The organism is Faecalibacterium sp. (genome assembly GCF_052358865.1).
GTDB lineage: Bacteria > Bacillota > Clostridia > Oscillospirales > Ruminococcaceae > Faecalibacterium > Faecalibacterium butyricigenerans.
In genome coordinates this window covers 57,672-113,860 of the sequence record NZ_DAWCVJ010000001.1, presented here as the reverse complement: position 1 = coordinate 113,860, position 56,189 = coordinate 57,672, and the positions used below count along the sequence as shown (strand labels likewise).

52 protein-coding genes (2 of these 52 cut by a window edge) are annotated in these 56,189 nt (G+C 60.8%); 26 read left to right on the top strand and 26 right to left on the bottom strand.

What is annotated here, in order from left to right; all coding sequences use genetic code 11:
• From ACT8X9_RS00490 to rsmD, 5 genes are all read right to left on the bottom strand, one after another.
• Positions 1-409, bottom strand: the start of a protein-coding gene (locus ACT8X9_RS00490) for a penicillin-binding transpeptidase domain-containing protein (protein ID WP_444267757.1). The gene continues 2,111 nt to the left of window position 1, outside the view; the window shows 409 of its 2,520 coding nt (coding positions 1-409); the start codon lies at positions 407-409; the stop codon falls past the left edge of the window.
• A 60-nt stretch (positions 410-469) separates the two neighbouring features.
• The gene (locus ACT8X9_RS00485; protein WP_227620603.1) at positions 470-961 is read right to left on the bottom strand and encodes a cell division protein FtsL; all 492 of its coding nucleotides are present in this window, start codon (positions 959-961) and stop codon (positions 470-472) included.
• Between the two features lie 41 nt (positions 962-1,002).
• Positions 1,003-1,971, bottom strand: coding sequence for a 16S rRNA (cytosine(1402)-N(4))-methyltransferase RsmH (gene rsmH, locus ACT8X9_RS00480; protein WP_412589146.1), 969 nt, complete (start codon positions 1,969-1,971; stop codon positions 1,003-1,005).
• Between the two features lie 226 nt (positions 1,972-2,197).
• The gene (locus ACT8X9_RS00475) at positions 2,198-2,659 is read right to left on the bottom strand and encodes an ATPase (protein ID WP_227620605.1); all 462 of its coding nucleotides are present in this window, start codon (positions 2,657-2,659) and stop codon (positions 2,198-2,200) included.
• Positions 2,659-3,231 carry a 16S rRNA (guanine(966)-N(2))-methyltransferase RsmD gene (rsmD, locus tag ACT8X9_RS00470; protein WP_444267756.1) on the bottom strand — a complete coding sequence of 191 codons (573 nt, stop codon included), beginning with the start codon at positions 3,229-3,231 and terminating at the stop codon, positions 2,659-2,661. Before rsmD ends, ACT8X9_RS00475 begins: the two co-directional genes overlap by 1 nt.
• Positions 3,232-3,395: 164 nt before the next feature.
• On the opposite strand from rsmD, the gene ACT8X9_RS00465 reads away from it, so the two are divergent.
• The 5 genes from ACT8X9_RS00465 (at position 3,396) to ACT8X9_RS00445 (ending at position 8,943) form a co-directional block, all read left to right on the top strand.
• Positions 3,396-4,016, top strand: coding sequence for a flavodoxin family protein (locus ACT8X9_RS00465; protein WP_412589143.1), 621 nt, complete (start codon positions 3,396-3,398; stop codon positions 4,014-4,016).
• A 292-nt stretch (positions 4,017-4,308) separates the two neighbouring features.
• Entirely contained in the window at positions 4,309-6,705 is a 2,397-nt protein-coding gene (locus ACT8X9_RS00460) for a glycoside hydrolase family 2 TIM barrel-domain containing protein (protein WP_444267755.1), read from the top strand.
• Positions 6,706-6,829: 124 nt separating this feature from the next.
• Positions 6,830-7,225 carry a hypothetical protein gene (locus ACT8X9_RS00455; protein WP_227620609.1) on the top strand — a complete coding sequence of 132 codons (396 nt, stop codon included), beginning with the start codon at positions 6,830-6,832 and terminating at the stop codon, positions 7,223-7,225.
• A 3-nt stretch (positions 7,226-7,228) separates the two neighbouring features.
• Positions 7,229-8,065: a DUF5685 family protein gene (locus ACT8X9_RS00450; RefSeq protein WP_444267754.1), complete on the top strand. Its 837-nt coding sequence runs from the start codon at positions 7,229-7,231 to the stop codon at positions 8,063-8,065.
• Positions 8,066-8,196: 131 nt separating this feature from the next.
• Complete coding sequence (locus ACT8X9_RS00445; protein WP_227620611.1) at positions 8,197-8,943, top strand: J domain-containing protein; 747 nt, start codon at positions 8,197-8,199, stop codon at positions 8,941-8,943.
• Positions 8,944-8,995: 52 nt separating this feature from the next.
• On the opposite strand, the gene ACT8X9_RS00440 is transcribed toward ACT8X9_RS00445, so the two are convergent.
• The 3 genes from ACT8X9_RS00440 to serC form a co-directional block, all read right to left on the bottom strand.
• Complete coding sequence (locus ACT8X9_RS00440) at positions 8,996-9,931, bottom strand: hypothetical protein (protein WP_444267753.1); 936 nt, start codon at positions 9,929-9,931, stop codon at positions 8,996-8,998.
• 154 nt (positions 9,932-10,085) lie between these two features.
• Complete coding sequence (locus tag ACT8X9_RS00435; protein ID WP_444267752.1) at positions 10,086-11,246, bottom strand: phosphoglycerate dehydrogenase; 1,161 nt, start codon at positions 11,244-11,246, stop codon at positions 10,086-10,088.
• 12 nt (positions 11,247-11,258) lie between these two features.
• Positions 11,259-12,341 (bottom strand): 3-phosphoserine/phosphohydroxythreonine transaminase, encoded by a 1,083-nt coding sequence (serC, locus tag ACT8X9_RS00430; RefSeq protein WP_249234177.1) that lies wholly within the window; start codon positions 12,339-12,341, stop codon positions 11,259-11,261.
• 324 nt (positions 12,342-12,665) lie between these two features.
• Between serC and ACT8X9_RS00425 the strand changes: the two genes are divergently transcribed.
• The 5 genes from ACT8X9_RS00425 to ACT8X9_RS00405 all read left to right on the top strand — a co-directional run bounded on the left by ACT8X9_RS00425 (position 12,666) and on the right by ACT8X9_RS00405 (position 18,185).
• Positions 12,666-13,088 carry a BlaI/MecI/CopY family transcriptional regulator gene (locus ACT8X9_RS00425; protein ID WP_227620615.1) on the top strand — a complete coding sequence of 141 codons (423 nt, stop codon included), beginning with the start codon at positions 12,666-12,668 and terminating at the stop codon, positions 13,086-13,088.
• 83 nt (positions 13,089-13,171) lie between these two features.
• A complete protein-coding gene (gene rlmD, locus ACT8X9_RS00420) occupies positions 13,172-14,353 on the top strand; it encodes a 23S rRNA (uracil(1939)-C(5))-methyltransferase RlmD (protein ID WP_444267751.1) in 1,182 nt (393 codons plus the stop codon).
• Between the two features lie 17 nt (positions 14,354-14,370).
• Positions 14,371-15,438, top strand: coding sequence for a helix-turn-helix domain-containing protein (locus ACT8X9_RS00415; RefSeq protein ID WP_444267750.1), 1,068 nt, complete (start codon positions 14,371-14,373; stop codon positions 15,436-15,438).
• Between the two features lie 307 nt (positions 15,439-15,745).
• Positions 15,746-17,032 (top strand): SLC13 family permease, encoded by a 1,287-nt coding sequence (locus ACT8X9_RS00410; protein WP_444267749.1) that lies wholly within the window; start codon positions 15,746-15,748, stop codon positions 17,030-17,032.
• A gap of 13 nt (positions 17,033-17,045) precedes the next feature.
• On the top strand, positions 17,046-18,185 hold the full coding sequence (locus ACT8X9_RS00405) for a mandelate racemase/muconate lactonizing enzyme family protein (RefSeq protein WP_444267748.1): 1,140 nt from the start codon (positions 17,046-17,048) through the stop codon (positions 18,183-18,185).
• 82 nt (positions 18,186-18,267) lie between these two features.
• Here ACT8X9_RS00405 and ACT8X9_RS00400 read toward each other — a convergent pair whose 3' ends face one another.
• Together ACT8X9_RS00400 and ACT8X9_RS00395 are read right to left on the bottom strand one after the other, a co-directional pair.
• Entirely contained in the window at positions 18,268-20,151 is a 1,884-nt protein-coding gene (locus tag ACT8X9_RS00400) for a hypothetical protein (protein WP_444267747.1), read from the bottom strand.
• A gap of 5 nt (positions 20,152-20,156) precedes the next feature.
• Positions 20,157-22,241, bottom strand: coding sequence for an efflux RND transporter permease subunit (locus ACT8X9_RS00395; RefSeq protein ID WP_444267746.1), 2,085 nt, complete (start codon positions 22,239-22,241; stop codon positions 20,157-20,159).
• A 764-nt stretch (positions 22,242-23,005) separates the two neighbouring features.
• On the opposite strand from ACT8X9_RS00395, the gene pflB reads away from it, so the two are divergent.
• Positions 23,006-25,258, top strand: a complete 2,253-nt coding sequence (gene pflB / locus ACT8X9_RS00390; protein WP_444267745.1) for a formate C-acetyltransferase — start codon at positions 23,006-23,008, stop codon at positions 25,256-25,258.
• Complete coding sequence (gene pflA, locus ACT8X9_RS00385; RefSeq protein WP_444267744.1) at positions 25,245-26,000, top strand: pyruvate formate-lyase-activating protein; 756 nt, start codon at positions 25,245-25,247, stop codon at positions 25,998-26,000. The genes pflB and pflA overlap by 14 nt, the downstream gene beginning before the upstream one ends.
• A gap of 155 nt (positions 26,001-26,155) precedes the next feature.
• Here pflA and ACT8X9_RS00380 read toward each other — a convergent pair whose 3' ends face one another.
• Entirely contained in the window at positions 26,156-26,509 is a 354-nt protein-coding gene (locus ACT8X9_RS00380; protein ID WP_444267743.1) for a cupin domain-containing protein, read from the bottom strand.
• A 143-nt stretch (positions 26,510-26,652) separates the two neighbouring features.
• On the opposite strand from ACT8X9_RS00380, the gene ACT8X9_RS00375 reads away from it, so the two are divergent.
• Positions 26,653-26,979: a winged helix-turn-helix transcriptional regulator gene (locus tag ACT8X9_RS00375; protein WP_249234165.1), complete on the top strand. Its 327-nt coding sequence runs from the start codon at positions 26,653-26,655 to the stop codon at positions 26,977-26,979.
• 61 nt (positions 26,980-27,040) lie between these two features.
• On the opposite strand, the gene ACT8X9_RS00370 is transcribed toward ACT8X9_RS00375, so the two are convergent.
• The 5 genes from ACT8X9_RS00370 to ACT8X9_RS00350 form a co-directional block, all read right to left on the bottom strand.
• Entirely contained in the window at positions 27,041-27,754 is a 714-nt protein-coding gene (locus ACT8X9_RS00370) for an ABC transporter ATP-binding protein (protein ID WP_227620627.1), read from the bottom strand.
• Between the two features lie 3 nt (positions 27,755-27,757).
• Entirely contained in the window at positions 27,758-28,597 is an 840-nt protein-coding gene (locus tag ACT8X9_RS00365) for an ABC transporter ATP-binding protein (protein ID WP_412589115.1), read from the bottom strand.
• Complete coding sequence (locus ACT8X9_RS00360; RefSeq protein ID WP_227620629.1) at positions 28,590-29,624, bottom strand: branched-chain amino acid ABC transporter permease; 1,035 nt, start codon at positions 29,622-29,624, stop codon at positions 28,590-28,592. Before ACT8X9_RS00360 ends, ACT8X9_RS00365 begins: the two co-directional genes overlap by 8 nt.
• A gap of 13 nt (positions 29,625-29,637) precedes the next feature.
• Positions 29,638-30,516, bottom strand: coding sequence for a branched-chain amino acid ABC transporter permease (locus ACT8X9_RS00355; protein ID WP_227620630.1), 879 nt, complete (start codon positions 30,514-30,516; stop codon positions 29,638-29,640).
• Between the two features lie 151 nt (positions 30,517-30,667).
• The gene (locus tag ACT8X9_RS00350) at positions 30,668-31,891 is read right to left on the bottom strand and encodes an ABC transporter substrate-binding protein (RefSeq protein ID WP_444267742.1); all 1,224 of its coding nucleotides are present in this window, start codon (positions 31,889-31,891) and stop codon (positions 30,668-30,670) included.
• A 467-nt stretch (positions 31,892-32,358) separates the two neighbouring features.
• Between ACT8X9_RS00350 and eno the strand changes: the two genes are divergently transcribed.
• The 3 genes from eno (at position 32,359) to ACT8X9_RS00335 (ending at position 36,569) form a co-directional block, all read left to right on the top strand.
• Entirely contained in the window at positions 32,359-33,657 is a 1,299-nt protein-coding gene (eno, locus tag ACT8X9_RS00345; protein ID WP_444267741.1) for a phosphopyruvate hydratase, read from the top strand.
• Between the two features lie 218 nt (positions 33,658-33,875).
• A complete protein-coding gene (gene uxuA, locus ACT8X9_RS00340; protein ID WP_227621591.1) occupies positions 33,876-34,976 on the top strand; it encodes a mannonate dehydratase in 1,101 nt (366 codons plus the stop codon).
• Between the two features lie 6 nt (positions 34,977-34,982).
• Positions 34,983-36,569 (top strand): mannitol dehydrogenase family protein, encoded by a 1,587-nt coding sequence (locus ACT8X9_RS00335; protein ID WP_444267740.1) that lies wholly within the window; start codon positions 34,983-34,985, stop codon positions 36,567-36,569.
• A gap of 168 nt (positions 36,570-36,737) precedes the next feature.
• On the opposite strand, the gene ACT8X9_RS00330 is transcribed toward ACT8X9_RS00335, so the two are convergent.
• Positions 36,738-37,853 (bottom strand): ABC transporter ATP-binding protein, encoded by a 1,116-nt coding sequence (locus tag ACT8X9_RS00330; RefSeq protein ID WP_249234158.1) that lies wholly within the window; start codon positions 37,851-37,853, stop codon positions 36,738-36,740.
• A gap of 131 nt (positions 37,854-37,984) precedes the next feature.
• Between ACT8X9_RS00330 and ACT8X9_RS00325 the strand changes: the two genes are divergently transcribed.
• Complete coding sequence (locus ACT8X9_RS00325) at positions 37,985-38,830, top strand: helix-turn-helix transcriptional regulator (RefSeq protein WP_444267739.1); 846 nt, start codon at positions 37,985-37,987, stop codon at positions 38,828-38,830.
• Here ACT8X9_RS00325 and ACT8X9_RS00320 read toward each other — a convergent pair.
• A complete protein-coding gene (locus tag ACT8X9_RS00320) occupies positions 38,823-40,118 on the bottom strand; it encodes an MATE family efflux transporter (protein WP_444267738.1) in 1,296 nt (431 codons plus the stop codon). The two genes, ACT8X9_RS00325 and ACT8X9_RS00320, sit on opposite strands and share 8 nt — an antisense overlap.
• A 171-nt stretch (positions 40,119-40,289) precedes the next feature.
• Between ACT8X9_RS00320 and ACT8X9_RS00315 the strand changes: the two genes are divergently transcribed.
• Positions 40,290-41,120, top strand: coding sequence for a PfkB family carbohydrate kinase (locus ACT8X9_RS00315; protein WP_444267737.1), 831 nt, complete (start codon positions 40,290-40,292; stop codon positions 41,118-41,120).
• 76 nt (positions 41,121-41,196) lie between these two features.
• Here the strand turns inward: ACT8X9_RS00315 and ACT8X9_RS00310 are convergent, their stop codons facing one another.
• The 6 genes from ACT8X9_RS00310 to ACT8X9_RS00285 all read right to left on the bottom strand — a co-directional run bounded on the left by ACT8X9_RS00310 (position 41,197) and on the right by ACT8X9_RS00285 (position 47,760).
• The gene (locus ACT8X9_RS00310) at positions 41,197-42,537 is read right to left on the bottom strand and encodes a TRAP transporter large permease (RefSeq protein WP_412589107.1); all 1,341 of its coding nucleotides are present in this window, start codon (positions 42,535-42,537) and stop codon (positions 41,197-41,199) included.
• A 1-nt stretch (position 42,538) separates the two neighbouring features.
• A complete protein-coding gene (locus ACT8X9_RS00305; RefSeq protein WP_412589106.1) occupies positions 42,539-43,060 on the bottom strand; it encodes a TRAP transporter small permease in 522 nt (173 codons plus the stop codon).
• Positions 43,061-43,161: 101 nt separating this feature from the next.
• The gene (locus ACT8X9_RS00300; protein ID WP_444267736.1) at positions 43,162-44,247 is read right to left on the bottom strand and encodes a TRAP transporter substrate-binding protein; all 1,086 of its coding nucleotides are present in this window, start codon (positions 44,245-44,247) and stop codon (positions 43,162-43,164) included.
• 246 nt (positions 44,248-44,493) lie between these two features.
• A complete protein-coding gene (locus ACT8X9_RS00295) occupies positions 44,494-45,504 on the bottom strand; it encodes a TRAP transporter substrate-binding protein (RefSeq protein WP_444267735.1) in 1,011 nt (336 codons plus the stop codon).
• Entirely contained in the window at positions 45,501-46,337 is an 837-nt protein-coding gene (locus tag ACT8X9_RS00290; RefSeq protein ID WP_249234152.1) for a response regulator transcription factor, read from the bottom strand. The genes ACT8X9_RS00295 and ACT8X9_RS00290 overlap by 4 nt, the downstream gene beginning before the upstream one ends.
• Positions 46,312-47,760, bottom strand: coding sequence for a histidine kinase (locus ACT8X9_RS00285; RefSeq protein ID WP_444267734.1), 1,449 nt, complete (start codon positions 47,758-47,760; stop codon positions 46,312-46,314). Before ACT8X9_RS00285 ends, ACT8X9_RS00290 begins: the two co-directional genes overlap by 26 nt.
• A gap of 258 nt (positions 47,761-48,018) precedes the next feature.
• Here ACT8X9_RS00285 and ACT8X9_RS00280 point away from each other — a divergent pair, with 258 nt between their 5' ends.
• From ACT8X9_RS00280 to ACT8X9_RS00265, 4 genes are all read left to right on the top strand, one after another.
• Positions 48,019-48,546 (top strand): YcxB family protein, encoded by a 528-nt coding sequence (locus ACT8X9_RS00280; RefSeq protein WP_444267733.1) that lies wholly within the window; start codon positions 48,019-48,021, stop codon positions 48,544-48,546.
• A 501-nt stretch (positions 48,547-49,047) separates the two neighbouring features.
• Positions 49,048-50,409, top strand: coding sequence for an MATE family efflux transporter (locus ACT8X9_RS00275; protein ID WP_444267732.1), 1,362 nt, complete (start codon positions 49,048-49,050; stop codon positions 50,407-50,409).
• 102 nt (positions 50,410-50,511) lie between these two features.
• A complete protein-coding gene (locus ACT8X9_RS00270; RefSeq protein WP_444267731.1) occupies positions 50,512-51,114 on the top strand; it encodes a chromate transporter in 603 nt (200 codons plus the stop codon).
• Positions 51,101-51,652: a chromate transporter gene (locus tag ACT8X9_RS00265; protein ID WP_444267730.1), complete on the top strand. Its 552-nt coding sequence runs from the start codon at positions 51,101-51,103 to the stop codon at positions 51,650-51,652. The genes ACT8X9_RS00270 and ACT8X9_RS00265 overlap by 14 nt, the downstream gene beginning before the upstream one ends.
• A gap of 80 nt (positions 51,653-51,732) precedes the next feature.
• On the opposite strand, the gene ACT8X9_RS00260 is transcribed toward ACT8X9_RS00265, so the two are convergent.
• Positions 51,733-52,704 (bottom strand): biotin--[acetyl-CoA-carboxylase] ligase, encoded by a 972-nt coding sequence (locus ACT8X9_RS00260; RefSeq protein WP_444267729.1) that lies wholly within the window; start codon positions 52,702-52,704, stop codon positions 51,733-51,735.
• Between the two features lie 148 nt (positions 52,705-52,852).
• Here ACT8X9_RS00260 and ACT8X9_RS00255 point away from each other — a divergent pair, with 148 nt between their 5' ends.
• Genes ACT8X9_RS00255 through ACT8X9_RS00240 form a run of 4 tightly spaced genes read left to right on the top strand, consistent with a single transcriptional unit; the run spans position 52,853 to position 54,837 of the window.
• Positions 52,853-53,371, top strand: a complete 519-nt coding sequence (locus ACT8X9_RS00255) for an RNA polymerase sigma factor (RefSeq protein WP_444267728.1) — start codon at positions 52,853-52,855, stop codon at positions 53,369-53,371.
• On the top strand, positions 53,372-53,869 hold the full coding sequence (locus ACT8X9_RS00250; RefSeq protein ID WP_227621572.1) for a hypothetical protein: 498 nt from the start codon (positions 53,372-53,374) through the stop codon (positions 53,867-53,869).
• A gap of 10 nt (positions 53,870-53,879) precedes the next feature.
• Positions 53,880-54,536 (top strand): hypothetical protein, encoded by a 657-nt coding sequence (locus ACT8X9_RS00245; protein WP_444267727.1) that lies wholly within the window; start codon positions 53,880-53,882, stop codon positions 54,534-54,536.
• Positions 54,511-54,837: a hypothetical protein gene (locus tag ACT8X9_RS00240; protein WP_227621570.1), complete on the top strand. Its 327-nt coding sequence runs from the start codon at positions 54,511-54,513 to the stop codon at positions 54,835-54,837. The genes ACT8X9_RS00245 and ACT8X9_RS00240 overlap by 26 nt, the downstream gene beginning before the upstream one ends.
• Before the next feature lie 73 nt (positions 54,838-54,910).
• On the opposite strand, the gene ACT8X9_RS00235 is transcribed toward ACT8X9_RS00240, so the two are convergent.
• A protein-coding gene (locus tag ACT8X9_RS00235) for an alkaline phosphatase (RefSeq protein WP_444267726.1) crosses the window boundary here: on the bottom strand, positions 54,911-56,189 show its 3' portion. The gene runs 272 nt beyond the window's last position; the window shows 1,279 of its 1,551 coding nt (coding positions 273-1,551); the start codon falls outside the window, past its right edge; it ends in the stop codon at positions 54,911-54,913.

Sequence of the window (56,189 nt, the reverse complement as noted above, 5' to 3'; positions counted from 1 at the left end):
TCACCTCAGCCAGCGTCGTCTCGTCCACCGTCTTGAGGACTTCGCCCGTCTCCTCGGCGGTCTGGCTGGTGAAGAGGGCCGTGGAATAGCTGGGGTCGGCCCAGATGGTCCATACTACGCTGGTAGAGGCCAGCGTAATGCCGGAGGCGTCGTAGATCTCGCCCCGCGTCGCCTGAATGGTGCTGTCCAGCAGCTGCTGCTCGGCCGCATACTGGCGAAAGGTCGCACCCTGTTCGATCTGGATCTTATACAGGCTGTAGGTCACGATGCCCGCAGCCGCCATGACAAAAAATACCGCCGCGCCGAAGCTGAAACGCCGCAGCCGTGCGCTGAGGCGCTCGTGCGGGTCGCTGCGGCGAAGGCGGTAGTAGACGTTCCTGTGCTGGTTTTTGGAGGGCTTGTTTTGCATGGTATTCTCCTGCAGAAACCAGAAAAGCGTGCGCTGCCGCACGCTTTTCTGTCTGTTTGCTTATTTTATGCTGCCGACGGAGGCCAGAACGGTCATTGCGCCGTCGTGCAGAAAATCCGTCCACTGGTGGACAGCCGACTCCCTGCGCACCAGCACGCTCTCGCTGTCGAGGCGGATGTAGGTGATCTGGCTCTGGTCCATCTTCATCAGGCCCAGACGACCGGCCACCTCTTCCACGCTGGTGATGTTGGTCTTGCTGTTGAGGACGCTGTTGTAATAGGTGTACTGGCTTTGCTCGCTCACCAGCTCTGCCTTGGCCTTCTGGATCTGGTCGTTGACCTCCACCAGCTGGGCCTCGCTCCAGAGCAGGCTGACCGCAAGGCCCGCCAGCAGTGCCATCGAGATCAGCTGAAGCAGATGCTGCATGGCCGCCTGGACTGGGTTGAGACGGCGCTTGCCGCCCTTTTCCACCCGCAGCGCGACCTTGCGCTGCGTCTGAGGTGCTTTTCTGCGGCGCACCTCAGACGACATATCATAGGCTGGCTGACCCATAGTGATCTCCTCCTCTCACCCTGAGCGGTGCCCTGTCCGGCTCAGAGCTTTTCCAAAACGCGCAGGTGGGCAGAACGGCTCCGCCGGTTCTCCTCCAGTTCCTGCTGGTCGGCCTCGATAGGCTTTCGGGTAATGAGCTTTGCTTTCGCCTTGCCGCCGCACACGCAGACCGGAAACTCCGGCGGGCAGGTGCAGGCCGTGGACCAGCGGCGGAATTTGTTTTTCACCAGCCGGTCTTCCAGCGAATGGAAAGTGATGACGCACAGCCTTCCGCCCGGGGCGAGGTGGTCGAAGATGGTGTCCAGCCCCTCCTCCAGAGCGTCCAGCTCATGGTTGACTGCGATGCGCAGCGCCTGAAAGGTGCGCCGCGACGGGTTCTTGTTCTTGCGCCGCTCTGCCGGCGGCATGGCGCTGGCCACGATGTCGGCCAGCTGTAAGGTCGTCTCGATGGGGGCCGTCTCCCGGGCCTCCACGATATGCCCGGCGATCTGCCATGCATAGGGTTCCTCGCCGTAGTCCCGCAGGATGCGGGCAAGCTCTTCCCGGCTGGCGGTGTTCACGAGGTCTGCCGCCGTCTCCCCCTGCTGGCTCATCCGCATATCCAGCGGAGCGTCCGCCCGGTAGGAAAAGCCCCGGGCCGCGTCATCCAGCTGATGGCTGGAAACGCCGAGATCCAGCAGCGCACCGTTGATCTTCTCGATGCCGAGGTCCTCGAGGGCTTGTCCGGCATAGCGGAAATTGATCTGCACCACGGTGGCCGGAAGCCCCGCCAGACGCGCCCGGGCGGTCTGCACCGCGTCGGGGTCCTGATCCAGCGAGACGAGCCGCCCGCCCTTTGTGCCGTCGAGGCGGAGGGCGATCTGGCGGGAGTGCCCCGCGCCGCCCGCCGTGCCGTCCAGATAAATGCCTGCCGGGTCGATGTTCAGTCCGTCGAGGCACTCGTTCAGAAGCACGGGGATATGCTCAAACGAGGCCGGGTCGAACTGCGCCATCTCTTCTTTCTGTGTCATCGTGCCCAGCCTCCCTTCGTTTCGTGTTCCGAGCCGTCCGATACGCCGGACATCTCTCCGGGAGTTTGTCCCGTTTAAGTGCTGTCAAGATACCCGACGACTCTGTTTTATTGTAGCAAATCACAGCGCTGAATGCAAGTTTTTTCCTTCGCTTTTTTCCTACAAAATCGCACAAAAAAAGCCCCTGCGAATCGTCACTTTGACTCGCAGGGACTTGGAAGCCCTCTTATGCGCCGCGGCGGGGCGTCTGGCGCAGGTTCGCACGGACATTTTTCACCTGTGCGGCGTTCTCGGCCATGGTCTCCTCGGTGGTTTTCAGCATATTGTCGCAGTAATCCGTCACGGTCTGGCGGACGGTGCGGGCCTCGGTCTGGGCGGCGGAGACGATCTCCGACGCACGCTGCTGGGCGGCGCGGACGATCTCGGCCTCGCTCACAAGGATGCGGGCACGCTCTTCGGCCTTCTTCACGATGGCCTGCGCCTGTGCGTTGGCCGACTCGATGAGCTGGGCACGGTCGCTGACGATGGACTGGGCCTGCCGCAGCTCCACCGGCAGGTTCGCGCGGATGTCGTCGAGATAATCCCGGATCTGCTCCACATCCACGATGCGCTTGCCGCCCGAGAGGGGCATCCCCGTGCTCTCTTCCAGCAGATCCTCAATGGTATCCAAAAGCTCGTTGACGTTCATCAGGCTTCTCCTTCTTCCTCGGCGGCGTCTGCCGCCGGCTTGCCATATTTCCAGAGCAGGACCTTGCCGTACTTGTACTGCTTTTTCAGCTGCAAGCCGCCCACCTCAGCGGGAAGGACAAGCTTCGTTTCGCTCTCGCAGATGACGATGCCGCCGGGGGCGACGCACTTGTCCACGAGGGGGAGGATGTTTTCCAGCGTGCCGCCGTGGAAGGGCGGGTCCAGCAGCACCAGATCGAACTGCTCCCGGCAGGCAGAGAGGAAGCGCGCTGCCTCGCCGATGTTGACCCGGCTGCGGTCAAAGACGCCGCAGCTCTTGCAGTTCTTCATCACGATGCCGACGGCCTCGCGGTTCTCATCCAGAAATACACACCGGGCAGCGCCCCGGCTCAGCGCCTCGATGCCCAGCTGGCCGCTGCCTGCGTACAGGTCCAGCACACGGGCACCGGGCAGGTCGAACTGGACGATGCTGAACATCGCCTCCTTCACCTGATCGAGGGTGGGGCGGGTAATATCCGTGCCGGGCAGCGCTTCCAGCCGTCTGCCGCGGGCTTCTCCTGCAATGACTCGCATGTTTTGGCCTCCTTTGGTCTTTCCTGTTATCGTAACTTCATATTATCGTCATACCGCCGCTCTTTGTCAAGGGCAGCGCCAAGATTCGTTGCGTTCCGGGCCTGAATGTGCTAAAATTATCCCAGAACGCCGCTTTTTCGGGCGCAAGAAGGAGAGTATACATCATGAAAGTCCTGCTCATCAACGGCAGCCCCCACGAAAAGGGCTGCACCTATACCGCACTGACCCTCATCGCCGGAGAGCTGAACTCTGCCGGCATCGAGACGGAGATCCTGAACGTCGGCACCAAGCCCGTGGGCGGCTGCATCGGCTGCGGCGGCTGTGCCGCCGGCAAGGGCTGCGTCTTCGGCGGCGTGGTCAACGAGGCCATCGAGAAGGCCAAGACCGCCGACGCCTTCGTCTTCGGCACGCCGGTGCACTATGCTTCTGCCTCCGGCAACATGACCAGCTTCATGGACCGCCTCGCCTACGCAGGCGGCAAATATCTGGCCTACAAGCCCGCCGCCATCTGCTGCTCGGCCCGCCGCGCCGGTACGACGACCACCCTCGACCAGCTGGTAAAGTACCCCGAGTTCTTCCATATGCCGCTGGTGAGCGGCTCCTACTGGCCGATGGTCCACGGCTCGAACCCGGAGCAGGTGCTGCAGGACGCCGAGGGCTGCGCCGTGATGCAGGAACTGGGCCGCAACATGGCATGGCTGCTCCGGTGCATCGAGGCGGGCCGGGCCGCCGGCATCGACCACCCGGAGAACCCCCGCCGCCCGATGACGAATTTTATCCGATAAACCTCTCAGTCAAAGCCTGACGGCTTTGCCAGCTCCCCTACCGAGGGGAGCCTCTGGCGAAGAGGAAAAGCTTTGCGAAATGCCAAGGCCTCCCCTCTTTAGGGGAGGTGGCACGCCGTAGGCGTGACGGAGAGGTTTTCTCCAAGGGGCTGCTTTCCCGCCGGGGGAGCGCCCCCTTCTTTTTTGAATTTTTATTCCAAAACCGATAAAAACCGGCCCGGATTCTTTTTTCGTTCATAACTTTGTGGTAGCATAAGAGCAAAAGTATTCTTTGCCACGGAGAGCATTTGTGATGGAACACTACGATTGGAATGACGGCTGGCAGTTCACCCCGGTCTTCGACCCCGCCATCGTGCGGCCGGAGTCCCCGGAGCTGGAGCTGGAAGAGGTGCGCCTGCCCCACACGGTCAAGACCCTGCCCTACAATTACTGCAATGAGAACGACTACCAGAAGCTCTCGGGCTACCGGCGGGAGTTTTTTGCGCCCAGAGAGTGGGAGGGCCGCACCGTCCTGCTCACCTTCGGGGCCGTGGCCCACGACGCCACGGTGTTCTGCAACGGGCGGCGGGTGTTCCACCACAGCTGCGGCTACACCGCCTTTACGGTAGACCTGACCAGCGCCCTCCATCTGGGCCAGAAAAACGTGGTGGCCGTCCGCTGCGACAGCCGCGAGGACCTGAACATCCCGCCCTTCGGCGGGCAGATGGATTTTCTCACCTACGGCGGCATCTGCCGCGCCGTCTGTCTTGACGTCAAGGAGACTGCCTACCTGCGGGACATCTTCATCGAGACGAAGGCCGAGGGCGGTTTCCGCATCTACACCGCCACCGTGGGCGAGACGGTGGGCTGCACGCTGCAGGCTGAGATCCGCAGCCCCTCGGGCAGCCGGGCTTTTTATACCGGTGAGCTTTCGCTGCCCATCACCGGCGCGCTGAACAGCGTCCATCCGTGGAGCATCGAACACCCCACCCTCTACACCCTCACCGTCCGGCTCATCCGGCCCGGCACCGGCGGCCTGCCCGACCGGGTGCTGGACGAAAAGAGCTGCCGCTTCGGGTTCCGCACCTTACAGTTCGTGGCCGGGGGGCTTTATCTCAACGGCCAGCGGGTGGAGCTGCGGGGCCTCAACCGCCCCCAGAGCTACGCCTATCAGGGCTATGCCATGCCTGACAGCATCCAGCGTCTGGACGCCCAGCTGTTGAAAAAGCAGCTGGGCTGCAACGCCGTCCGGCTCACGATGCCCCCCAGCCCCGCCTTCCTCGACGCCTGCGACGAGCTGGGTCTGCTGGTCTTTGTGGAGATGCCCGGCTGGCAGTATGTGGGCGACGACATCTGGAAAGCGCAGGCGCTGCAGAACTGCCGCGAGATGGTCTGCCAGTGCCGCAGCCATCCCAGCATCTTCCTCTGGGGCGTCCGGGTCTGCGGCAGCGCCGACGACGAGAGCTTCTATAAGCGCACCAACGAGACGGTTCACCGTCTCGACCCCACCCGCCCCACGGCGGGCACCCGCAACACCCGCCGCAGCCAGCTTCTGGAGGACGTCTACGCCTACACCGACTACTCCTACCGGGGCCGGGGCGTCGGCTGCGAGGCCCGCACTGCCGTCACCCCCGACCCCCGGAAAGGCTACCTCATCAGCGAGTTCGAGGGAGCACAGTTCCCGGCCAAGCCCTTCGACGACGAGCCGCACCGTCTGGCACAGGCGCTGCGCTATGCCGCTGTCCTCAACGACACCATCGCCCAGCAGGGGGTGGCCGGCAGCTTCGGCTGGTGCATGACCGACTACAACACCCATCGGGAGTTCGGCAGCGGCGACCGCATCAGCTATCAGGGCGTGATGGACCTGTTCCGCAACCCCAAGCTCTCTGCCGCCGTCTACGCCAGCCAGAAGCTCCCCCGCTCCCCCTCTGACATCGTGCTGGAGGTCTCGTCCACCATGGCGCCGGGCGACCATCCGGGCGGCTTTGCGGGGGCGTGCTGGGCCTTCACCAACGCCGACAGTCTGCGGTTCTACCGGGACAACGACTTCGTGGCCGAGTTCGCACCCGACCGCCGGGGCCGTTTCGCGGCTCTGCCTCACCCGCCCATCGAGATCCACGACTTCGTGGGCCTGCTGCTGGAAAAGTATGAGGGCCTCGACCGGGCCGCCGCGCCGCAGGTAGCCGCTATCCTCAACGAGATGCGCCGGGACGCCATGGAGCTTTCGCCCCTGTCCCGGGCGCGGATGTACTCGCTGCGTCTGAGCTGGAACGAGCTGCTGCAACTCTACTACAAATATATCGGTGTGCTGGGCAGCCCCTCCGCCGTCTACCGCTTCGAGGCGGTGTGGCATGGCCGGGCCGTCCGCACCGTCGTGAAGGAGCCGGTGCAGAGCGTCCGTCTGGAATGCACCGTCCACAACCCCATCCTCACCGACGGCCCCACATGGGACTGCGCCGCCGTCAGCCTCCGGGCCATCGACCAGAACGGCAACCTCCTGCCCTACTGCGGCGAGGCCGTCCAGTTGAGCGTGGAGGGGCCGCTGCGCATCCTCGGCCCCAGCGTCGTGCCTCTGCGGGGCGGCATGGCAGGCACCTATCTTGCCACCACCGGCGAGGCCGGCCCGGCCCGGCTGCGCTGCCGGATGGAAGGTGCGCTGGACACCGAAGCCTCCCTTACCATCCGCTGCCGGGAGGAGGAGAGGGGTTAAATCTCGTCTCTTTACGATAGGTTTGCACTCTGTTCAAAATTTTCTCATGGTTGCATGGTATCCTGAGAGCAGAAAAATACCGAGGGGCGGCGCACCCGCCCCTCTTTTATGAGGAAGGACGTTTATGAAAGAAAAGATCCGCCAGTTCATGATCGGCCGCTACGGCACCGACGGCCTGAACCAGTTTTTGAACATCGCATCCCTTGTGCTGGTGCTGGCCTATATCCTCACCCGGCTTCCTCTGCTGCTGTATGTCGGCGTGGTGCTGCTGGGCTTCTGCTACTACCGGATGTTCAGCCGCAACATCTCCAAGCGCACCGAGGAGAACTATCGATACTACGCCGTGAAGGACCGCATCCGCAGCAAATTCAGCAGCCTGCGCGACCAGTGGAACAACCGCAAGCTCTACCACTACTACCGCTGCCCCCAGTGCCGCCAGAAGCTGCGGGTGCCCCGGGGCCGGGGCCGCATCCAGATCTCCTGCCCCCGCTGCGGCACCCAGTTCATCAAGAAGAGCTGAGCCATGTTTGGATACGTCATCCCCGATCAGGCCGCACTGGACGATGCGGCCAAGGCCCGCTACCGCACGGCCTACTGCGGGCTTTGCCGCCGTATCGGCGCGCTCCACGGGCTGCGGGGCCGTCTGACCCTGAGCTATGACCTGACCTTCCTGAACCTGCTGCTCTCCAGCCTCTATGAGGGCGAGAGCGCGTGCATCACCGGCAGCAGCCACTGCCCCATCCACCCCATCCGGAAGGTGAGCTGGCGGCACAGCGGCCCCACCGACTACTGCGCCGATCTGAGCGTGGCCCTCCACTATTACAACGCCGCCGACAAGTGGAACGACGACCGCAGCCTCCTCGGCCTCGGCTTCGAGAAGCTGCTGGACGCCCCCACGCAGGAGGCCGCCAAGCGCTGGCCCCGCCAGTGCGCCGCCATCCGCTCCTGCCTCGACCGTCTGGCCCGGCTGGAAGCCGAGGGCAGCGAAGACCTCGATGCGGTGTCTGGCTGCTTCGGGGAGTTGATGGCCGAGCTGTTCGACTATCGGCAGGATCACTGGTCCCCCGAGCTGCGAAGCATCGGCTTCCATCTGGGCAAGTTCATCTACCTGCTGGATGCCTACGACGACCTCGCCCGGGACGAGAAAAAAGGCGCGTACAACCCGCTGCGCTCCCTCAGCCGCCAGCCCGACTATGAGGAGGAGATGCGGGACATCTTCGAGCTGCTTCTGGCCCGGTGCGCCAGAAGCTTCGAGCGTCTGCCCTGTGTGGAGGATGCCGACCTGCTGCGGAACATCCTGTACTCCGGTGTATGGCTCAAATACAACTGCAAACAGGCCAAGGAAGCCGGAAAAAAATAAACGATTCCGCCCAAAAGGCGGATATTCTTTTGATTTGCGCTTGATTTTACAGGCGCTGTCCTGTAGACTGTAATACTGTATGGAACGAAAGGGCCGCGCAAGGCCTGAGAGAGACGTGAGGAAGTAGACCCATGAGAGATCCCTATGAGGTGCTGGGCATCCAGCGCGGCGCGACCGACGACGAGATAAAGAAAGCCTATCGGGCCAAGTGCAAGCGCTGGCACCCTGACCTGAACCCCAACGACCCCACCGCAGAGGAGCACTTCAAGGAGGTGCAGGCGGCTTATGACGCCATCACCAAGGGCGAGACCGGGCCTCAGATGGGCGGCCCGTCCGGCTATGGCCAGCAAAGCTACGGCGGCTACCAGCAGGGGTACAGTGGCTACCAGCAGGGCTACGGCTCAAACGGCTGGCAGCAGGGCGATTTCGACTTCGGGTTCGACCCCTTTGGCTTTGGGTTCGGCTTCGGCGGCTATCAGCAGCAGAGCGGGGCCAGCTATTCCGGCTCGGACAGCCCCGAGATGCAGGCGGCCCGCAACTTTGTTTCGAATGGCCGCTATGCGGAGGCCCGCCGGGTGCTGGATGGCATGAACAGCCGCTCGGCGCGGTGGTACTACCTCTCCTCGCTGGCCAATCAGGGCCTCGGCAACAGCATCGACGCGCTGCAGGACGCCCGCCGCGCCGTCCAGCTGGACCCCAATAACACCGAATACCAGATGCACCTGCGCCGGATGCAGAACCCCGGCCAGACCTACCGCACCCAGACCACCTACGCCCAGCCCGGCGGGCTGATGCGCTGGTGCTGGAGCATGATCCTGCTCAACCTGCTGTGCAACTGCTGCTGCGGAGGCGGCTGGGGCTGGCGGTTCCGGATGTAAGCAAGACAGAAAAACCTCCCGTACTGGCGTACGGGAGGTTTTTCTGTTGACGTTAATAGATCACGATGGTGCGGGTGATCTTCTCGCAGGAGTAGTTGCCCGTGGCCTGAGCGGTCTGGGTGTAGGTGCCCGGCTCGGTGGGGAACTCGGTGGACTTGCTGCTGAGCAGGCCCTTCTTCTTATAGGTGTAAGTGACCTTCGCGTCATTGGCCACCACGCCGTCCGACTCCAGCAGAGCGCCGGTGTTGTGGGCTTCGGCCTCGGCCAGCGTCACAGCGGGCAGCTCCTCGGCCCAGTAGAGGCGGACGCCCTCCGTCTTGGGCTTGATCCGGAACATGGCCACACCGGCGGTGTTCAGGTCGCCGGACTGCAGCGCCACAGCACCCGCGATGTACCGGCCCGAATCCACCGGCTGTTCATCCAGATAGATGCGGCTGAACACGCCCTCAGGCAGGTAGCGTCGGATCATTTCCAGCGAGAGCTTAAGGCCCAGCGACATATCCTTCAGGGTGGGGATATAGAATTTCAGGGCATCCATCACCTTGACGACCTCATCGGCCACGCTCAGAAGCACGCTGACGTCGTTTCCGTCGATGAGCTGTTTGACATAGGCATAGACGTTGAACTCCTCCACCTGATCGGGGGTCTTGGACATCTTGCGGGGCAGGGGTATCATCTTGAGCAGGGTGCGGAGCTTATCGGAGAGCACGAGGGTGACGTAGCCTTTGGCTTCGCCCTTGACGCCCAGCACCACGCCGATATACTGTACGTCTGCCGGGCGGGTGACCACCGACAGCTCGAACGGGGAGCCATAGACCAGCTTGCCGGTGGCCTGCAGGCGGATGGAGACGGCCTCGTTGGTCTCCTCCATCTGAGTCTGCGAAGCGAGGGGCAGCTCGGTCTGGGCCGCTGCGGCAAACGCCGGAGTCATCATGCTCAGCATGAGGGCTGCTGTCAGGAGCAGCGAGAGCATTCTTTTGGCCTTCATATGGACAAACCTCCTGTATTCATCATCTTCGCCGGGCGGGCAGATGCCCATGACCCAGCTAGAATAATTTTACCGCAAATCCCTGTCAGGGTCAATAACGGGATTCAAGCAAAAGGGCCGCTGCTCTGGATGGCAGCGGCCCTTCTCCGTTCTCTTACAGGATGCGCACCCGGATAACGGCGGGGATCGCCGAGAGCTTTGCAGCCAGCGTGGCGTCCACTGCGCCGGTGGCGTCCAGCATGGTGTAGGCCATGTTCTTCTTGCTCTTGTTGACCATGTTCTCGATGTTCAGGCCCGCCTCGGTGGTCAGGGCAGTGATCTGGCTGATCATGCCCGGCTCATTCTTGTGGATGATGCAGATGCGCTTGCCTCCGGCGCGGGGCTGGTGCACCTCGGGCATATTCACCGAGTGGGTGATATTGCCGTTCTTGAGGTAGTCGCTGATCTCCTGCGCGGCCATGACGGCGCAGTTGTCCTCCGCTTCCGGGGTGGACGCGCCCAGATGGGGCGTGCAGATGACGCCCGGACGGCCCAGCAGGGCCTCGGAGGGGAAGTCGGTCATGTAGCCGGATACCTTGCCGGTGTCGAGGGCCTCCAGCAGGGCGTCGGTGTTGACCAGCTCGCCGCGGGCATAGTTCAGCAGCTTGACACCGTCTTTGCAGAGGGACAGTGTCTGGGCGTTGATGGTGTCCTTGGTGGTGGGCAGATAGGGCACATGGATGGTGATGTAGTCGCAGAGAGGCAGCATATCGTTCAGATTGACGCAGTGGTGGACCTGACTGCTCAGATTCCACGCAGCATCGATGGAGATGTAGGGGTCGTAGCCGTAGACCTCCATGCCCAGCTCGATGGCACAGTTGGCGACGCGGGAGCCGATGGCACCCAGACCGATGACGCCGAGGGTCTTGCCCTTGATCTCGTTGCCCACGAACTGCTTCTTGCCCTTCTCCACACTCTTTGCCATGGCGGGATCTCCGGCAAGGCCCTGCGTCCACTGGGCAGCGGCGGGCACGTTGCGGCTGCCTGCGATGAGCATTCCGATGACCAGCTCGGCCACGGCATTGGCGTTGGCGCCGGGGGTGTTGAAGACCACGATGCCCTGCTCACTGCACCGGTCGAGGGGGATGTTGTTGACGCCTGCACCGGCGCGGGCGATGGCCAGCAGGCCGTCGTTGAAGGTGGTGTTCAGCAGGTCAGCGCTGCGGACGAGGATGCCGTCCGGGGCGTCAGCATCCACCGACACGTCGAAGAGGTTCTTGTTCAGCTTTGTCAGACCCACCGGGCTGATGGCGTTCAGGGTTTTTATCGTAAACATTGGTTTATCTCCTTACGCATTATCCTTGCGGAACTTCTCCATGAAGTCCACCAGCTTGTCAACGCCCTCGGCGGGCATTGCGTTGTAGATGGAGGCGCGCATACCGCCCACGAGGCGGTGGCCCTTCAGGTTGACGAAGCCGGCGTCTGCGGCCTCGGCGCAGAACTTCTTGTCGAGGTCGGGGTCCGGGCTGGTGAAGGTGACATTCATGGTGCTGCGGTAACGGTGCTCGACGGGGTTCTTGAAGAAGTCCTGACCGTCGAGGTAATCGTAGAGGACCTTTGCCTTGGCTTCGTTGATCTCCTGCATCTTGGCGAGGCCGCCGATGTCATTCTCCAGATACTTGAGCACCAGACCGGTCATATAGATGCACCAGCAGGGCGGGGTGTTGTACATGCTGTCCTTGGCCAGCAGGGTGGTGTAGTTCATCATGGTGGGCACAGTGTCGGCCGCGTGGCCCAGCAGGTCGTCCCGGACGATAGCGATGGCCATGCCAGCGGGGGCGACGTTCTTCTGGACGCCAAAGTAGATGCAGCCGTATTTCGTCACATCCACGGGCTTGGAGAGGATCATGGAGCTCATATCGGCCACCAGCGGCACGCCCTCCACCTGCGGCAGCTCGACGTACTGGGTGCCGAAGATGGTGTTGTTCTGGCAGATGTGGATGTAGCTGGCGTCCTTGTCGTAATCGATGGCGTTCACATCGGGAATATAGGTGAAGTTCCTGTCCTTGCTGGAGGCGACGATCTTTGCCTCGCCGAACTTTGCGGCCTCCTTGGCGGCCAGATTGGAGAAGTTGCCGGTGACGATGTAGTCGGCCTTGCCGGTGGTCATGAAGTTCAGGGGCACCATGGCGAACTGCTGGGTCGCGCCGCCCTGAAAGAAGCCGACCTTATAATTATCCGGAATGTTCATCACCCGGCGCAGGGTGGCTTCGGTGTCCGTGATGATGGCGTCGAACCACTTGCTGCGATGGCTCATCTCCATCACGCTCTGGCCGCTGTCGCCATACTCGAGCAGCTCTGCCTGAGCCTGCTTGAGCACCTTTTCGGGTAACATGCTGGGACCTGCGCTGAAATTATAAACTCGTGCCATGGATCGCACTCTCCTTTTCCTCTTCCTGACGGCCCCTTCGGGCGTTGTGCTCTGGATTTGTCCGTAGTATAATGGTTTCAGGGGGTGCAAAACAAGAGCAGCTTTGCACAAAGTTCGGCCTCCAAAGTCCGGGCCATCAGCACGAAGCGCACAATTGTCTTTGCCACAGGGACGTTTTCAGAGACATCTGTAAAATATATGCCCTATTCCCGCATGAATGCTGGATTTTCCGCCCTTGCTCTCTCCGTCGATTTCTGTTATAATGGCAGCATCTAAGACAAACGTAAAATCAAGTTTTTGCTTAGAAAAGGAGAGAAACGCCCCATGTATGGCATTCCGGACCGATTGAAGCCCCTTTCGGCGGCAGAGGAGCAGGTGCTTCTGGCCCTGTGGGACTGCAAGCCGCCTGCGTCGCGGCGGGACATCGGGGCGCGTCTGGCCGCAAAAGGCTGGGCCGCTGCCACCGTGCTGAATTTTTTGTACCGGCTGGAAGAAAAAGGCTGGGTCATCTGCACCAAGGAGCAGAATCGCAACCTCTACTCCCCCACCGTCACCCGCCGGGCCTACGGCGTCTTCACCATGCGCCAGCGTCTGGACACCGTCTTTGGCGGCGACCTCGCACAGGCCGTGCGGGCGCTGGTGAGCGAGAGCGGCTGCTCCCAGAGCGAACTGGAACAGGCCATCGCCGTGCTGAACGAAAAGCACGCAGAGGCGGAAGAATACGATCTGTACGACCCCTACGGTTAGCCCTCTCCCAAAGGTCGAGCCAATGTACTGCCATCCGTAAGGCACCGGGCCTTCCGGTCTGGCTTTTTTGGAGGATATTATTTATGGATTGCAAACTGCGCACCCAAAACTGTGGCGGCTGCCCGATGCTGAGCACCGAATACGCCGAACAGCTCAAAAAGAAAGAATCCGCCGTCCGCGCCCTGCTGGGCAAATACGGCCCTGTCGCCCCCATCCGGGGGATGGAGACGCCCTATCACTACCGCAATAAAGTGATCTCCACCTTTGCACCCGCCCCCGGTGGAAAACTCACCTCCGGCATCTACGCGGCCCGCACCCACAAGGTGCTTCCGGTGGAGAGCTGCCTGCTTCAGGACGAGGTGCTGGACAAGGTGATGCTGGCCGTCCGCGCCGCCGCCAACACCTGCCGCTACCAGTCCTTCCACGAGGACAAGGGCACCGGCCTGCTGCGCCACTGTCTGCTCCGCCGGGGCGTCGCCACCGGTCAGGTGATGGTCGTGCTGGTCACTGCCCAGCCCGTCCTGCCCGGCGCAAAGAACTTCGTCAAGGCCCTGCTGGCTGAGGCCGAAAAGCGGGGCGTCCCCGTCACCACCGTCGTCCAGAACTACAACCCCCGCCGCACCAGCGTCGTTCTGGGCGAGGACGAAAAAGTCCTCTACGGCAAGGGCTTCATCCTCGACACCCTCTGCGGCAAGACCTACGCCCTCAGCCCCCGCAGCTTCTATCAGGTCAACCCCATCCAGACCGCCGTGCTCTACGGGCTGGCCGTGGACGCCGCCCGCCTCACCGGCAGAGAGGTCGTCCTCGACGCCTACTGCGGCATCGGCACCATCGGCCTGACGGCCTCCGACAAGGCCCGTCAGGTGGTGGGTGTGGAGCTGAACCGGGATGCCGTCCGGGATGCCATCGGCAACGCAAAGCACAACGGCGTGAAAAACGCCCGCTTCTTCGCCGCCGACGCCACGGCATGGATCCGGGAAGCCGCCGACGCAGGCCAGAAGGCCGATGTCGTCTTCATGGACCCGCCCCGGGAAGGCTCGACGCCCGCTTTTCTCGAAAGCGTGGCCCGCATGGCCCCGAAGCGGATCGTCTACGTCAGCTGCAACCCCGAGACGATGGCCCGCGACCTCGCCCTCCTGACCCAGAAGGGCTACCGCGCCGAGGGCTTTACCCCGGTGGATATGTTCCCCCACAGCGCCCATTGTGAGGTGGTTTGTGCATTGTCCAGAATGACACCGGAGAAGAAAAAGCAGCCTAGACAATAAAAAGGAGCTGGCCGACGATGGAAACGCCAAAGTATTTCTTCCAATACAGAGACGACGCACAGAAACTGTTCCTGCGGGAATACGTTTATACGCTCGGAACCTTCCATTATAATTGGCACGATGAAATCGAACTTCTCGTCATTCTGCGCGGCAGAGCGGACATCTGCACCGGAGGCTGTGTCTATCAGCTGGAAGAAGACGACATGATTCTGATTAATTCCAACGAAGGTCATGCAACACTGGCACGCAGTGCAGACTGTCTCGCCTTTCTGATTCGTTTTTCGCCGACGGTCTTTGAAGCATATGATGCGAATTATCGTGCATTACGGTTTCAGCTGCTCACAGACAGCAGCTCCCGCTCACAGCTGCCATACCGGCTGCTGCGAATGTACATGACCAAAATGCTGCTTGCGATGGACACGGATGAACAGAAAAATCTTCTTCAGATGCAAAGCGGCTTATACCCGCTTTTGGAGCTGCTGCAAAGCCAGTTCCGACAGCCTGCTTCCGGCAAATCGGGCATCAGCAGCAGCCGAAGCAGGCTGTTGGTACAGCAGATGATTCAATACATTGAAAAGCACTATCAGGAAAAAGTCACGCTGAACAGCCTCGCCGAGCAGATGGGCTATAACCCGAGTTATCTGTCTCAGCTGTTCCGGGATAATGTCGGTGTCAATTTTTACGATTATGTCACCCGGAAGCGTCTGAGGGAGTCAATATTTGCCCTGCAGCAGACCGACAAAAAAATACTGGACATTGCTGCCGACAGCGGTTTTCAGGACATCAAAGCGTTCAACACCAAATTCAAAGAAGTATTCGGGCGCACACCTTCCGAATACCGCCGCTCCCTTACCGAGATTACCGTTCCACGCTGGTCGGAAAGCTCTCACGCCTATGTGGAACGGGAAAATTCCTTTGTGGAGCAAAAGCTGAAAAGTTATCTTCATCTGGAATCCGTTGATATGTCCACCTCTGAAAACGCCTTTCCTCCCTTGCGGTCGCTTGAGCTGGACAGACAGCTTCTGGACGAAATTGCATTGCAACTCGAGAAAATCACAAAGCAGATTCAGAACCGCAAAATCTGAAAAATCCCCCACCCGATTTCTTTGGTGCGGAAAAAGCACAAGAATGTTTCATTTTGTGGCATAATTCTTGTTTTTTCTGCCCAAGCATAGATTTCGGTGGGTGATTTTATGGCTTTTTTCTGTGAGCGGCTCTGCAAAGACCGCATGATGAAAACTTTGTTTATTTTTGGACAAGCCTAAAAAAGCGGAAAGACAAAGGCACGAAGATACGGTAAAATAATGCCATAAAATACGTTTTGCGGCAACAAGCTCCCCGGCGGGCGCCAGCAGGGGTCTCTGCTCTAAACGGAAAAAATTGGAGGCAATTATGAGCACACTGACCATCTGTATCATCGTATTCGTGCTTTCCATGCTCTGTTTTGCATGGAACAAGTTCCCTATGGGCATCACTGCACTGGCTACTCTGATTGTTCTGGTGTTCACCGGATGCATCAGCGGCAAGGATGCTCTAGCCGGTTTCAGCAACACCAACAACATCGTAATTGTCACGATGTTCGTCGTGGCCGCCGGCCTGAACCGTACCCAGTTTATTGACAAGCTCTCTGACAAAATCGTGAAGATTTCCGGCGGCTCCTTCAAGCGAGCCTATCTCGGTTATCTGATTATCGCACTCCTTCTGACCAACTTCCTCAACAGCCCGCTGACCGTTTATGCCATCGTCTTCCCCATGTGCTTTGCCATGAGCGAATCCTTCGGCGTCAGCCCGTCCAAAACCATGTATCCCCTGTGCGTCGTATCCATCGTCTGCTGCTGCGCACTGCCCCTCAGCGCTGCAATCACCGACGCCGGTATGTTCAACGGCTATCTGGAAGGCTACGGCATCACCGATGTGGCTCTGACTCCGATGGACTTTATGATTGCCCGTCTGCCCCTGGCAATTCTAACGCTGCTGTGGGCTTATTTTTACGGCTACAAGAATGCTCCCGAGCAGCCGATTATCCCCATCGAGGTCAAAGCGCAGAAGCGTGAAGACAAAAAGCCCCTGAGCAAGTTCTCCGAGACTGCCGGTGTCGTCATCTTCTTTGGCACCATCCTGCTGCTCATCACCCGCGAGTTCCACGGCATCGACACTTGGAAAATCACCTTTACCGCTGCGCTTCTGACTGTTCTCTGCGGCGTTCTGAGTGAGAAAGAAGCCATCAAAGCCATCCCTGTTTCCACTTCCTGCATCTATGTGGGCTGCCTTGCAATGGCAACCGCATTGACCAACACTGGTGCCGGTGATATTGTAGGTAATGCCGTTTCCGGCCTGCTGGCCAACTCCCAGAACGGCTATCTGCTGGGCGCAGCCTTCTTCATTGTCAGCTTCCTGTTCACCCAAATCATGCTGAACAAGGCAGTTTACGGCATCTTTATCCCCATTGCCATCATGACCTGTCAGGCTCTGGGCGCCAATCCCATCGGCCCCATCCTGCTCTGCTTCTCCGGCTCGATGTCCGCCATTCTGACTCCTATGGCTACCCCCGCCATTCCTATGGCAATGGCCGCAGGCGGTTACGACCAGAAGTCTCTGTTCAAGCAGGGCTGGCTGATTTCTGTGCTGCTGTGCGTCGGCTATATCTTCTTCATCATGACCGTGTTCCCGGCATTCTGATAGGAGCAACTCTATGAAAATCACAAATATCGAAACAATTCTGGCAGGACAGCGCTATCTTTTCGTCAAAGTTCATACCGACACCGGACTTGTGGGCTACGGCGAATGCGGTGCATGGTGCTATCAGGAAGCAACCGCCGAGTGTATCCACGCAATGGAGCACCACCTCATCGGCCTCGACCCGCTGAACATCGAATATATCAACAATGGCCTGACCCGCTGTATGCATTTCCGCGGCTCCGTGGTCATGGCGGCGATTTCCGGCATCGACATTGCTCTGTGGGATTTGAAGGGCAAATATTACAACGCCCCCATCTATGAGCTTCTGGGCGGAAAAGTGCGCGACAAGGCACGCATTTATGTCAACTTCAAAGCGAAGACTCCCGAAGACTTCGCTAAGAAGGCACTGGATTTGAAAAATCAGGGCTACACTGCCATCCGGTACTCCATCGGCCACCCCGAGGACGAAAACGGTCGGTGCGGCGAGAACTTCTCGCAGGTCGTGTACCGTATGGAGCGTCAGATGGCCGCTATCCGCGAGGCTGTGGGCTGGGAGACGGACATTGCCATTGAGTGCCACCGCGGCTTGACTCCGGCTCAAGCCATCGAGTGCGCACACGCTCTGAAACCGTACCGCCCCTACTTCTACGAAGACCCCATCCCCGACAATATGGCGGCGATGACCAAGCTGACCGAGGAAATCGATTTACCGGTTGCCACGGGCGAACGCTTTATCAATCTGATGGAGTTCGACGAGTTTATGACTGCCTCCCATGTGCGCTATGTGCGCCCGGATATGTGCGTTGCAGGCGGCATCACGGCTGGCAAAAAAATTGCTGCGCTGGCTGAGGCAAAATCCATCTACATTATCCCGCACAACCCGCTTGGGCCGATTTCCACCGCAGCCTGCTTGCAGCTGGATGCCTGCATCCCCAACTTTGAGATTCAGGAATATCCGGTGGACGACGAGGGTCACTGCCGTCTGGACAAAGAAATGAAGCAGCCGTTTGTCATCAAAAATGGCTACATCCAAATCCCGGACGGCCCGGGTCTTGGCATCGAATTGTTGGACGACATTGGCACAGTGTTCCCCTTCAAAGGAAGATACGGCAAGTTTGTACAGCACGAGGACGGCTCCATCGTAGACCGCTAATCAAAAAGCTTTGACCATATAACGCACAAGCCCCTCGGAGATTTCACTCTCCGGGGGCTTGTTTTTTACGTTATTCTGATTTTTACAGCCCGAACAGTGCCAACAGGCGGTGCCACAGGCGGACAAAGAAATTGCCCTCCGTGGCGTTGTCTGCTGCCGTCTCCACCGGGGCCGTTTCGGCGGGCGTCTCGGCGGTCTTGTAGATGAACTTCACCCTCTGCTCTGCCCCCTCGGGCGCACCGGCAAAGCTGGTGTAACCGGCAAGGCGGCTGGTCATCTCTTCCACCACGGCCTGCAGAGCGTGGAGCTGGTCGGCGTCCAGTGCACCGGTGAGCCGGGAGATGCCCTCAGCGTTGAACTGCACAAGGCCGCCGTTGAGCTGGTCGGTGCCGTTCTGGAGCTGGAGCACACCCTCATACAGGGCGGATGCGCCGCCGGCCAGCCGGGCGCTGCCCTCCTTGGCGGCGTGTGCGCCCTCGGCAGCGGCGGCCACGCCGTCGGCGTACTGGCCGACGCTGGACACGAAGAACCGGATCTGTCCCAGATTTTCCTTGAGGGCGCGGACGCTGGCCATGTCCTCACTGTTGGCGGTCTGGTAGACCAGCTCATCGTGGATCTTCTGCTGGGCGTCGCTGTCGGTGAGCTTCTGGAGCCAGCCCACGATGAAATCGGGGGAGAAGCTCTGCATCAGGCGCAGCGCAGCCTCGAGGTCGTGCCCCGTCTTGGTGGCCGCGAGGTAGAGGGCGATGTCCAACTGGCTGGCCTTGAACTGAGGAGCCTGCTCCCAGATGGTGCGCACCATCTTTTTGCGGCCTGCCGCCAGCGTTTTCTCCCCCAGCGAGAGGATGTCGTCGATGACGGCCTCGTAAGTATCCCACGTCATGGGGGTGTCGATGAGACCATTTTCCATGAGGGTCTGGTTGGCGGAGTCCAGCACGCCGTCGGCCACCTGCTGTGCGCCGGAGGTCAGGGCGGCATTGTTGGAGGTCAGGGTGTCCAGCCCCTCCGTCAACTGGCCGAGACCGCCGTCCAGCTGATTCACGCCATCCAGCAGGGCCAGCGAACCAGCGGCAAGCTGGGCCGCGCCCGCCTTCAGCTGGGAAGCACCGTCCAGAAGCTGGCTCATGGCATCGTTCAGAGCCGCGATGCCGTCGGTCAGGCCATTGAGGCTGTCGAGGTCAAAGACCTCATCCCCCTGCCCCAGCGCCTCGGCGGTGGCAGCACAGGCCAGCAGGATCTGGGGTGCTGTCAGCTCTTCTACATCGGCCTCCACGGTCAGGCTGTCCTGTAAGTACCGGGTCACACCGTCCACCTGCTGGGGCAGAAGGCCGTCGAGGGACTCCTTCACGCCCGGCAGGGCGACGAAGGCCGCCACGCTGCTCTTGGCCGCGCTTTCCAGCAGGCCGTTCACGGCGTTGACGTTGCGGGCGTCCCCGCCCAGCACGACGCCCACCGCTGTCACCAGCGGGGTGACGACGGTGCGCTCTTTTCCGTCCACCGTCAGCGTCCCCTTCTCGTTGTTGGTCAGGTCGATGGTGAGCACAAGGTGGCCGCTCTGGCCCAGAAGCTCGCTCAGAGGGGCGGTCCTGCCGTCCAGCGTATAGGTCACTTTCGCGGAGATGGGGAGCGGCCGGTCGGTGTCGCCCTTATAGTAGACGTCGGTGTCGTCGGTGTTCCAGACCAGCGTGTCACCGTTCCGGGTATACTCGGCGAAGCTCTCGGTGTTCACGATGTTCTTCAGGGTGGACTTGTCCTCCACTCCGGCGAGGCCGTCGGCAGCGTAGAGGTGCTCGCTGACGGTGGTCTTCTGGACCGAGCCGTCCGCTGCCATGACGGCATAGACCGTCTCATCCTTCGAGAAGGGGGCTTTCGTCGCCGCAAAAGCGGGCCGACAGAGGCCGACCGTCATGGTCAGGGCAAGCGCCGCAGCGCCAGCGCGGCGCAGAAGATCCTGCGTTTTTTTCATATGATTCACTCCTTTGCAGCGTTGGGGGCGGTGAGCCAGTGGTATGTCGTGCGGCAGATGAGGCCGTCCAGCAGCATCAGCGCGGCGGGCAGCACCAGCAGGATAACCGCCATGCTGATGAGCGCGCCTCGGGAGATGAGCAGGCAGATGCTTTCCAGCAGTTCCACCTTGCTGATGGCCGCGACGCCGAAGGTGGCCGCGAAGAAGGTCAGGCCGCTGGTGAGGATGCTCTGGCTGCAATGTTCCAGCGCCTGCTGGGCTGCGGCCTTGGGCGAGCGGAGGGCCAGCCGCTCTTCGCGGTAGCGGGTGGTCATGAGGATGGAGTAGTCTACCGTCGCGCCCAGCTGGATGGTGCCGATGACGATGCTGGCGATGAAGGGCAGCGAGTCGTCGATGAAATAAGGGATGCCCATATTGATGGCGATGGCCGCCTCGATGCTGGCCACCAGCAGCACCGGCACCGACAGGCTGCGGAAGGACAGCGCGATGATGACCAGCACCGCTGCGATGGACCAGATGTTGACGTTTTTGAAGTCCTCGTCCGCGATCTCCACGAGGTCCTTCATCATGGCCCCCTCGCCGGTGACGAGGCCCTCGGGGTCCGCGGTCTTGACAAGGCGGACCAGCTCGTCCACCTGCGCATTGAGGGCGTCGCTGCCGGATTTGTAGCAGCCGTTGGCGAGGATGAGCTTATAGCCGCCGTTCTGCACGATGTTCATCAGTTCGTCAGGCAGAAGCTCCGTCTCGAAGCCGGGGCCTGCGATGGAGTCGAGGCTGACCACCTGCGTGATGCCATCCACCCCCTTGATCTCGTCGCAGAGGCCGGATACCTGCGAGGCCGTCAGCTCCTCCCGGACGAGGATGAAGTGGCTGGTCATCATGCCAAAGTCTTCGCCCAGCTTGTTCGTGCCCACGATGCCGGGCATATCCTGCGGCAGAGCCGCAAAAATATTGTAGTAGATGTCCGTCCTGCTCTGGGCCAGCCCGAAGGGGATCATCAGCAGGAGAAAGACCGCCACCACAGGCACCGGGTGCTTGGAGACCAAATGGCTCAGATGGGTGAGCCGCGGCATGAAGGTGCGGTGGCGGTATTTTTCCACCCACCGGTCAAAGAAGAGGATGAGCGAGGGCAGGATGACGATGGTGCAAAGGACGCCCAGCGCTACGCCCTTCGCCATGACGACGCCAAGGTCTGCGCCAAGCGTCAGCTGCATGGCGCAGAGGGCCAGAAAGCCCGCAATGGTGGTGAGGCTGGACGCCGCGATGGAACTCATGGTCTTGCAGATGGCGTTCTCCATCGCCTCTTCGTTGGAGGCACAGGAGGCTTTTTCCTCCTCGTAGCGGTGGAGCAGGAAGATGGAGAAATCCATCGTCACGCCCAGCTGCAAAACTGCCGCCAGCGCCTCGGTGATGAAGCAGACCTGCCCCAGAAAAATATTCGTACCAAAGTTATACACCAGCGGGAAGAGCAGCCCCAGCATGAAGAGGAAGGGCGTGAGCCAGCTTTCCAGCGAGAGGAAGAGCACCAGCAGACACCCCGCCACGGCGCAGAGCACATACAGGGGCATCTCCCCCATGACCAGCTCCTTGGTGTCGCTCAGGATGACGCTGATGCCGCCGAAGAAGCAGTTCTTCCGCAGTATTTTTTTGATCTGGGCCACGGCCCCCATCGTCTCCTCGCTGACGCTGGAACCACCCAGCTGGACGATGAGGATGGTGGAGTCATTCTTGCCGAACAGGAACTGCTGAAGGTCTGCCGGCAGCATCTCCACCGGCACCGCCGGGTCCAGCACATCGCTGAGCCAGAAGGTGTTCAGCACGTCCGGCACCTCGTCGATCTCGGCCTTCATGGCCAGCAGCTCGTTTGTGGGCATCCCCTCCACGGTGATCATGTTGGTGGACGCCAGATGGTAGTCCGTCTCTAAGAGCAGCTGCCCCACCCGGGAGTCCAGCTCCTGCGGCAGATAGGAGAGGATGTCGTAGTTGATGGGCGTGGCGACGGCCCCCACTGCCGCCGGGATGAGCAGCAGCACCGCCGCAATGAGGATGAGCCTGCGCATCCGCACGATGGCCCGCGCTAGTTTTTTCATTCATTTCCTCCCAAAGAGCATTTTTTCGCCGTTTCAGAGAAAAACGACTTTTCTCGTTTTTCCGCTATACTTTATTATAGTACTCTCCCTTTGGGTGTCAAGAGACAACTCTTCGCGCCAGCTCTCCCAAGGGGAGAGCCTTGGCAAACAAAAAGCGGGACGCACAGGTGGTCAAGTCTGTGTGTCCCGCATTTTGTTTCTTTTTTGCACAGGACGCCGTACCAGAGCGCCTGCGCTGCGCGCAGGGAAAGCGGAGCAAACCATAAGCCGCTTTCCTTTTAATAGGAGAATGGAATGGAGGAACCGAATCTCCGCAAAGAGAGTTGCAGGCATCTCTTCGGAGGAGTCGGAGGAGCTTTGGTTAGATTTAACTAACCTCGCTGTGACAACAGGATACCATAGTTTGTCATGACTGTCAAGCCTGTTTTTCAAATTTTCTGCAATTTTTTTATCCATGGCCTCCATGAGCATTTTTCATAACAAAAAGTACCCGCGCTTGTGGAAAATCCACAGGTTTCCTCTTGCTTTTTCTGAGAATCACTGTTATTATAGTGTCAAAGCCGTTGCTGGCCGACTCGATTGCCCGCCCGCAGCCGCTTTTTGCAGCGTGGAGGTTGCCATCCAAATACCTCTGCGTGATGTACCGCTCTGCCTTCAAAAGACCGCAATCGGCGGCTTTTTTAAGGCAGATTAGTTAGGCAATCCTAACCAGCTATTGCAAAGCAGCTGTGGTGTTGGATTGCGATAGGAGCAAGGAGGTTCCAATGATCAATTTTGAACAGTGGGAAGGCTTTGAGGGCCGCATCTGGAAAGAGGAAGTCAACGTCCGCGACTTCATCCAGAAGAACTACACGCCCTATGACGGCGACGAAAGCTTCCTCGCCGACCCCACTGAAGCGACCAATAAGCTGTGGGACGCACTGCAGAAGCTGCAGAAGGCCGAGCGCGCCAAGGGCGGCGTGCTGGATATGGAGACCGACGTCGTCAGCAGCCTGACCGCATACGGCCCCGGCTACATCGACGAGAGCCTGAAAGATCTGGAGCAGATCGTCGGCCTGCAGACCGACAAGCCCCTGAAGCGTGCATTCATGCCCTACGGCGGCATCAAGATGGCAGAGCAGGCCTGCACCACCTACGGCTATCAGCCCTCTGCAGAGCTGCACAAGATCTTTACCGACTACACCCGCACCCACAATCAGGCCGTCTTCGACGCCTACACCCCCGAGATGAAGGCTGCCCGCCACACCCACATCATCACCGGCCTGCCCGACACCTATGGCCGCGGCCGCATCGTGGGCGACTACCGCCGTGTGGCCCTGTACGGCATCGACGCCCTCATCAAATTCAAGCAGGAGGACCTCGCCAACTGCGGCGACGGCACCATGACCGATGACGTCATCCGCCTGCGCGAGGAGATCGCACGCCAGATCAGCGCCCTGAAGGGCATGAAGAAGATGGCCGAGGCCTACGGCTACGACATCTCCCAGCCCGCAAAGAACGCAAAAGAGGCCTGCCAGTGGCTCTACTTCGGCTATCTGGCCGCCATCAAGACCCAGAACGGTGCCGCCATGAGCGTGGGCCGCATCTCCACCTTCCTCGACATCTACATCCAGCGCGATCTGGACAAGGGCATCCTGACCGAGAGCGAGGCTCAGGAGCTTATCGACCACATGGTCATGAAGTTCCGTATGGTCAAGTTCGCCCGCATCCCCAGCTACAACCAGCTGTTCTCCGGCGACCCCGTCTGGGCAACTCTGGAAGTGGGCGGCATCGGCATGGACGGCCGCAGCATGGTCACGAAGAACTGCTACCGCTTCCTGCACACCCTCGAGAACATGGGCCCTGCACCTGAGCCGAATCTGACCGTTCTGTACTCCTCTGCCCTGCCCGAAAACTTCAAGAAGTACGCCGCCAAGGTGTCCATCAACACCAGCTCGGTCCAGTACGAGAACGACGACGTCATGAAGCCCGTCTGGGGCGACGATTACTCCATCTGCTGCTGCGTGTCTGCCACCCAGACCGGCAAGGAGATGCAGTTCTTCGGTGCACGCGCCAACCTCGCCAAGTGCCTGCTCTACGCCATCAACGGCGGCGTGGACGAGAAGAGCCACGAGCAGTGCGGCCCCAACTACGCCCCCATCACCGGCGAGTATCTGAACTACGACGAGGTCCTGCCCAAGTACGTCCAGATGCTGGACTGGCTGGCTGGCCTGTACGTCAATGTGCTGAACCTCATCCAGTATATGCACGACAAATACTACTACGAAGAGGCTGAGATGGCCCTCATCGACACCGAGGTCCGCCGCACCTTCGCCACCGGCATCGCCGGCTTCTCCCACGTCATCGACTCCCTGAGCGCCATCAAGTACGCCAAGGTCAAGGTCGTCCGCGACGAGGCTGGCCTTGCTACCGGCTTCGAGATCGAGGGCGACTTCCCGAAGTACGGCAACGATGACGACCGCGCCGACGAGATCGGCGTCTGGCTGCTGAAGACCTTCCTCGAGATGATCAAGAAGCGCCACACCTACCGCAACTCCGAGGCCACCACCTCCATCCTGACCATCACCTCCAACGTGGTCTACGGCAAGTACACCGGCGCTCTGCCCGATGGCCGTGCCGCCTTCACCCCCTTCGCACCCGGTGCGAACCCCAGCTACGGCGCAGAGCAGAACGGCCTGCTGGCCTCTCTGAACTCCGTGGCAAAGCTGCCCTACCACTGGGCACTGGACGGCATCTCCAACACCCAGACCATCAATCCCGACGCTCTGGGCCACAGCGAGGGCGAGCGGATCGAGAATCTGGTGCAGGTCATGGACGGCTACTTCGATCAGGGTGCACACCACCTGAACGTCAACGTCTTCGGCAAGGAGAAGCTCATCGACGCAATGGAGCACCCCGAGAAGGAGGAGTACGCCAACTTCACCATCCGCGTCTCCGGCTACGCCGTCAAGTTCATCGACCTGACCCGCGAGCAGCAGATGGACGTCATCTCCCGTACCTGCCATGCAGCTCTGTAACTCCCCTGTCGGGTACGTCCACTCGCTGGAGACCTTCGGCTCCGTGGACGGCCCCGGCGTCCGGTTCGTCGTCTTTTTGCAGGGGTGTGCCCTGCGGTGCAAATACTGCCATAACCCCGAGACATGGGCGGACGGCGGTGAGGAATGGACGGTGGAGCAGCTCTTCCAGCGGGTGTGGCGCTACCGCAACTACTGGGGCAAGAAGGGCGGCATCACGGTCAGCGGCGGCGAGCCGCTGCGCCAGATGGAGTTCCTGACGGCCTTCTTCGAGCTGGCCCGCTCCAAGGGCGTGCACACGGCCCTCGACACCGCCGGTCAGCCCTTCCGCCCCGACGATGCGGCCTATCTGGCCGACTTTGACCGGCTGATGCGCTCCACCAGCCTCGTCATCCTCGACCTGAAGGAGATCGACCCGGAGAAGCACCGCCAGCTCACCGGAAAAGACAACGCCAACATCCTTGCAATGGCGCGCCACATCTCCGACCTCGGTGTCCCCCTCTGGATCCGCCATGTGCTGGTGCCCGGCCTGACCGACGACGAGGAGGGCCTGCGGAGGACTGCGGAGTTCATCTCGTCCCTCAGGACGGTGCAGCGGGTGGAGGTGCTGCCCTACCACACGCTGGGCCTCTTCAAATGGCAGAAGCTCGGCATCCCCTATCCCCTGCCCGACGCTGTCCCGCCCACGGCGGAACAGGTCAGGCGGGCCGAGGAGCTGCTGGAAGTCCACAAGTATCCGGGCTGACCGAAAGCTTTATCCATCGCAAGACCAGAGAGCCGCGCAGCCATGTCATCTTGCTCGGCGCTATTTTGGGAAATTGCGATAAAAGTTGAATCGCCATAACACAAAACACCCTGTACATCTCTGTGCAGGGTGTTTTACATTTCCGGCTCTTTCTATCAGCAGATGACGGCATCCTCAGCGGTAAAGCCGCCCAGAGAGTGTTCCTTCACCTGAATGCAAATATAGGTAATGCCCTCATCTGCGGCAGCAGAGAGCTGGCGCTTTGCTGCCGGAGCAATTTTCAGCCAGTCGCCAGCGGTCAGAGCGATCTCCTTCCCATCGATAACGGCTTTGCCCTTTCCTGCAATAATACCGTAGATCTCTTCATTGTTCCTGTGGGCGTGCACAAAAGGCACTCCTGCGCCCGCCGGGAGCTGGTTGATGCTGACCTCCGCACCTGTCAGGCCCAATTTTTCGTGAAGTTCCACTCTTGCCTCGCTGCCGATATTTGTTTTCGTATAGTTTTCCATCTCTTTTACCTCCAAAGGATATTGGCGCTCTCGCTCGCCTGTGTATAGTTTAAGCCGGAGAACACTCTAAAACAAGTACGCACCTTTTTATAACTGTACATATTAAAAAGAATATGTTATGATGTTCTCGGAGGTGTGATGCCATGAAAACAAAAGAAGAACTGCCCGCCTGCCCCGTGGCCACTGCGGTCTCCCTCATCGGCGGCAAGTGGAAGCTGCTGATCCTGCGCAATCTCAAGACCCGCCCATGGCGGTTCAACGAACTGCAAAGAGATCTGGAGGGAATCTCTCAGAAAGTTTTGACGGACAGCTTACGGCAGATGATCGACGACGGGCTCGCCTACCGACACGACTATCAGGAAATGCCCCCTCGCGTGGAGTATGGCCTGACCAGCCTCGGCAGAGAGATGCTTCCCATCATTGATGCCCTTGCCGATTTCGGGAACTACTACCAATCCATCATCCGATGATTTTCCACAACAAAAAAAGGCGTGACCGCGCGGTCACGCCTTCTTGTTCTTTTATCCTGCTTTAGCCGCCCAGATATGCGCTGCGGACACGCTCGTTGGTCAGCAGTTCGGCACCGGTGCCCTCCATGACCACGCGGCCCGTCTCAAGGACGTAGGCGCGGTCGGCCACAGAAAGGGCCATCTGTGCGTTCTGCTCCACCAGAAGGATGGTCATGCCCTCCTTGTGGATGTTCCGGATGATGTCGAAGATCTCCTGCACCAGCAGGGGGGACAGGCCCATGGAAGGCTCGTCCAGCATCAGCATGGAAGCGTTGCTCATCAGGGCGCGGCCCATGGCCAGCATCTGCTGCTCGCCGCCGGACATAGTCCCGGCCAGCTGCTTGCGGCGCTCCTTCAGGCGGGGGAACAGCTCGAAGACCTTTTCCTTGTTGGGGGCGATGGTGGAGTTGGGCTGGGTATAAGCGCCCATGTCCAGATTCTCCTCCACGGTCATATGCAGGAAGACGTGGCGGCCCTCCGGCACCTGTGCCAGACCGGCCTCGACGATCTTATGGGCGCGGACGCCCTTGATGCTCTTGCCCTTATAGAGCACATCGCCGGTCTTGGGGTGGAGCAGGCCGGACACCGTCTTCAGGGTGGTGGACTTGCCTGCGCCGTTGGCGCCGATGAGGGTGACGATCTCGCCCTCGTTCACCTCGAAGGAAACATCCTTGACTGCGTGGATGTTGCCGTAAAAGACGTTGATGTTATCAACCTTCAGTAAAGTCTGTGCCATCGCTCAGCCCTCCTTTTTGCCCAGATAGGCTTCAATGACCTGCGGGTTATTGCGGATCTCGTCCGGCGTACCCTTGGCGATGATACGGCCAAAGTTCAGCACGGCGATGCCCTCGCAGATGCCCATGACAAGGCTCATATCGTGCTCGATGAGCAGGACAGCGATGTTGAACTCGTCGCGGATGCGGCGGATGGTCTCGGTCAGCTCCGCAGTCTCGGAGGGGTTCATACCAGCGGCAGGCTCGTCCAGCAGCAGCAGCTTCGGGCTGGTGGCCAGAGCACGCATGATCTCCAGACGGCGCTGTGCGCCGTAGGGCAGGCTGCCGGCCTGTGCATTGGCAAGGTCGGCCATGTGGAAGATGTCCAGCAGCTCCAGTGCACGCTCGGTGCACTTCTTCTCTTCCTTCCAGTAGTTGGGCAGGCGGAGGAGCGAGGAGGCCAGATTATACTTCATGGACTCGTGGAGGCCCACCTTCACATTGTCGATGACGGACAGCTCCTTGAACAGCCGGATGTTCTGGAAGGTGCGGGCCACGCCCATCCGGTTGACCTGATAGGTCTTCTTCCCGGCGGTGGGCATACCATCGATGAGGATGGAGCCGCGGGTCGGCTGATACACGTTGGTCAGCAGGTTGAACACAGTGGTCTTACCGGCACCGTTGGGGCCGATGAGGCCCGTGATCTCGTTGCGGCCGATCATCAGGTTGAAGCCGTCCACGGCGGTCAGACCGCCGAAGTCGATGCCCAGCTCACGGACGTCGAGGATGGGCTTCTTGTCCTTGTCGCGGTCGGTCAGAAATCCGCCGGAAGGGACGCTGTGTAACTTCGTCTGAAACTCACTCATGGTCTGCGCCCTCCTTGTCAGCATTCTTTTTGCGGAACAGTTCGCCGTTCATGGCCTTTTCCACAATGCGGCTCATCGAGAAGTCATAGCTGCCCAGCAGTCCGCCCGGGCGGAAGATCATCATGAGGATCAGCACCAGCGAGTAGACCACCATGCGGTAGCTCTCGAAGCTGCGGGTGGCCTCGGGCAGGATGGTCAGGACGGTGGCGGAGAGGATGGAGCCAAGCATGGAGCCCATACCGCCCAGGACCACCATGACCAAGATCTCGATGGACTTCATGAAGCCGAAGGTAGAGGGGTCGAGGACGCCCAGATAGCAGGCGTACAGGCCGCCGGCCAGACCGGCGAAGGCCGCAGAGAAGGCGAAGGCCATGACCTTATAATAGGTCGTCTGGATGCCGCAGCTCTCGGCTGCGATCTCGTTGTCGCGGATGGCGAGGACAGCCCGGCCATGGCGGCTCTTCATCATAGCGTGGATGGCGAAGCAGGTGATGACCACGCAGAGGAAGACGTTCCAGTAATTGGAGTATTTCGGGATGTTCTTGAGGCCCTTTGCGCCGTAGAACAGCTTGAAGCCCAGCACATCGTCGATGTTGTTCAGGGTAATGCGGATGATCTCGCCGAAGCCCAGCGTCAGGATGGCCAGATAGTCGCCGGTCAGGCGGAGGGCCGGGATGCCGATGAGGACGCCGAAGATGCCGGCCATCACAGCGCCCAGCGCCAGACCGATGACAAACGCCGCGCCGGAGGGCAGCGGGCTGTACTTGGTGAAGAGGGCGCAGGTATAAGCACCCACAGCCATAAATCCGGCATGGCCCAGCGGCAGCTGACCCAGATAGCCGGTGGACACGTTCAGGGACACGGCGAGGATGATATTGATGCCCACGGTGAGCAGGACTTTGTTCTGATAGGTGGAGAGGACGTTCTGCGTCATGAAGGAGAGCAGAACGAACAGCAGCACCACCAGCACGGTGTTCATCAGATAGCGCACCGGCATCTTCAGGGTCTTGCGTTTCAGTTTGTTCATGTTACAGTCCCCCTTACACCTTTTCCTGCACCTTGCGGCCGAGGAAGCCCGTGGGCTTGACCAGCAGCACGATGATGAGGATGGCAAATGTGACGGCGTCCTTCCATGCAGACAGGCCGATGGCCGAGACGAAGCACTCGCACAGGCCGATGGCGATACCGCCGACCATAGCGCCCGGGATGGAGCCGATGCCGCCCAGAACGGCGGCGACGAAGGCTTTCAGGCCCAGCATGGAGCCCATCGTGGGGGTGGCCTGCGGGTAGGAGCAGCAGTACAGCACCGAGCCAATGCCGGCCAGCGCCGAGCCGACCGCGAAGGTGAAGGAGATGGTGCTGTTGACGTTGATGCCCATCAGGCGGGCAGCATCCATATCCTCCGAGACGGCGCGCATGGCCTTGCCGAGCTTGGTCTTCTGGACGAGGAAGGTCAGCGCCAGCATGGACAGCACCGTAACGACCAGCGTGATGATGGAGGTCAGGCCCAGAGGCACCTTGCCGACCGAGAAGGTCTTGGCATCAAAATAGGAGGGGATGACCTTTGCGCCGCTGCCCATGACCAGCTCTGCAGTGTACTCAAGGAAAAACGACACACCGATGGCCGTGATGAGCAGAGAGATGCGGGGCGCGCTGCGCAGCGGGGTGTAGGCCACCTTCTCGATGACCACGCCCAGCAGCGTACAGGTGATGATGGTGGCGCAGACGGCAGTTACCGGGCCAAGACCCAGCTGGTTCATGACGAACCATGACATATACGCACCCACCATGATGACATCGCCGTGGGCAAAGTTCAACAGCAGGATGATGCCGTACACCATGCTGTAGCCCAGTGCGATCAGTGCGTAGATGCTGCCCAGCGACAAGCCGTTGATGAGCTGGCTGAAAAACACTGTCATTGTCTGATACTTCCTTTCTGAGGTCGTGGACGGATATAACAAAAAGCGGAGGCTGCCGAGTAAACCTGTTCCGGCGGTCTCCGCAAATGGGTCATTTACTTTCTGGATCTCGCTCTTATGCCGCACACCGGTGCGCAGAACCAGAGCAGGATCAGAACATCTCCTTCAGGACCGGCTTGCCGTCCACATAGGTCAGGATAGCGGTCTGCTTGACGGGGTTGTTGTGCTCGTCGAAGGTGAAGGTGCCGGTGATGCCATTGATCGTACCACCCTTGATGGCATCGATGACAGCCTGCTTGTAGTCGTCAGAGGCAGCCTCAAGACCGGCATCCTCTGCGGCCTGAATGCCGTAAACAATGGTCATTGCTGCATCGTAGCCCAGCGGAGAGAAGCCGTTGGGGTACTCCTCACCGTACTCTGCCTTGTAGGCATCCTCAAAGTCGGTGTTAGAACCCTTTGCATAGTTGGCGCAGAAGTAGGTGTCGGTCAGCTGGTCGTTGGAAGCGTAGCCCTCCAGACCATCCCAGCCGTCGCCGCCGAGGAAGGGGACCGTCAGGCCGATGCTCTCTGCCTGAGACAGGATCTGACCCACCTCCTGATAGTAGTTGGGGCAGAAGACCGTCTCGGGGGCTTTGCCGAGGATGGTGGTCAGCTGAGTCTTGTAATCGACGTCGCCGTCGGAGTAGCTCTCCTGATCGACGATGGTACCTCCCTGTGCCTCGAACTCGTTGACGAAGTTCTCGGCCAGACCCTCGTTGTAGTCAGCGCCCTTCTTGAAGATAACGGCGGCCTTGGTGTAGCCCAGCTTCTGGTAAGCGTAGTCTGCCATCTTGATGCCCTGGAACGGGTCGGTGAAGGTAGCACGGAAGACGTTCTCATAGACGGTGTCGGTCTCGGCATCGTAGGTGACAGCCTCAGCGGTCGCAGAAGCAGTGACCATGGGCATATTGTAATCCTGACTCTCGGCCACGACAGCCAGAGTCGGGGTGGTGGTGACGTCGCCCACCAGAGCGGTGATGCCCTGATCGCACATCTTGGTGAAGCAGGTGACAGCCTGCGTAGCATCGCCCTGCTCGTCCATCGTGATGATCTCAAGCTGCTTGCCGTTGACGCCGCCCTTTTCGTTGACCTGCTTCAGGTACAGGGTAGCGCCGTTGACGACGGCCTGACCGTAGACAGAGACATCGCCGGTCAGAGGTCCGATGACGCCGACCTTGATGGTGTCGCCGGAAGCGGCAGTGGAACCGGCTGCGGAAGCAGCGGTGGAGGTGGAAGCAGCGGTGCTGGAAGAGCCGCCGCAGGCGGTCAGAACGCCGGCAGCAGTCACAACACCGGCAGCAACCAGAAAGTTACGACGAGAGATCATGTTTTTCATAAGTCTATATCCTCCTGATATTTGGAAGCATTCGTGTTTTTGGCGGCTTTCCTGCCCGGCCTGCTGCCGGTATCCGGAAAAGCCGCTAAGGAAGCAAAGTTCCCTTCCCTCAAAGCGGCTCTGCTATCTTGAGTCTTATTATAAGCACTCCGGTGCAAGTCTGCAATTCACAAATCGTCCATAGTTTCCGAGGGCTTTCCGGCAAAACTTGCTATTTTTCACAAAATCCCCGGTTGCTTTTTGGTTACTTTTTCAAATTGTTCACCTGAGAAAAACAGAACATGAAATCGATTCACAAGTAACAAAAAGATGACACAACTTTCCTGCATTGAAGTTCGTTTTGACTAACATTATCGTTTTCTCTTGCATCCCGGGCCGAATCATGGTAGGATAATATCGGTTAGTTAGCGTATACTATCCAAATGAGAAGAGAGCATCCATTCCTATTATATATGGAGGTACAGAGTATGAACTATCTTGAGATCGTAGACGTTCTGGGCCGTGAGATCCTAGACTCCCGCGGCAACCCCACTGTAGAGGCCGAGATCACGCTGGCCGACGGCACGGTAGCCCGGGGCTGCGCCCCTTCCGGTGCATCCACCGGCGAGTTCGAGGCACTGGAGCTGCGCGACGGCGACAAGGGCCGCTATCTGGGCAAGGGCGTCACCAAGGCCGTGGAGAACATCAACACCGTCATCGCTGATGCCGTCATCGGCATGGATGCCTCCGACATCTATGCCATCGACAAGGCCATGATCGACGCCGACGGCACCAAGGACAAATCCAAGCTGGGTGCCAACGCCATTCTGGCCGTCTCCATCGCCGCCTGCCGCGCTGCGGCCGCTTCGCTGGATATGCCCCTCTACCGCTTCCTCGGCGGCGTGAACGGCAACCGTCTGCCTGTCCCCATGATGAACATTCTGAACGGCGGCGCACACGCCACCAACACCGTGGACACGCAGGAGTTCATGATCATGCCCGTGGGTGCCCCCTCCTTTAAGGAGGGCCTGCGCTGGTGCGCTGAGGTCTTCCACGCTCTGGCCTCCATCCTGAAGGCCAAGGGTCTGGCCACCTCCGTCGGCGACGAGGGCGGCTTCGCCCCCAACCTGTCCAGCGATGAGGAGACCATCGAGACCATTCTGGCCGCCATCGAGAAGGCCGGCTATGTTCCCGGCAAGGACTTCATGCTGGCCATGGACGCTGCTTCCTCCGAGTGGAAAAGCCCCAAGGGCAAGGGCTTCTACAAGCTGCCGAAGGCGGGCACCGAGTTCACCTCCAGCGAGCTGATCGCCCACTGGAAGAAGCTGGTGGAGAAGTACCCCATCATCTCCATCGAGGACGGTCTGGACGAAGAGGACTGGGAGGGCTGGCAGGAGATGACCCGCGAACTGGGCGATAAGGTCCAGCTGGTGGGCGACGACCTGTTCGTCACCAACACCGAGCGTCTGGCCAAGGGCATCTCTCTGGGCGCGGGCAACGCCATCCTCATCAAGCTGAACCAGATCGGCTCTGTGTCCGAGACCCTTGAGGCCATCAAGATGGCCCACAAGGCAGGCTACACCGCCATCAGCTCCCACCGCTCCGGCGAGACCGAGGACACCACCATCGCCGATCTGGCCGTGGCCCTGAACACCTGCCAGATCAAGACCGGCGCACCCAGCCGCACCGAGCGTGTGGCAAAGTACAACCAGCTGCTGCGCATCGAGGAGCAGCTGGGCGACAGCGCCGTTTACCCCGGCATGGCAGCTTTCAATGTGAAGCGCTGACCTGAGATCATCGAAAAGGGCGTCAGCCCGGCGCTGCCGGGCTGACGCCCTTTTTTCTCTTTTCTATGCCGTTTTGTATAAAGTATACAAGAAAAAACTCCAAAAGTCGTCGAATCGACTATTGCCAATTCGCAACTGATATATTAGAATATAAGTGAGAGAGCGAGGCACTCCTGCCGCGCACAAACGCAAAGCAAGATAAACGGAGGACATCCACTATGCCTATGAAAATGGGTTGGCGCTGGTATGGCGAGGGCAACGACCCTGTCACCCTCAGCGACATCAAGCAGATCCCCGGCGTGACCAGCATCGTCTGGGCACTGCACAACAAGATGCCCGGCGAGATCTGGGAAATCGACGAGATCCAGAAGGTCGCAGACCAGATCCACGCCTATGGCTTCGACATGGACGTCGTCGAGTCGGTCAACGTCCACGACGACATCAAGATCGGCCTGCCCACCCGCGACAAGTACATCGAGAACTATAAGCAGTGCATCCGCAACCTGTCCAAGTTCGGCGTCAAGGTCATCTGCTACAACTTCATGCCCATCTTTGACTGGACCCGCACCGACCTGTTCCACCCCGTCGGCGACGGCTCCACTGCACTGTTCTACGAGAAGGACAAGATCAAGGGCGATTACAAGTCCATGGCCGAGTATATCATGTCCTTCACCGAGAAGTACAACATGACCTTCCCCGGCTGGGAGCCGGAGCGGATGGCAAAGCTGGACGAGCTGTTCAAGGCCTACGCCCCCGTCACCAAGGAGAAGCTCTGGGAGAACCTGAAGTACTTCCTTGAAGCCCTGATGCCCACCTGCCGCGAGTGCGACATCAAGATGGCCATCCACATGGACGATCCCCCTTGGGATATCTTCGGCCTGCCCCGCCTGCTGGTGGATGCCCAGAGCATCGACCGCTTCCTGAGCATGGTGGACGATGAGTACAACTGCCTGACCCTCTGCTCCGGCAGCCTGAACGCCAACCCCAATAACAATGTGGCTGAGATCGTCCGCAAGCACTGCGACCGCATCGCATTCGCACACATCCGCAACATCCATCACTTCCCCAACGGCGACTTCTCCGAGGCTGCCCACCGCGACTGCTGCGGCGAGACCGGCATCATCGAGATCCTGCGCGCCTACCATGACTGCGGCTTCGAGGGCTACATCCGCCCCGACCATGGCCGTCAGCTGTGGGAGGAAGGTCCCGGCGTCTGCCGTCCCGGCTACGGCAAGTATGACCGTGCGCTGGGCATCCAGTATATGCTGGGCGTCTGGGACCTGCTGGACCGTCTGGACGAAGAAAAGAAGAAGGGCTGATCGAATATGAAGCTGACTGACATTAAAAACGGCAATCTCTCTGCCGAGTGGGCAGAAAAGGGCTATGAGCTGCCCAAGTTCGACGTCGAGGCCGTCAAAGCCAAGACCCACGCCGAGCCCACTTGGGTGCACTTCGGTGCCGGCAACATCTTCCGTGCTTTCCCGGCTGCCATCCTGAACGACGCACTGAACAGCGGCAAGTATGACCGCGGCGTCATCGTGGCCGAGAGCTTCGACTACGAGATCATCGACAAGGCTTACCAGCCCTACGATAATCTGAGCCTGCTGGTCTGCCTGAAGTCCACCGGCGACATCGAAAAGAAGGTCATCGCCTCCGTCACCGAGAGCCTGAAGGCCGACTACTCCTTCGGTGCTGACTGGGCACGTCTGGTCGAGATCTTTCAGGCTCCCAGCCTGCAGATGATTTCCTTCACCATCACCGAGAAGGGCTACGGCGTCGCTCCTGCTGACCTCGAGCGCGGCCTGACCCCCGTGCTGGCCATGGGCAAGGTCACTGCCCTGCTCTACGAGCGCTTCAAGGCCGGTGCTCTGCCCCTGACCGTCCAGAGCATGGACAACTGCTCTCACAACGGCGATAAGGTCAAGGCTGCGGTCTTTGCCTACGCCTCCAAGTGGGTCGAGCAGGGTCTGGTGCCTGCTGAGTTCCTCGCCTACGTCAAGGACGAGACCAAGATCACCTTCCCGTGGAGCATGATCGACAAGATCACCCCCCGCCCGGATGCCAAGGTCCAGCAGATGCTGGCCGACGACGGCTTCGAGGACAACTACACCATCGTCACCGAGAAGCACACCTTCACCGCTCCCTTCGTCAACGCCGAGGAGACTCAGTACCTCTGCATTGAGGATCACTACACCAATGGCCGTCCTCCGCTGGAGCTGGGCGGTGTCCTCTACTGCGACCGCGAGACCGTCGATAAGATCGAGAAGATGAAGGTCTGCACCTGCCTGAATCCCCTGCACACCGCCATGTCCATCTACGGCTGCATGCTGGGCTACACCCTCATCTCTGCCGAGATGGCCGACGAGGATCTGCGCGCCTTCATCCAGAAGATCGGCTACATCGAAGCCATGCCCGTGGTCGTCGATCCCGGCGTGCTGAACCCCTACGAGTTCATCGGCGCTGTCATCAACCGCCGCCTGCCCAACCCCTTCATGCCCGATGCTCCTCAGCGTATCGCTACCGATACCTCTCAGAAGCTGGCCATCCGCTTCGGCGAGACCATCAAGGCCTACGAGGAGCGCGGTCTGGACAAATCCAACCTCGTCCTCATCCCGCTGGTTCTGGCAGGCTATGCCCGCTACCTGAAGGGCCTCGACGACAACGGCCAGCCCTTCGAGATCTCTGCTGACCCGATGCTGGCTGAGCTGCAGGCCATCGTGGCTCCCCTGAAGGTGGAGGCCGGTGAGCAGGACTTCTCCTGCCTGAAGGCTCTGTACAGCCGTGCCGATGTCTTTGGCGTGGATCTGTATGCCGTCGGTCTGGGCGAGAAGATCGAGTCCATGGCCAAGGAGCTGTTCGCAGGCCCCGGCGCTGTCCGCGCCACCCTGCACAAGTACACTCTGGCCCGCTGAGCGCTGACTGTATCTTGAATTAAGCCATTCCCTCACCCATGCTGCGTTTTGCTTTGCCGCAGCGTGGGTTTTTTATTTTGTCCTTTTCCGGGCAAAACGAAAGACCGCCGGTTTTTGATGCCCGGCGGTCTTTCTTATGATAGGAGGATCAAAAATGATCTTAGACGATCAGTTCAGGACGGTCTGCTCGGTCTCGACGTCGAAGAGATGGACCTTGTGGGGATCGAAGGCAACGCGGACCTTGTCTCCGTTGCGTGCCTTGGAGGTGGGAGCGACGCGGGCGGTCATCTTGTTGCCCTTGTACTCGAGGTACAGGTAGATCTCAGCGCCCATCATCTCAGAGACATCGACCTGAGCATCCAGCTGGCAGTCGGTGTGCTTTGCCATAAACTCCGGCTCGTCGTCGATGTCCTCGGGACGGATGCCCATCTTGACCTTCTTGCCGACGTAGGAATCCAGCTTGCCGTCAGCGGTCTTCTCCTTGGGCAGAGGGATGACGTCGCCGCCCAGATCGATGCCGTACTGATCGCCCTTCTTGATGACAGTACCATCGAGGAAGTTCATCTGGGGGCTGCCGATGAAGCCTGCAACGAACATATTGCAGGGCATATCATACAGGTTCTGCGGGGTATCGACCTGCTGGATGATGCCGTCCTTCATGACGACGATGCGGTCGCCCATGGTCATAGCCTCGGTCTGGTCGTGGGTGACGTAAATGAAGGTGGTAGCCAGCTTCTTGTGCAGCTTGATGATCTCGGTACGCATGGAGGTACGCAGCTTTGCATCCAGGTTGGACAGAGGCTCGTCCAGCAGGAAGACAGCCGGGTTACGAACCATTGCGCGGCCCAGAGCGACACGCTGGCGCTGGCCGCCGGACAGAGCCTTGGGCTTGCGGTCCAGCAGGTGCTCGATCTCAAGGATCTTGGCAGCCTCATGGACGCGGCGGTCGATCTCGTCCTTCGGGGTCTTGCGCAGCTCCAGACCGAAAGCGATGTTCTTATAGACGGTCATGTGGGGGTACAGAGCGTAGCTCTGGAAGACCATGGCGATGTCGCGGTCTTTCGGGGGGACGTCGTTGATGAGGCGGCCGCCGATGTACATCTCGCCCTTGGAGATCTCCTCCAGACCGGCGATCATGCGCAGGGTGGTGGACTTACCGCAGCCAGAGGGGCCGACAAAGATGATGAACTCCTTGTCCTGAATCTCGAGGTTGAAATCGGTGACAGAAGGAGCAGTAGCACCGGGGTAGATCTTGTAGATATGCTGGCAGCTGATCGAAGCCATAACGCATTTTCCTCCATTGATGTTGTTTCACTCAAAGGCTCACGCTTGACGATGAGCCGTTTCATTGCTATTATAATAGCAGATTATTTTGTGATATGAAATAGCATTTTATTGATTCGAGGTGTCAGATATTGATTTACGCCCCCAGCACCACCGCCGCCCTCGGCGTCGTGGAGGATGTCCAGCCGGAAACGCCCCTGACCCTGCGGGGCGAAGGGCTTTGGGTCTGTCTCATTTCCAGCGGAAAATGCGTCGTCTCCCTGTCGGAAACGGGGGCAGCGCCCGGCGGCTCTGCCCTCCTGCTACCGCCCCAGAGCGCGGCAGCGGGCCATCTCGTGCTGAGCCGGGGGCCTCTGACCCTCGCGCCGGAAAACGAGTGCCACCTGCTCTGCGTCCAGCTTACGGGGCAGGCGGCAGAGCAGTTCCTCGGGGGGCTGTCTGAGATGCCCTTCCTCGCCCGGGGCGAGACCTGCCCGGCGGCGGCAGAGCTGATGGGACGCCTCGCCGAGGAGCAGGACGCTTCCGAGCGGGTGCGGAGCCAGCTGGCCTTTGCCCTACTGTGTGAGCTTTCAGACGCCGACAGCGCCGCCCCGGCCCTGCCCCCGCTGGTGGCTGCGGCCATCGAGGACATCCGCAGGAACTACGCCGGGCTTTACGGCGTAGAGGAGCTGAGCGAGCGTCTGGGCGTCTCCAAGAGCCACCTCGTCCGGGCTTTCACGGCGGCGCTGGGCGTCTCGCCGGGGCGGTATCTCACCAGTGTCCGCATCGAGGCCGCCATGCGGCTCCTGCTCCACCGGGAGTACACGCTGGACGTCATCGCCAGCCTCTGCGGCTTTTCGGGGGCGAACTATCTCTGCCGCGTCTTTAAAAAAACGACCGGCCAATCCCCCACACAGTGGCGGGCGATGGCCGGTCGGAGCGCCCTGCCCGAGCTTTCGCCCGAGCAGCAGCGGCTGGAACAGGAATTGTTTATTTAACAGGCTTCCGCTTCAGCAGAAAGAGGGTCAGGCAGGCCGTGATGGCCTCCGAGGCCGGGAATGCAGCCCAGACGCCGTTCATTCCGAAGAGGGCGCTCAGCACCAGCGAGCAGGCCACGATGGCCGCGACGCCCCGGGACAGCGAGGTGGCAGAGGCCTCTGCGGGGCGGTCTACCGCGCCCAGATAGCCTGCGGCCACGATGTTGAAGCCCGCGAAGAAGTAGCCGAGGAAGTAGATGCGCATCCCTCGGAAGGCATACTCTGCCATGAGGGCCGAGTTCTCGCTGTTGAAGACGGCGACGATGGGGCCGGTGAACCCGAAGAGAACAACATACAATGCCGCCGCCAGTGCAAGAGCGGTCCCGCTGCCCAGCAGCAGGAGCTTGTGCGCTCCGGCGGCATCGTTTTTGCCGTAGCACCGGCTCACCAGCGGCTGTGCGCCCTGTGCCACGCCGTTGAAGATGGCCGTCGCCACCAGCGCGTAATTCGCCACGACGCCGTAGGCCGCCACGGCCACATTGCCCGCCAGACGGAGGAGCAGCAGGTTGAAGACGGTGGTGGTCACGCCCGAGGACATCTCCCCCACGAAGCCTGACACGCCCAGCTGGCAGCTCTGGGCCAGAAGCCTCGGCGAGGGCAGCTGCCGCACGAAGCGGATGGTGTTTTCCTTCTTGAGAAAGTGGCGGCTGCAAATGAGGATGCTCAGCACCGGCGACACCGCCGTTGCCAGCGCCGCGCCGGGCAGGCCGAGGCCCATGGGGAACATGAAGATATAGTCGAACACCACATTGAAGAGACTGCCGCACAGCGTCGCTACCATCGCCAGCGAGGGGTCGCCGTCGTTGCGGACGAAGGATGCGACGATGTAGTTGCACATAAAGAAAGGGGTAAACAGCAGGAAGATGCGGGCGTACCCCACACCGAGCGCGATGATCTCACAGTCGCCGCCCATGAGCCGCAGCAGTACCTCGGGGCAGAAGACTCCCGCCAGCATGAAGGGCAGGGCGAACACCAACGCCCAGAGCAGGGCGTTGGTGAAATAGCGCACCGCGCGCTCGTCCCCCTGCGCCCGGAGGATGGCGTAGCGGGTGGCCGCGCCGAGGCCCAGCATCGAGCCGATGGCAAAGATGAAGTTGTAGATGGGCAGGCAGAGGTTGAGCAGGGCGACGCCGTCGGTGCCCGCCGCCTGCGAGATGAAATAGGTGTCCGCCAGAATGTAGCAGGATGTGCCCAGAAGACCGAAAATGTTCTGGCTGACGTATTTGAAATACTGTCTGGTAAGGCTCATGTTCTCCTCGTCAAATATCACATTTTTGTCGTTGCAGCTTTGGATATACTGCCATATTGGGTCAGTCTATCACAATCCGACCAAAGGTGTCAAGCGCTCCATTTGCACAAATGCCCGGATGGGTGTATACTGTAGTTTGTTTTTGAAACTGCACTGAAAGGAGGGCGCATCATGTCGGGCAGCACCTTATATTGTCTCGGCGAGGCGTGGCTCGAGCTGGAAAGCCCTGCCCCGCTCTCGTCGGCGGAGGCGTTCCGGCCCCGGGTGGGCGGCAGTGCCGCCGCGCTGGCGCTGGCCTATGCGGCGCTGGGCGGCAGAGCTGCCCTTCTGGGCCAGCTGGGGGAGGATGCCTTCGGGCACCGCATTGCAGACGCTCTGGCCGACGCCGGCGTGGATGTCCGCCGCCTCTGCTTCACCTCCCGCGCCCCCACGCCTCTCCTCTTCCGGGGCAGCGGCGGGGCGCTGCCCTGCCGCACCCGCTCGGCCGACCTGCTCTACTCTGCCGGGCAGCTGGGAGAGGGCTGGGCCGCAGACGCCGGAGCACTGGCCCTTTCCAGCGCCTGCCTCGTGGACAGCCCCTGCCGCTACACCCACCTCTCTGCACTGGACACGGCCCACGCCTCCGGTGTGCCGGTCTGCTTCGTCCCAGCCCTCCGTCCGGCCCTCTGGCCCAGCGAAAAGACCCTGCGGGACACGGTGCTACAGTTCCTCCCTTTTGCAGACCTGCTGGTCCTCACCGAGGACGAGATGGAGCTTCTGCTGGACACCCGGGCCTATCAGGTGGGGCTGTTCTTCCTGCTGCGGGGGCACGTCCAGCTGGTCCTGCTCCAGACCGCCGAGGGTGTCCACGCCTTCACCCGGGCGGCACACGCCTTCTGGCCCGGCCTTTCGGCCCCGCCCGAGGAGCTGGCTGCGCGGCTGCTGTTCCGGCTCGACGCGCAGGACGCCGCCCTGAAAAAGCTCATGAAATACAGTGCAGCCGCCCTTCAGACCCTGCTGTGACGCAGGAAAGCCCCCGCCTTGTGACAGGCGGGGGCTTTCCTTTTACCATCCGGAGGAGGATGAGCAGATCAGCTTATCAGTGGATGAACACCGGGCCAAGGGGATTGGCGATGGGGCTGACGTAGCCGCCCAGCAGCTTGGGGATCGCAAGGCTGATGTCGGGCACATAGGTCAGGAGCAGCAGGGCGATGAACATGCACAGATAGAACGGCAGGGTAGCCTTGACGACCTTCTCCATGGGGCGCTTTGCCACAGCAGAGCCGATGAACAGGACAGAGCCGACAGGGGGGGTCAGCAGGCCGATGCCGCAGTTCAGGACCATGATGATACCGAACTGGATGGGGTCGATGCCGATGGAGGTGGCAATGGGCAGCAGGATGGGGGTAGCGATCAGGATGATGGGAGCCATATCCATGATGCAGCCCAGCACCAGAATGATGAGGTCGATGAGCAGTGCGATGATGTAGGGGTTGCTGGTGACGCTGGTGATGGCGTTTGCGGCCAGATCAGGCACGTGCAGCATGGTCAGGCAGTTGCCGAACACTGCAGAGGTGGCGATCAGGATCAGGACGATGGACAGGGTGTTGACGCACTCGTCCAGAGCGTACCAGACGCCCTTCCAGTCAAGGCCCTTGTAAACAAAGACGGAGACCAGCAGAGAGTAGATAACGGCGATAGCAGCGGACTCGGTGGCGGTAAAGACGCCGCCGACAACGCCGAAGACGACGATGACGACTGCGGCCAGTGCCCAGATGGAGGTGCCCAGCTGCTTGATGAAGCCTTTGATGGTGAAGGGAGAGCCCTTGGGGTAATTCTCCTTGACGGAGATGATGTAGGAGCCGACCATCAGGACGATGGCCAGCAGAGCGCCGGGCAGGTAGCCGGCGAGGAAGAGGCTGCCCACGGAGATGCCGCCAGCGGTGGTGGCGTAGATGACCATGTTATGGCTCGGGGGGACCAGCAGGCCCTCGCAGGAGGAGGTGATGGTGACAGCGGTGGAGAAGTCGGCGTCATAGCCCTGATCGACCATCATGGGGATCATGATAGAGCCGATGGAAGCGGTATCTGCAGAAGCAGAACCGGAGATGCCGCCGAAGAAGTAGGAAGCAACGATGTTGACCATTGCCATGCCGCCGCGCATCCAGCCGACGCAGGCGTCAGCCAGCGCGATCAGCTTTTCGGAGATGCCGCCGCTGCCCATGAGGACGCCCATGGTGATGAAGAAGGGGACGGCCATCAGGCTGAAGGACGAGATGCCCTTGACCATCAGACGGCAGACATCGGTCAGCGCCTGACCCTGCACCATCAGGCAGAGCACGCTGGACAGGCCAACGGCGTATGCAATGGGGAAACGCAGGAAGATCATGACAAAGAAGCTGACAAGAAGGACAACGATCGCCAGTGTCTGGACTGTCATATTAGTTCTCCTCCTTTACAAAAAAGCTCTTGACATGGTTGTACAGCGCCTCGATCTCGAAGATGATCATGGCGACACCGGCCAGAGGCACCGGGAAGTACATCCAGAAACGGCTCAGCCAAGGCATCGAGACATAGAAGCCGCGGCCGCCCAGCGTGGTGGCGTAGTTCCAGCCCACCACCATCATGATGATGCCGAGGACGCAGACTGCCAGATCCGCGAGGATGTCCAGCACCTTGACGGCGATCTTGGGCAGATAGACGTCAAATGCGGTCATCCGGATGTGTGCGCCGCGGCGGATGGCCAGAGCCGCACTCAGCACGGCCATATAGCTCATGCAGGTCAGGACGACCTCTTCGGTCCATGCGGGATCCGGGATGAATGGGACGTAACGACCGATGACCGACATGGTGGTGATGAGAATATCTGCGATCAGCAGCAGCTTGCAGATAAACAGGACCACTTTGTAGGTGATGTCGTACGCCGGCTTGATCTTATCCAGAGTGGTAAAGATTTTCGGCATAGGATCTCCTCCATACTCTATAAAAAACCCGGCGGGTCTGCGGGCGTATCCCGTAGTCCCCCGCCGGGCTTATGTACTACTTCAGGACAAAGGCGCTGTTATCAGCCCTTCATATCCAGCAGCTTCTGGTACAGCTCAGCCTGATCCGAGGTGTTCTCGCTGATGACCTTAGCGCAAGCCTCCTGCCAAGGAGCCTTATCGGGGACATCGACGACGTTGCAGCCAGAGGACTTCAGCTCGTCGAGGACCTTGTTCTCAGCGCTCTCGGACAGGTCAGCGTTGAAGGCCTGCGTATCAGCACCGGCCTCCATGATGGCAGCCTGCTGGTTCTCGGTCAGCTTAGCCCAAGCGTTGTCGGTGATGACAGCCTGGATAGCGCCCAGAGTGTGGCCGTCGAGGATCAGGTTGTTTGCGACCTCGGGGAAAGCGTTGGACTTGTAGTTTGCGATAGGCTGCTCAGCGCCATCGACAACGCCGGTCTGCAGTGCGCTGTACAGCTCACCGAAGGAGACGACGGTGGGGTTAGCGCCCAGACCCTCGACCATGCCGTTCATGACGGGGTCGTTGGACACGCGCAGCTTCAGGCCCTTGAAGTCAGCGATGCCGGACACGGGCTTGACCGTGAAGAAGTGACGGAAGCCCTCTTCGCCGTAGAAGATACCACGGACGGGCAGGCCCAGCTCCTGAGGCTCGTTCAGGAACTCAGGTGCCAGCTCGCTGTTGGCGAAGTTCCAGAAGTGAGCGCGGTTCTCGAAGGTGAAGGGGATGGACAGCAGCTTGGACTTGTTGCAGCCGTAGCTGGTCAGTGCGAAAGCAGAGATACGGCTCATATCGATGGAGGTGGAGCCGCCGAGGATGGCGTCCAGAACGTCGTTCTCAGAACCCAGAACACCGGAAGCCTGCACATCGATGACGACGGAGCCGCCGGTCAGCTCTTCGACCTTCTCCTTGAAGTGGGTAGCGGTCTGGCCAACGATGGTATCCAGCGGGTTGACCTCGGCGTAGACCAGAGTCACCTTGGGGTCGGAAGCAGCAGCTGCAGCATCGCCAGCGGGGGCGGTGGAAGCAGCAGTGGAAGTAGCGGTAGAGGTTGCGGTGCTCTTGGAGCCACCGCAGGCGGTCAGTGCCAGAGCAGCGGCAGAAACGCCTGCTGCTGCCAGAAAGCTGCGACGAGAGATCTTCTTCATGATAATTGTCCTCCTAAAAAATTTCCTCTTGCACGTCGGCGCACTCTGCACGGGTCGCACGCCGTCCGTTCATTTACTATACACACTTTAGCAAAAATTTTAAGCCAGAGCAAGGGGTTTTGAAAAATGTCCTGTTTTTCAAAAAAATGTGAGAAACACTTTTGTGCATCTTCTACAATCAGCAGTGTGGTTTCTTCAGCATATCGCCCAACCAGATGAATACAATGTGATATTCGTATCCTTTTCTCAGCTTTCCCGGATGCGCTGGAGGAGGCCGCTCTGCTCCCCGAAGCGCGCATACAGCGGCTCCACTGCCGCCCGGAAGCGGGCTTTCTCGGCGGCGGAAAGGGTCGTCACCTCCACGCCCCATGCCCGCATATGGGCCTCGGCGCTGGCCTCCCGCTCGGCCCAGAGGCGGCGTTCGGTCAGGGCGCTCTCCTTCCCGCAGGTGCGGACGATGTCGGGGAAGCTCTCGTCCAGCTTTGCCAGCTTTTCCATCGCGGCCTCGCTGGCCAGCTGCAATTCGGGCACACGGGTGTGCTCATCCTCTAAAAAATACGGTGCGACCTCGTAGTGGCCCATAGCCTCATAGCTGGGCCAGTTGTTCTCTGCGCCGTCGATCTCGGCGTTGTGGAGGGCCGCATACACCCGGCTGTAGACCACCTGCACAGGCTGTGCGCCGAGGTCCTGTATCATCTCGCTCATCAGATCCGACTCCTGCACCCGGAGGGTCAGCCCCACGAGGTCTGCCAGCGTCTCCACCTTTTCGCGGGTGTAGAAGCTGCGGACCCCGGCGTCGAACCACGACAGCCCTACAAGGTCCATCGCGCCGAGGCTGGAGAGGAACCCATCCCCGATCTCACCGTCCAGCACCCGCCACATCTGAGGGGCGTCGGTGTAGAGGAAAGGCAGCTGCAAAACGCTCAGGGTGGGCAGCTGCTCCGCCAGCTGGCTCAGGGAGACGCGGGCAAAGTCAATGCCGCCATACTGCATCTGCTCGATGACGCTCTGCTCGGCCCCCAGCCCGCCTCCGCTGTAGACGACGACCTTGACCCTCCCCTCCGTCCGCTGGGCCACAAGGTCGGCGAAGGCCAGCGCGGCCTGCGTGGTGGGGTAATCCTCGGGCTGGTTCTCGGCGTAGCGCAGGATAAGCTCCGGGCCGGTATATTCCTCGGCTCTGCCGCAGCCCACAGCGCCCAGTGCCGTGCAGGCGGCCAGCGCCAGCACACTGCGGCGGGAGATCCTCCGCCCGTTCAAAGCTCGGCCTCCGGGTCGGACTTCGCTTTCTGCCCCGCCTGACGGCGGTACTGGGTGGGGGTCATGCCGGTGCGCTTCTTGAACGCCCGGGCGAAGTAGCTGGCGTCCTCGTAGCCCACCATCGACGCCACCTCTGCCGAGGAGCGGAAGGGGTCGGTCAGCAGCTCTTTGGCTGCGTTGATGCGCAGCTCGGTGAGGCAGTCGAGGAAGTTCATCTTCTGATACTTCTTGAACTGGGCCGACAGGTACGCCGGGCTGATGTGCAGGATCTCACCCACGCTGTCCAGCGACAGGTCGAACATATAGTTGTCCTCGAGGTAACGGCGGACATGGGCCATGATGAGAGCCGCCTGACTGTTCTCGCCCTCCTCGGGGGACTCTTCAGCCTCCTCTCCGGCCGCAGGCGGTTCCGGCTGGGGCTGAGGCTGGGCCGCGGCCAGCTCCTCCAGCTTCCGCTCGGTCTGGATCTGCCGGATGGCCCGGCGCACCGAGGCCTCCAGCTCATCGGGGTCCACCGGCTTGAGCAGGTAGTCGCAGGCCCCCAGATGCACCGCCTCGTGGGCGTACTGGAACAGGCTGTAGGCCGTCACAAAGATGACCCGGCAGGAGGGCCGCTGGGCCAGCACAGCGCGGGCTGCGTCAAGGCCGCTCATCCCCGGCATCTCGATGTCCATGAGGATGAGGTCTGCGTTCCACAGCACCGCCGTGTCGGCAGCCTTGCGGCCGTTCTCGGCCATCTCCAAGACCACCTCCCGCTCAAAGCGGCGCTGGACGAGTTCTGCAAGCGCCTCCCGTTCCAGTTTTTCATCATCCGCGATCAACAGCCGGATCATCGTCCAATTCCTCCTCCAAAAGTTCTACTAAGGGCAGATACATACTGATGGCCGTGCCCCGGCCGGGGTGAGAGCGGATGACCAGCCGCCCTCGTTTGTCCAGAAGCCGCAGGCGCGCGGCCACATTGTAGACGCCGATGTGCTCCCAGCGCTCACCGGGTCGGGCCAGCGCGGCTTTCAGCTGGGCCAGCTGCTGAGGCTGGATGCCCACGCCGTTGTCGCAGACGCTGATATAGAGCAGCCCCTTCTCCCGCAGCGGGTTGATGCGGATGCGCACCACGCCGCCCTCTTCCTTGGGCGAGATGCCGTGCTTGAAGGCGTTCTCCACGATGGGCTGCAAGATAAAGGAGGGCACCATCGTCTCCGTCAAGTCGAGGGAGTCGGAGATGCGCCACACCATCTTCACCCGGTCGCCGAAGCGGACATGATAGATGGAGTAGTATTCGTCCACGATGCGCACCTCCCGGGCCAGCGGCACCTGCTCGTCGTTGCTCATGAGGCTGTAGCGCAGCAGGTGGGACAGCGCTGTGATGAGGGCCTGCGTGCGGTAGGCTTTTTCCTGTCCGGCGGTCTGCAGGATCACGTTCAGGGTGTTGAAGAGGAAGTGGGGGTCGATCTGGCTGCGCAGCTGCTGCAGGCGGCTGCGCTCCATCCGGTTCTGCAGCTCCAGCGCCTCCGTCTTCTGGCGGTGAAGCTCCCGCTCCATCTCGTTCTTCTCCCGCAGGGTAGTCACCTGCTCGGCCATCGAGTGCTTCATGTGATTGAACGCTTCGGTGAGCTGGGCCATCTCGGGCTGATGGGGCACAGGCAGGTCGGGCGAGTCGAACACGCCCCGGGTGACCTCCCGGGAGGCACCGATCAGCTGCTGCACCGGGGTCAGCAGGTGGATGACCGAAAGCGCCATGACGCAGCCCAGCGCGAGGCAGAGGGCCACCACGACGGTCTGCGCCCACTTGACTCGGTCGCTGAGGGCTGACACGGTGGTGTAGGTGCTCTGTGCGTCGGCGATGGCCCTGTTGAGCAGCTGCTGGGTGTATTGACGCAGATAGCCTCCGCAGGGGACGATCTTATTATAGTAGAGCTGGGCAGCCTGCGCGTCCTCGCCGGAGGCCACCGCCTCTTCCAGCTGGCCCACCAGCGCGGTGTAGCTGCCGTAGGTGGTGGAGACGGCGTTGTAGAGCAGATACTGCTCCTCGCTGACGGTGCCAATGTCGCCCTGAATGCGCCAGAGCCACGCGTTGGTGACAGAAAAGGCCCGGTTCAGTTCCTCGGTCAGCGCCTTGGCGTCGCCGTACTCCCAGCGGTAGTTCTCCATTGCCGAAAGGCTCTGCTCCACGCCGTTCTGGAAGCGGCTGATGGCGTTGAAGTTGCCCATCTGGTCGTCCAGCTCCCGCAGCACGGTGCCGGACTGGTAAAAGCTCAAGAATATCTGCCCTGCCAACGCCAGAAAAAACGCCGCCAGGCAAAGGCTGATCTGCCCCTTCAGGGTCATCCTGCGCCCCACGCATCCGCCCTCCTCACTTGGTATTATTCCACCCGCTCCGGCCTTTCTGCCGCCCGGGCGGAGCCTTGATCCATTTTCTTTTTCGTCCTATTTTAGCACATTTTAGGGCATCTGCGCAATATCATCCTTGATTGTTGGAAAACAATATGGTACTATGACCAAAAAGGAGGATATTTTATGTCTCAGCCGATCTCTGTTTCCGTCCAGATGGACGCTGCATCCTTCCACGATTTCGCCGCCTTCGACCTGCTGCGCCACCGCAAGGCGTGGCACCGCCCTCTGGCCTTCACGGCCATCCTGCTGGCATCTGCCGGGGTCTGCCTCTCGCAGGTGGGGCAGAAAGACGGCGCGGCCCTGCTCACGGTGGTGCTTTCCGTCGTGGCTCTGGGCGTGCCCGCCGTCTACTTCTGGACCTTCTTCCACTCTCTGCGCCTTCAGATCAAAAAGATGGGCCTTCCCCGCCCCTTCTATCGGCTGACGCTGGACGATGCAGGGCTTTCGGTCTGGATGGCAGGCGAGCAGGACAAGCCCGAGCCGACCCGGAGCTATCCGTGGCATGACCTCCACCTCGCCTACCGCACACCGAACGCCATCTATCTCTACGTCCAGCAGACGCAGGCCTACCTGCTCAACGACAGCCTCGACGCCGCGTGGAGCCTGCTGCGATCCTCCCTCCCGGCAGAACGCCTGCGCGACCTGCGATAAAACGTAAAAAACCGCCCTTTTCAGGGCGGTTTTTATTGTTTGACCTCTCAGTCTGCAAAACAAAAACAGACAGCGCCGTGGAAAGGAGGAGAAAGCGGCGCTGCCTGTGTATGAGAACTCCTAAGCATTTGCGGCTGTTAGGAGGTTGTTGGTAGTCTGTCCGCCGCCGTGGCTGTTGCCTCGCATTGGCTGGGGGACAGTGTTTTTTAGGGGCGCAGCACCCGCTGCGGGGGCCTGCGCATGAATCTTGCCTGCATGGCATCGTGGGAAGCTCAAAAGCCGGAGATGGGGGACTCACGTTTCTGTCTTCCCGACTGCACCCTTATTGTACCGGATAAAAATGGAGTTTCTTTGTGGTAGTTTTGAACAATCTGCAAACAAGATGTGGAAAACCGGAAAGCTTTCTTTTCCGCTCTGCTTGACATTCGGCACGGAACGAGGTATTGTTAGTTTTATTGTGCAATATCTCTGGGAACCTTGTTTTTGAGGGAGGGAAGAACTATGACCGATACGGCACAGCAGCAGAAAAAGACCCTGCTCATGACCGAGGGCAGCATCTGGAAGAGTATCCTGCTCTTCTCGGTGCCGCTCATCCTTGGCAACCTGCTCCAGCAGCTCTACAACACCGCCGACTCCATCATCGTCGGCAACTTTCTGGGCAGCAATGCGCTGGCCGCAGTAGGCTCCAGCGGCTCGCCCATCTACCTGCTCATCGGCTTCAGTCAGGGCGTGGCCGTGGGTGCAGGCGTCGTGGTGAGCCAGTACCTCGGCGCGAAGGACAAAAAGGAGACCCGCATCGCCGTCCACACCTCGCTGGCCATCGCGGCCATCCTCGGCCTCATCCTCACGGTGGGCGGCATCGCGGTCAGCCGAACCCTGCTGGTCTGGATGAACACCCCCGACGAGGTGCTAGGCGATGCCGTCACCTACATGAAGCTCTACTTCGGCGGCGTGCTGTTCAGCGTCATCTATAATATGGCGGCAGGCATCCTCAACGCGGCGGGCAACTCCCGGCGCTCGGTCCTCTACCTTGCCTGCGCCTCCATCACCAACATCATCCTCGACCTCGTGTTCATCGCCGGGCTGAAGATGGGCGTGGCGGGCGCAGCCATCGCCACCGACATCAGCCAGCTCGTCTCCTGCGTGCTGAGCCTCCGCTTCCTGATGAAGGTGGACGCAGACTATAAAGTGGAGCTTTCCTCCGTCCGTCCCGACAAGCGGATGACCTCCCGCATCATCCGCATCGGCCTGCCCACCGGCATCCAGAACATGGTCATCTCCTTCTCGAACGTGCTGGTCCAGTCCAGCGTCAACAGCTACGGTGCCGCCGCCATGGCGGGCTTTGCCGCCTACATGAAGATCGACGGCTTCAACATCCTGCCCGTCACCAGCTTCAGCATGGCGGCCACCACCTTCGTGGGCCAGAACTACGGTGCCGGCAACCTCAAGCGGGTGAAGAAGGGCACATGGGTCACGCTGGCCATGGGCGTGCTCTACACTCTCTGCACCGGTACCCTGCTGCTGGCGTTCCAAAGCCCCATCATGCACCTGTTCACCTCCGACGAGACGGTGGTCTCCTTCGGGTGCATCGCCATGCACTATTTCTGCCCCTTCTACTTCCTGCTGTCCATCCTCCACGGCATGGCAGGTGCCGTGCGCGGCACGGGCCGCAGCGTCCCCCCGATGGTGGTACTGCTGGTCTCGCTGTGCCTGTTCCGGGTGGTATGGATCCAGTTCGTCCTTCCCTTCTTTTCGGGCATCGAGGGTGTGTTCGTCCTCTACCCGGTGTCGTGGGCACTGGGCGCGGTGCTGATGGTCCTCTACGCATGGAAAGGCAGCTGGATGACCTACGACCATTCCTGACTGGCATCACCTTCCATTCTATTTTTCCATTCGTCTTTTGGGGCCGTCTGTGGTATCCTTTATAGGCAGAAAAAACACAGATCTCATATCGCAGGAGGACTCATGCAAGCAGTGAAACAGGCAGTTAAAACAGAAACCGCACAGCAGCGCCCCGCCGGTGCACAGATGGCCCTGCGGATCCTTCTTTCTTTCATCAAGATCGGTGCCTTCACCTTCGGCAGCGGATGGAGCATCGTTGCCCAGATGGAGCAGGAATTTGTGGACAAGCGGGGCTGGATGACCAAGAGCGACCTGCTGGAACTCATCGCCGTGGGCAAGAGCCTGCCCGGCATCATGGTGGTGAACATCACCATGCTCTTCGGCTACCAGATGGCCGGGGCTTTGGGCGGTGTCTGCGCAGCCGTCGGCCTGTGCATCCCTGCCGTCATCACCCTCACCGTCGTGACGGCCATCTACGATGCCATCAAGGACAACTACTGGGTCTGGTCGGCCCTCCGGGGCGTCCAGTGCGCCGTGGCCCCCATCATCGGCGGCGCGGCCATCTCTCTCGGCAAAGACGCCCTGCGCAGCGCGGCGGCCATCATGATCTGCGCGGCGGCCTTCGTGCTCTGCTATTTTACGTCCATCAGCAACCTGACGCTGGTGATCGCCGGTGTGGTCATCGCACTGGTCTGGATGGGGGTGAGCGAACATGGCCGCAGCTGAGACCCTCATCCAGCTCTTTATCGCCTTCGCAAAGATCGGCTTCACCAGCTTCGGCGGCACCTCCATGATCCCCCTCATCATGGATGAGATGTCCTCCCACGGCTGGATGACCGACGCCGACCTGACGAACCTCATCGCCATCGCTGAGATGACCCCCGGCTCGCTGGGCGTCAACGCCGCCACCTTTGCAGGCACAAAGACAGCCGGGATGCTGGGCGGCATCTTTGCCGTGCTGGGCGTCCTCAGCCCCACCCTGACCCTGACCCTGCTGGCGGCAGTCTTCTTCCAGAAATTCCGCACCAGCAAGGTCATGAGCTACATCATGCGCATCGTCAAGCCCATCTGCATCGGCATGGTGCTGGGCGTGCTGGTGAGCCTGTGCCGCCAGTCCTACCTCACCGAGGCAGGCGGCATCAGCCTGTCGGGCCTCTGCATCGGCATCCTCTGCTTCGTCCTGCTTCAGAAATTCAAGCTCAGTGTGCCGAAGGTCATCGGCATCGCGGCTGCGCTGGGGCTGGTGTGCTTCGGGGTGTTCTGACTCCAACCTCTCAGTCTCGCTTCGCTCGACAGCTCCCCTACCGAGGGGAGGCGGCATCGCGTCAGCGATGACGGAGAGGTTTATTTTTTTATCGCCAGCGGCGACGGTCTTATGCTCACCTCGCCGTGGCAGAGAGCCTCGGTGCGGCCTGCCTCCCGCTCCACGATGAGCCGCCCGGCGTCGTCGATAGCCACCGCCCTTGCGGCGTAGCTCTCGCCGCCGGCGCAGACCGTCACCCAGTGGCCGGGCACAAAGCACCGGGCGCGGTACTCGTCCAGACAGTCGAAGTCCGGGCAGAGGGCCAGCAGCTGGCGGGCGATCTCTCCCGCCAGCGCGGCCCGGCTCACCGGCGCAGGCCCGCCGGGATAGAGGCTGCCTGCGATGGGCCGCAGCTCCTCGGGCCAGTCCTCCGGGCGGGAGGTGAGGTTGAGGCCGATGCCCGCCACCAGCCACTCCAGCTGGCCGCTCTCAAGGTCGGCCCCGGCCTCGGTCAGGATGCCGCAGACCTTTTTGCCGTTGTAGTAAAGGTCGTTGACCCACTTGATGCCCAGCTCCAGCCCGCAGAGCTTCTTCACGGCCCGGCAGACAGCCACCGCCGCGCTGACGGTGACGGCCTGCGCCTCGGTCATGGGCAGGCTGGGCCGCAGCACCAGCGAGAGATAGACCCCCTTTCCCGCCGGGCTTTCAAACCGCCGCCCCAGCCGTCCCCGGCCCGCCGTCTGCTGGCCGGCAAGCACCATCGTGCCATGAGGCGCACCCTCAAGGGCCAGCGTCTTGGCGGTGCGGTTGGAGCTTTCCAGCGTGTTGTAGAGGAAGATGGGCGCGTCATACTCCCCCACCGCCTCGGCACAGAAGGGGTCGCCCCCCGCCAGCCGATAGCCCCGCCGGGGGGCAGCTTCCAGCGCATAGCCCTGCGCCGCCAGCGCGGCGGCGGCCTTGTGGACGGCGGCGCGGCTCACGCCCAGCTGCCGGGCCAGCTGCTGGCCCGAGATGCACTCGCCCTGCGCGGCGGAAAGGGCCGCCAAGAGGGCCTGTTTTGTGGTAGAGGCCATCGGATCTCCTCCTTTTTGGTGTGTAATAAGAGCATTCTACCACATTTTCAAAAATTTTCCCACGATTTTGCAGGTTTTTGCCCCGCTGTCTCGTATGGATAGACAGAGCGCTTGAAACGCAGGGCAGAAAGGAGGCGGAGCGCAGCCCTTGAACACACTGGAATTTGACCGGCTGGTGCAGAAGTACCAGTCCCTCGTCTACACCATCTGCCACCAGCTGGTGCCGGACGAGGGCGATGCGCAGGACCTGACGCAGGAGACCTTCCTCGCCGCGTGGCGGAACATGAGCCGCCGTCCTGTCGGGTACGAGAAGCAGTGGCTGGCCCGCATCGCCTCCAACAAAGCGAAGGACTACCTGCGCAGCGCATGGGCGCGCCGGATGAACACCCCCGGCGACGCTGTCCTTGCGCTGGAGGGCGCACCGCCCGGCAGCGAGCCGGAAACGCAGCTGCTGGAAGCGCTGGGTGAGGAAGAGCTGACCCAGCGCATCCTCGGCCTGCGGGAACCCTATAAGACGCCCTGCCGCCTCGTGCTGCTGGAGCAGCACACCGCCGCCGAAGCCGCCCGGCTCTGCGGCAGGCCCCAGAAAACCGTGGAGGCGCAGGTCTACCGGGCCAAAAAGATGCTGGCCGCGCAGCTGAGCGCAGCCGGAAAGGAGGGCATTTAAATGGAATCGTTCCGGAAAGACGGCTGTCTGAGCGACGAAGGGCTGCACGCCCTCATCGCCGGACAGCTGGATGAGCTGGGGCGGCTGGAAGCCGCCGAACATCTCGCCTACTGCGACAAATGCACCGACCGCTACACTGCACTGCTGACTGCGGACGCCCTCTCCGACCCGCCCCGCAGCGTCCGCCGGACGGTGATGGGCACCATCTGGGTGCGGCTGATGCAGAGCACCTGCGGCCGGGCTGCGGTGGCGGGCGTCGCCGCTGTGCTGGCGCTGACCATCTGGCGCACCGGTGCGCTGACCTTCGTCACCGACCACAGCCGCGACCTGCAGGCCCTCCTGCCCGCCGTTCAGGTCACTCTGCCGGAAAAGCAGCCCCCGAAGCTCCTGCCGGAGAAGCTGGGCAGGCCGGTGGACTCCCGCCCCGGAGAGAACTTCTACACCCGCGTTTCTTCTGCGCTGGAAAGCCTGCTGAACGCGGCTGAAAACATCAAGTAAGGAGACCGTTATGCTGAAAAATGGATTTTTGACCTTCTGCTGCGCCTTCGTCCCCGGCGCAGGCCAGATGTATCAGGGCTATATGAAGCGGGGCCTCTCCCTCATCCTTACAGCCTGCTGCATCGGGATGGTGAGCTCACTGCTCAACCCGGTACTGCTCCTGCTTGTGGTGGTGTGGATGTACAGCTTCTTTGACACCTTCAACCTCCGGGCGCAGATCCTCGCGGACACCGCGCCGGAGGACGACTACCTCATCCACTTCGACCCCCGCGACAGACGGCTGGCCCGGGCTCTGCTGGACAGCCACAAGCTGGTGGGCTGGGCGCTCATCGCCTTCGGTGCCCTCATCGCCTACCAGAGCCTCATCATGAACATTCTCGGCGACCTCGTCTACCGCTGGGGCCACTCCTCCCCCGTTTTCCGCGCCCTCTATCTCGTCATGGCCAGCCTGCCGGATGTGGTGGTCTGTGTGGTCCTCATCGTCTGCGGCGTCTGGCTGGTGAAAGGCCCCCATCCGGCCAAAAAGCCGGATGCTTCCAAGGATGTCCCCGAGGATGCCGATTTCTGCGAGTATCACGCCGACGAGCAGGAAAAGGCCCCTCTGCTCTCCTCTCCTGTGGTAAACGAAAATGAGGTGACGGATGATGGAACAGAACACGACGAATAAGCCCCTGCGCCGGGTGGGCACCCTGACGCTGGGCGTCTGCCTCATCGCGGCGGGCGTGCTCTTCCTGCTGGCCCGCTTCCTGCCCGGCCTGCCGTGGCTGGTCATCTGGCAGGTACTTCCGGCGGCGGGACTCATCCTGCTGGGGTGTGAGGTGCTCTACTACTCGGCCCGGCCCGGCGCGTGCCGGTGTGACTTCGGCTCGGTGGTGCTCTGCCTGCTGCTGATGGGCGGGTGCTTCGGCATCTCGACCCTCATGCTGCTGGCCCAGATGCTGGGCCGCGGCTACACGATCCACCTGTGAATACAAGAAAGCCTGTGCAGCTCTCCCGCCCCGGGAGGGTCTGCACAGGCTTTTTTCGTTTGAAGAGAGGGGCTTACTGCACGCCGGTCAGCTCAGCCAGCTTGTGGTAGATCTCGGTGTTGTCAAAGACGCCGCGGAACTTCTCCGCGCCGACGCCCAGCGCATAGATGTTGACGGAAGCGCCGGTGTGGGCATAGGTGGTGTGGTCCATGCCGGATTTGTGGTTGATGGTGTGGCAGACGGCCATGCTGAAGGGGATGTAGGTGCCGTACAGCTCATAATCCTGCTGGCTCATCTCCTTCTGAGAGGAAGAACCGACGGCCAGCGTCCGCTCGTAGGCCTTGCGCAGGTTCTCCACCTCGTAGTCGGTCAGCAGCAGCTTGCCTGCCTTGGCGGCATCGGGGTCGGTGGGCAGGGTCAGGCCGAAGTTGGCCTTCACGTCGGCCATCGCAGCCTCAAAGGGGGTCTTGTTGGCGATGTAGCCCTTGACGTAGGTGGAGTCGAACTTGGCGTAGGACATCTTCTGGTGGGTGAGGTTGGTCAGGAAGGTGTCGTAGTTGGTGGTCTTGTAGCCGATGGCCATGCCGCCGGTCTCGTGGTCGGCGGTGACGAGGATAAGGGTGTCGTTGGGGTGGGCGTTGTAGAAGTCCACCGCAGTCTGCACGGCGTTGCTCATCTCGAGAACGTCATGGATGGAGGCGGCAGCATCGTTGGCGTGGCAGGCCCAGTCGATCTTGCCGGACTCGGTCATCAGGAAGAAGCCCTTCTTGTTGTCCAGCAGCTCGATGCCCTTTTTGACGTAGTCGGTCAGCTGCCACTCGCCTGCGGCGGCATCCATGGAGTAGTTCATGGCCTTGCCGTCGGCCAGTGCCTCCGCGATGATGAGGGTCTTGCCTGCACCGGCCTTGAGGGCGGCGGCGTCTGCCTGACGGGTGACGACGTTGTAGCCGTTCTGGGCAGCGATCTCGTGGTTGTTGGGGCCGGTGCCGTCGCCGTTCACCTTCTGGAACTCACCGCCTGCGAAGTATTCGAAGCCGGAGGCGGCCAGCTCTTTGCCGATGGCGTAGTAGTTCTTGCGGGTCTTCTGGTGTGCGTAGAAGGCAGCAGGGGTGGCGTGGTCGATGTTGACGGAGGAGACGACGCCCACCTTGTAGTTCTTCTGGGCATGGAGCTTCTCGGCGATGGTCTCATAGGGCACATCGCGGGTCCAAGGACACATATTGATGACGCCGCTCTCGGTCTTGTGGCCGGTGGCGATGGAGGTAGCAGTGGAAGCGGAGTCGGGGCAGAAGGAGGTGCTGTCATAGGTGGTCACGCTGCCCACCTCGGGGAACTGGGTGAAGCTCAGCTCG

What these genes read in the sequence shown, in the direction of transcription:
- ACT8X9_RS00485 (WP_227620603.1), bottom strand. Translation starts at nt 961, where the DNA reads ATGGGTCAGCCAGCCTATGATATGTCGTCTGAGGTGCGCCGCAGAAAA.
- rsmH (WP_412589146.1), bottom strand. Translation starts at nt 1,971, where the DNA reads ATGACACAGAAAGAAGAGATGGCGCAGTTCGACCCGGCCTCGTTTGAG.
- ACT8X9_RS00475 (WP_227620605.1), bottom strand. Translation starts at nt 2,659, where the DNA reads ATGAACGTCAACGAGCTTTTGGATACCATTGAGGATCTGCTGGAAGAG.
- rsmD (WP_444267756.1), bottom strand. Translation starts at nt 3,231, where the DNA reads ATGCGAGTCATTGCAGGAGAAGCCCGCGGCAGACGGCTGGAAGCGCTG.
- ACT8X9_RS00465 (WP_412589143.1), top strand. Translation starts at nt 3,396, where the DNA reads ATGAAAGTCCTGCTCATCAACGGCAGCCCCCACGAAAAGGGCTGCACC.
- ACT8X9_RS00460 (WP_444267755.1), top strand. Translation starts at nt 4,309, where the DNA reads ATGGAACACTACGATTGGAATGACGGCTGGCAGTTCACCCCGGTCTTC.
- ACT8X9_RS00455 (WP_227620609.1), top strand. Translation starts at nt 6,830, where the DNA reads ATGAAAGAAAAGATCCGCCAGTTCATGATCGGCCGCTACGGCACCGAC.
- ACT8X9_RS00450 (WP_444267754.1), top strand. Translation starts at nt 7,229, where the DNA reads ATGTTTGGATACGTCATCCCCGATCAGGCCGCACTGGACGATGCGGCC.
- ACT8X9_RS00445 (WP_227620611.1), top strand. Translation starts at nt 8,197, where the DNA reads ATGAGAGATCCCTATGAGGTGCTGGGCATCCAGCGCGGCGCGACCGAC.
- ACT8X9_RS00440 (WP_444267753.1), bottom strand. Translation starts at nt 9,931, where the DNA reads ATGAAGGCCAAAAGAATGCTCTCGCTGCTCCTGACAGCAGCCCTCATG.
- ACT8X9_RS00435 (WP_444267752.1), bottom strand. Translation starts at nt 11,246, where the DNA reads ATGTTTACGATAAAAACCCTGAACGCCATCAGCCCGGTGGGTCTGACA.
- serC (WP_249234177.1), bottom strand. Translation starts at nt 12,341, where the DNA reads ATGGCACGAGTTTATAATTTCAGCGCAGGTCCCAGCATGTTACCCGAA.
- ACT8X9_RS00425 (WP_227620615.1), top strand. Translation starts at nt 12,666, where the DNA reads ATGTATGGCATTCCGGACCGATTGAAGCCCCTTTCGGCGGCAGAGGAG.
- rlmD (WP_444267751.1), top strand. Translation starts at nt 13,172, where the DNA reads ATGGATTGCAAACTGCGCACCCAAAACTGTGGCGGCTGCCCGATGCTG.
- ACT8X9_RS00415 (WP_444267750.1), top strand. Translation starts at nt 14,371, where the DNA reads ATGGAAACGCCAAAGTATTTCTTCCAATACAGAGACGACGCACAGAAA.
- ACT8X9_RS00410 (WP_444267749.1), top strand. Translation starts at nt 15,746, where the DNA reads ATGAGCACACTGACCATCTGTATCATCGTATTCGTGCTTTCCATGCTC.
- ACT8X9_RS00405 (WP_444267748.1), top strand. Translation starts at nt 17,046, where the DNA reads ATGAAAATCACAAATATCGAAACAATTCTGGCAGGACAGCGCTATCTT.
- ACT8X9_RS00400 (WP_444267747.1), bottom strand. Translation starts at nt 20,151, where the DNA reads ATGAAAAAAACGCAGGATCTTCTGCGCCGCGCTGGCGCTGCGGCGCTT.
- ACT8X9_RS00395 (WP_444267746.1), bottom strand. Translation starts at nt 22,241, where the DNA reads ATGAAAAAACTAGCGCGGGCCATCGTGCGGATGCGCAGGCTCATCCTC.
- pflB (WP_444267745.1), top strand. Translation starts at nt 23,006, where the DNA reads ATGATCAATTTTGAACAGTGGGAAGGCTTTGAGGGCCGCATCTGGAAA.
- pflA (WP_444267744.1), top strand. Translation starts at nt 25,245, where the DNA reads ATGCAGCTCTGTAACTCCCCTGTCGGGTACGTCCACTCGCTGGAGACC.
- ACT8X9_RS00380 (WP_444267743.1), bottom strand. Translation starts at nt 26,509, where the DNA reads ATGGAAAACTATACGAAAACAAATATCGGCAGCGAGGCAAGAGTGGAA.
- ACT8X9_RS00375 (WP_249234165.1), top strand. Translation starts at nt 26,653, where the DNA reads ATGAAAACAAAAGAAGAACTGCCCGCCTGCCCCGTGGCCACTGCGGTC.
- ACT8X9_RS00370 (WP_227620627.1), bottom strand. Translation starts at nt 27,754, where the DNA reads ATGGCACAGACTTTACTGAAGGTTGATAACATCAACGTCTTTTACGGC.
- ACT8X9_RS00365 (WP_412589115.1), bottom strand. Translation starts at nt 28,597, where the DNA reads ATGAGTGAGTTTCAGACGAAGTTACACAGCGTCCCTTCCGGCGGATTT.
- ACT8X9_RS00360 (WP_227620629.1), bottom strand. Translation starts at nt 29,624, where the DNA reads ATGAACAAACTGAAACGCAAGACCCTGAAGATGCCGGTGCGCTATCTG.
- ACT8X9_RS00355 (WP_227620630.1), bottom strand. Translation starts at nt 30,516, where the DNA reads ATGACAGTGTTTTTCAGCCAGCTCATCAACGGCTTGTCGCTGGGCAGC.
- ACT8X9_RS00350 (WP_444267742.1), bottom strand. Translation starts at nt 31,891, where the DNA reads ATGAAAAACATGATCTCTCGTCGTAACTTTCTGGTTGCTGCCGGTGTT.
- eno (WP_444267741.1), top strand. Translation starts at nt 32,359, where the DNA reads ATGAACTATCTTGAGATCGTAGACGTTCTGGGCCGTGAGATCCTAGAC.
- uxuA (WP_227621591.1), top strand. Translation starts at nt 33,876, where the DNA reads ATGCCTATGAAAATGGGTTGGCGCTGGTATGGCGAGGGCAACGACCCT.
- ACT8X9_RS00335 (WP_444267740.1), top strand. Translation starts at nt 34,983, where the DNA reads ATGAAGCTGACTGACATTAAAAACGGCAATCTCTCTGCCGAGTGGGCA.
- ACT8X9_RS00330 (WP_249234158.1), bottom strand. Translation starts at nt 37,853, where the DNA reads ATGGCTTCGATCAGCTGCCAGCATATCTACAAGATCTACCCCGGTGCT.
- ACT8X9_RS00320 (WP_444267738.1), bottom strand. Translation starts at nt 40,118, where the DNA reads ATGAGCCTTACCAGACAGTATTTCAAATACGTCAGCCAGAACATTTTC.
- ACT8X9_RS00315 (WP_444267737.1), top strand. Translation starts at nt 40,290, where the DNA reads ATGTCGGGCAGCACCTTATATTGTCTCGGCGAGGCGTGGCTCGAGCTG.
- ACT8X9_RS00310 (WP_412589107.1), bottom strand. Translation starts at nt 42,537, where the DNA reads ATGACAGTCCAGACACTGGCGATCGTTGTCCTTCTTGTCAGCTTCTTT.
- ACT8X9_RS00305 (WP_412589106.1), bottom strand. Translation starts at nt 43,060, where the DNA reads ATGCCGAAAATCTTTACCACTCTGGATAAGATCAAGCCGGCGTACGAC.
- ACT8X9_RS00300 (WP_444267736.1), bottom strand. Translation starts at nt 44,247, where the DNA reads ATGAAGAAGATCTCTCGTCGCAGCTTTCTGGCAGCAGCAGGCGTTTCT.
- ACT8X9_RS00290 (WP_249234152.1), bottom strand. Translation starts at nt 46,337, where the DNA reads ATGATCCGGCTGTTGATCGCGGATGATGAAAAACTGGAACGGGAGGCG.
- ACT8X9_RS00280 (WP_444267733.1), top strand. Translation starts at nt 48,019, where the DNA reads ATGTCTCAGCCGATCTCTGTTTCCGTCCAGATGGACGCTGCATCCTTC.
- ACT8X9_RS00275 (WP_444267732.1), top strand. Translation starts at nt 49,048, where the DNA reads ATGACCGATACGGCACAGCAGCAGAAAAAGACCCTGCTCATGACCGAG.
- ACT8X9_RS00270 (WP_444267731.1), top strand. Translation starts at nt 50,512, where the DNA reads ATGCAAGCAGTGAAACAGGCAGTTAAAACAGAAACCGCACAGCAGCGC.
- ACT8X9_RS00265 (WP_444267730.1), top strand. Translation starts at nt 51,101, where the DNA reads ATGGCCGCAGCTGAGACCCTCATCCAGCTCTTTATCGCCTTCGCAAAG.
- ACT8X9_RS00260 (WP_444267729.1), bottom strand. Translation starts at nt 52,704, where the DNA reads ATGGCCTCTACCACAAAACAGGCCCTCTTGGCGGCCCTTTCCGCCGCG.
- ACT8X9_RS00250 (WP_227621572.1), top strand. Translation starts at nt 53,372, where the DNA reads ATGGAATCGTTCCGGAAAGACGGCTGTCTGAGCGACGAAGGGCTGCAC.
- ACT8X9_RS00245 (WP_444267727.1), top strand. Translation starts at nt 53,880, where the DNA reads ATGCTGAAAAATGGATTTTTGACCTTCTGCTGCGCCTTCGTCCCCGGC.
- ACT8X9_RS00240 (WP_227621570.1), top strand. Translation starts at nt 54,511, where the DNA reads ATGATGGAACAGAACACGACGAATAAGCCCCTGCGCCGGGTGGGCACC.